This window comes from Proteus sp. FZP2095 (assembly GCF_023701425.1).
Taxonomy (GTDB): Bacteria; Pseudomonadota; Gammaproteobacteria; order Enterobacterales; family Enterobacteriaceae; genus Proteus; species Proteus cibarius.
The window spans coordinates 1,787,556-1,845,226 of sequence record NZ_JAMQBJ010000001.1 but is presented as its reverse complement, the minus strand read 5'-3'; the positions used below and the strand labels follow the sequence as shown (position 1 = coordinate 1,845,226).

Here is a 57,671-nt window from a genome sequence, read left to right as displayed (position 1 = left end):
ACTTTGTTACTTTATTATCCGTTATATTAAATTGGTATTACCAATTGACAACTCAATCACTAAGGTAATAGTTATCCAATAATGGCTTCCAGCAATATGGCTTATACAAAAATCCGCCAACCTAAGCTTTCTGATGTTATTGAGCAACAGCTTGAGCATCTGATTTTAGAAGGTACTCTGCGCCCGGGAGAAAAACTCTTACCTGAGCGTGAGCTGGCGAAACAATTTGATGTATCTCGCCCTTCATTGCGTGAAGCTATCCAAAAATTAGAAGCTAAAGGCTTTTTACTCCGTCGCCAAGGCGGGGGCACTTTTGTTCAGCACAATCTCTGGCAAAGTTTTAGTGATCCTTTAGCTCAACTGCTTAGCGGACATCCCGAATCTCAATTTGATCTTTTAGAAACTCGTCATGCACTTGAAGGTATTGCCGCATATTACGCCGCATTACGTGGTACTGATGAAGATCTTGATCGTATCAAAGCTAGCCATGATTGCATTTTGAAAGCTCATGAAAAGGGTGATTTAGCCGCTGAGTCTGAAGCTGTATTGCAATATCAATTAATTGTAACGGAAGCTGCTCATAATGTCGTTTTATTGCATCTATTACGATGCATGGTGCCAATGCTTGAGCAAAATATCCGCCAGAATTTTGAGTTTCTTTATACTCGTAAAGAGATGTTAACTGCAGTAAGTGAGCATCGTAGTCAAATTTATCAGGCTATTATTAATAGAGAGCCAGAAGCTGCGCGTGAAGCATCACATCGCCATTTGGCCTTTATTGAAGATGTTTTGTTGGATATGAGTCGTGAACATACTCGCCGTGAGCGCTCTCTGCGCCGGCTACAACAACATCCTGATTTATTTTAGTAGCACAGATCCTGACCGCTGAGTCTGTACTACCTATCGCCCTGTGATTTTCAGGGGAAGCGGTAATAACAGCAGGGCCTATCTTCCCGTCATATCAGATGGGTATAACGGGAAGATAGGCTCCCATAACCATTAAAAACAGATAACAGATAAGGAATACACCATGTCAGATATGCTGAAAAATGACGTGGATCCGATCGAAACTCGCGACTGGTTACAAGCGATCGACTCGGTCATCCGTGAAGAAGGTGTTGAGCGTGCACAGTTCCTGATTGATCAGGTATTAAAACAAGCCCGTAATGGTGGTCTTAATATCGCTTTAGGCGGTTCTGTACACAGCGATTATATCAATACCATTCCTGCTGAAGATGAACCCGCTTACCCTGGCAATCTGGAATTAGAGCGTCGTATTCGTTCTGCTATTCGCTGGAACGCAGTAATGATGGTTCTGCGTGCATCCAAAAAAGATTTGGAACTCGGCGGACACATGGCGTCATTCCAATCTTCTGCAACTTTATATGAAGTGTGCTTTAACCACTTCTTCCGCGCGCAAAATGAAACTGATGGCGGTGACTTGGTTTACTTCCAAGGCCATATCTCCCCAGGTATCTACGCTCGTGCATTCTTAGAAGGTCGTTTAACTGAAGAGCAATTGAACAACTTCCGTCAAGAGATTGGTGGTAAAGGTTTATCTTCTTATCCGCACCCTAAATTAATGCCTGAATTCTGGCAGTTCCCAACAGTTTCTATGGGCCTGGGACCACTATCTGCAATTTACCAAGCTAAATTCCTGAAATATTTGAATCACCGTGGCTTAAAAGATACGACTAAACAAACTGTTTATGCGTTCTTAGGCGATGGCGAGATGGACGAGCCAGAATCTAAAGGTGCTATCACCATCGCAGTTCGCGAAAAATTAGACAACCTGTGCTTCGTGATTAACTGTAACTTGCAGCGTCTTGATGGCCCAGTTACAGGTAACGGCAAAATTGTTAACGAATTAGAAGGTATCTTCGCGGGTGCTGGCTGGAACGTTATCAAAGTAATGTGGGGCGATCGTTGGGATGAGCTTCTGCGTAAAGACACTTCAGGTAAACTCATTCAATTAATGAATGAAACTCTGGATGGTGACTACCAGACATTTAAATCTCGTGATGGCGCTTATGTTCGTGAGCACTTCTTCAATCGTTATCCAGAAACAGCTGCATTAGTTAAAGATATGACTGATGATGAAATCTGGGCATTAAACCGTGGTGGTCACGATCCGAAGAAAGTCTTTGCAGCATTCCAAAAAGCAAAAGACACTCAAAATCAACCAACTGTTATTTTAGCTCAAACCATCAAAGGTTATGGTATGGGTGAAACGGCAGAAGGTAAAAACATTGCTCACCAAGTTAAGAAAATGAACATGGATGGCGTTCACCATTTCCGTGATCGTTTCAATATTCCTGTTGCTGATGAGCAAATCAAAGACCTGCCTTATATTACTTTTGATAAAGACTCAGAAGAATACAAATATCTGCACGCACGTCGTCAGGATTTAGGTGGTTACCTACCAGCTCGTCGTCCACGTTTTGAAGAAAAACTGGATATCCCAGCACTGGAAGATTTCAGCCAATTACTGGAAGAACAATCTAAAGAGATTTCAACAACTATCGCATTCGTTCGTGCTCTGAACGTAATGTTGAAAAATAAATCTATCAAAGATCGTTTAGTTCCAATTATTGCGGACGAAGCACGTACTTTCGGTATGGAAGGTCTGTTCCGTCAAATCGGTATTTATAGCCCGAATGGCCAACAATATACGCCTCAAGACCGTGAGCAAGTTGCTTACTATAAAGAAGACGTTAAAGGTCAAATTCTGCAAGAAGGTATCAACGAACTGGGTGCTGGCGCATCTTGGTTAGCAGCTGCAACATCTTACAGCACTAACAATCTGCCAATGATCCCATTCTATATCTACTACTCAATGTTTGGTTTCCAACGTATTGGCGACTTATGCTGGGCTGCAGGCGACCAACAAGCTCGTGGTTTCTTAGTAGGTGGTACTTCAGGTCGTACAACACTTAACGGTGAAGGTTTACAGCACGAAGATGGTCATAGTCATATTCAATCGCTGACTATTCCTAACTGTATCTCTTATGATCCAGCATTCGCTTATGAAGTAGCTGTTATCATGCAAGACGGTTTAGAACGTATGTATGGTGATAAACAAGAAAACGTTTATTACTACATCACTACACTGAACGAAAACTACCATATGCCAGCAATGCCAGCCGGTGTTGAAGAAGGTATCCGTAAAGGTATCTACAAACTGGAATCACTGGAAGGCGCGAAAGGTAAAGTTCAATTACTGGGCTCTGGTTCTATTCTACGTCACGTTCGTGAAGCAGCACAAATCCTGTCTGCTGAATACGGCATTGGTTCTGATGTTTATAGCGTAACTTCATTCACTGAATTGGCTCGTGATGGTCAAGATTGTGAACGTTGGAACATGTTACATCCATCTGAAGCACCGCGTGTACCTTACATCGCTCAAATTATGAATGATGCACCAGCTGTTGCCTCTACTGACTACATGAAACTGTTCGCTGAACAAGTTCGTACTTATGTACCAGCAGATGATTACCGCGTATTAGGTACAGATGGTTTCGGTCGTTCTGATAGCCGTGAAAACCTGCGTCACCACTTCGAAGTTGATACTTCTTATGTGATTGTTGCTGCATTAGGTGAATTAGCTAAACGTGGTGAGATTGATGTGAAGGTTGTTGAAGAAGCAATCAAAAAATACAACATCAACCCTGAAAAAGTAAACCCACGTCTGGCGTAAGAGGTAAAGTGAATGTCTATTGAAATTAAAGTCCCAGATATCGGTGCTGATGAAGTTGAAGTCACCGAAGTGATGGTGAAAGTGGGCGACCGCATTGAGGAAGAACAATCCTTAATCACTGTAGAAGGCGACAAAGCTTCTATGGAAGTTCCATCACCACAAGCGGGTGTTGTTAAAGAGATTAAAATTGCCGTGGGCGACAAAGTCCAAACAGGTTCTCTTATCATGATTTTTGAAGCAGAAGGTGCCGCGCAAGCAGCACCAGCTCAAGACGCAGCACCTGCACCAGTAGCTGCGCCTGCAACAGCTGCACTGAAAGAAGTTCACGTTCCAGATATCGGTGGTGACGAAGTTGAAGTCACTGAAGTGATGGTAAAAGTGGGCGATAGCGTTGCTGAAGAACAATCACTGATCACTGTTGAAGGTGATAAAGCTTCAATGGAAGTTCCAGCACCATTTGCTGGCGTAGTGAAAGAAATTAAAATTGCAACAGGTGATAAAGTGAGCACAGGCTCTCTGATCATGGTATTTGAAGTTGCGGGTAGCGCACCTGTTGCTCAAGCGACACCAGCACCAGTTGCATCTGCACCAGCAACATCTGCTGTGAAAGAAGTGAATGTTCCTGATATCGGTGATGACGAAGTTGAAGTTACTGAAGTGATGGTGAAAGTAGGTGATTCCATCTCTGAAGAACAATCACTGATCACTGTTGAAGGTGACAAAGCTTCAATGGAAGTTCCAGCACCATTTGCTGGTGTAGTTAAAGAGATCAAAATTGCAGTGGGCGATAAAGTAAAAACTGGCTCACTGATCATGATTTTCGAAGTTGCAGGTGCAGCACCAGTTGCTCAAGCACCAGTGGCAGCAGCTCCAGCGCCAGCAAGTTCTGCTCCGGCAGCACCTGCTAAAGCACAAGCGACTACGCCAGCAGCGAAAGAAGAGTTTGTTGAAAATGACGCTTACGTTCATGCTACACCAGTGATTCGTCGCTTAGCGCGCGAATTCGGAGTGAATTTAGCGAAAGTGAAAGGTACTGGTCGTAAAGGTCGTATCTTACGTGAAGACGTTCAGTCTTACGTGAAAGAGTTAATTAAACGTGCTGAATCTGCGCCAGCGAATGCAGGTGGTGGATTACCAGGCATGTTGCCTTGGCCAAAAGTTGACTTCAGCAAGTTTGGTGAAATTGAAGAAGTTGAATTAAGCCGTATCCAGAAAATCTCTGGCGCTAACTTAAGCCGTAACTGGGTGATGATCCCTCACGTAAATCTGTTTGATGAAGCAGATATCACTGAGGTTGAAGAATTCCGTAAACAGCAAAATAAAGAAGCAGAGAAGAAAAAACTGGATGTTAAGATCACTCCGTTAGTCTTCGTAATGAAAGCAGCTGCGAAAGCACTGGCAGATATGCCACGCTTTAACAGCTCTATCTCTGAAGATGGACAAAAACTGATCCTGAAAAAATACATCAATATCGGTATTGCTGTAGATACACCGAACGGTCTTGTTGTTCCTGTTTTCAAAGATGTTAACAAAAAAGGCATTATCGAACTGTCTTATGAGTTAGCTGAAGTTTCTAAGAAAGCACGTGCAGGTAAATTGACTGCAGCAGATATGCAAGGCGGATGCTTCACTATTTCTAGCCTTGGTGGTATCGGTACTACCGGTTTTGCACCAATCGTTAACGCACCAGAAGTTGCGATTATGGGACTTTCCCGTTCTTCTATGAAACCAGTATGGAACGGCAAAGAATTCGTACCACGCTTGATTTTACCAATGTCATTATCTTTCGATCACCGTGTGATCGATGGTGCTGACGGTGCTCGATTCATCACTCTGATTAATCAGTACATGAGTGATTTACGTCGTTTGGTAATGTAATTTTAAAACCGGTGCTTAGCGCCGGTTTCTCTGATTACAGTGATGGATTTTACAGTCATACATCTTAGGTTGTGAGATCCATCATGTTAGAGCGCTTTTCAGTTTATTAACATTTCTGTAAACTGCATGCGGTATGTAAGTCTCGGTGTTAAATATGGATTATCGTCTGACTCGCCGGACAAATAAATAATGAGGTCACGATGAGTACTGAAATTAAAGCACAGGTAGTGGTTCTCGGTGCAGGCCCTGCGGGTTATTCCGCGGCGTTCCGTTGCGCTGACTTAGGTTTAGAAACAGTTTTAGTAGAACGTCACTCTACTTTAGGTGGTGTTTGTCTGAACGTGGGTTGTATCCCTTCTAAAGCGTTACTCCACGTTGCTAAAGTTATCGAAGAAGCGAAAGCATTATCTGAACACGGTGTTGTATTTGACGCACCAAAAACAGATATCGACAAAATTCGCATCTGGAAAGATAAAGTTATTTCTCAGTTAACGGGTGGCTTAGCTGGCATGGCTAAAGGCCGTAAAGTTACTGTCGTTAATGGCGAAGCTCGATTCACTGGTTCTCATACATTGTCTGTTGAAGGTGCTGAAGGTACAACTACCATCACTTTTGATAATGCAATCGTTGCTGCCGGCTCACGTCCAATCGAATTACCATTCATTCCACATGAAGACCCACGTGTATGGGACTCAACAGATGCACTGCAACTGAAAACTGTACCAGAACGTTTACTGGTTATGGGTGGCGGTATTATCGGTCTGGAAATGGGTACGGTTTATCACTCTCTGGGTTCTCAGATTGACGTAGTTGAAATGTTTGATCAGGTTATTCCTGCTGCTGATAAAGACGTGGTTAAAGTATTTACCAAACGTATCAGTAAGAAATTTAACCTAATGCTAGAAACCAAAGTAACTGCGGTTGAAGCAAAAGAAGATGGCATCTACGTAACAATGGAAGGCAAAAAAGCCCCAGCAGAACCACAACGTTACGATGCAGTATTAGTTGCTATCGGTCGTGTACCTAACGGTAAACTATTAGACGCAGGTAAAGCAGGTATCGAAGTTGATGATCGTGGCTTTATCCATGTTGATAAACAAATGCGTACTAATGTACCTCACATCTTTGCTATCGGTGACATCGTTGGTCAACCAATGCTGGCTCACAAAGGTGTTCACGAAGGTCACGTTGCAGCAGAAGTTATTTCTGGTAAGAAACATTACTTCGATCCTAAAGTTATTCCATCAATCGCTTATACTGAACCAGAAGTTGCATGGGTTGGTATGACTGAAAAAGAAGCGAAAGAGAAAGGCGTTAGCTATGAAGTGGCTTCTTTCCCTTGGGCAGCATCAGGCCGTGCAATCGCATCAGATTGTGCAGATGGTATGACTAAACTGATTTTCGACAAAGAAACTAACCGTGTTATTGGTGGTGCAATTGTTGGTTCTAACGGTGGTGAACTGCTAGGTGAAATCGGTCTAGCAATTGAAATGGGTTGTGATGCTGAAGATATCGCATTAACTATCCACGCTCACCCAACGTTATACGAATCAATCGGTATGGCTGCGGAAGTATTTGAAGGTAGTATTACTGACCTGCCAAATCCAAAAGCGAAAAAGAAAAAATAAGCAACTTGTTTACTGAAAACAGCTTTACTGAAAATAGTTTTGCTGAAAACAGTTTACTAAAGTAGTTTAAATGATAAGAGCTAAGTTCTTTATAGAACTTAGCTCTTTTTTATTTATTCAAAAGGTGTTTTTTAGCTATATATGCTTAGTCGTAATATTATCAGAATATGAGAAATTGTACTTAAGTGTTTATTACTCTATTTTTTTATTATGATCTGATTTTGGGATGGTATATATGATGAGCAAACACACTTCTTTTCGTTTTTTTCTATTGTTGTTTATAGTGAGCTTTTCTTTAGGCTCTTTAGCTAATCCTCCCCATGGGAATGGGAATGGGAATGGGAAAGCACGACATTATCAGAATAATAACCATATAAACTCTAATAAAAACGATGGGCTATCATCTGAAATAATGATTAATAGTAATGGGCTAGTGTCTGTTTCTTTAACTTATAAAGATGCAAGGATCTTAGCCATAAAAAATAATATTGTTGGTTATCAATCTCTGCCACCGGGTATAGCTAAAAATTTAGTCAGAGGGAAACCACTCCCTCCTGGGATCATGAAAAAAAACATCCCAAATAATATGTTAAATCAATTACCATATTATCAAGGGTATGAATGGAAAATAGTAGGAAATGATTTGGTTTTAGTGGCAATTGGAACATCTATAATTGCAGCTGTGATCAATCATGTATTTGATTAATTAGATATTTTATCTTTCATTGTTTGAGCTAAATAGAGCTAATATATTATTTTAAATAAAATAACAATTTTTAAGTAGGTAGCTTCTACCTGTAGAAAAGGCTCATTTTATAACAAATCAATATTATTCAAATTCTTATCAGCGCTTAGTAAGCTTTCTCTTAAATAGTATATTTCTATTCATATCTATAGATTCTTTATAGTATTTTATCTAAAAAACTGGGTAAAAATGTTTCTTATATATTTTGTTTAAGTGTTTTAATCTGAATAAGTGGATATTTGAATTTGATTAATGTTACTTTTATGTGAACGAATTAACATCGTGTTGAAGATTTGCTATGCTGATACCCTTAGCTGGGCATAATCTCACAACCACTTATGTTTTATGCGAGCAAAAGATCCTCTGACCTGGAACCCTATAGACAGGGTGCAGACAGCCGGGTTATACAAAATGACAAAGAAGCGAGGAGACAGTCGTGCTAGTAGAATACCGTAAGCACGTAGCAGAGCGTGCAGCTGAAGGTGTCGTTCCAAAACCTCTCGATGCCACACAAACAGCCGCACTTGTTGAGCTATTAAAAAATCCCCCTAAAGGTGAAGAAGAATTTCTTCTTGATTTAATTGTTAACCGCGTTCCACCCGGAGTTGATGAAGCTGCCTATGTTAAGGCGGGTTTTTTAACTGCCCTCGCGAAAGGCGAAACCACATCACCTCTTATCACTCCAGAAAAAGCAGTTGAATTATTAGGTACCATGCAAGGTGGCTATAATATTCATGCTTTAATTGGATCTCTGGACAACGATAAATTAGCGCCAATAGCAGCTAAAGCTCTTTCTCATACATTACTGATGTTTGATAACTTCTATGATGTTGAAGAAAAAGCTAAAGCAGGTAACGTTTACGCTAAGCAAATTATGCAATCTTGGGCTGATGCTCAGTGGTTTACCGAGCGCCCAGAATTAGCAGAAAAAATTACGGTTACCGTATTTAAAGTCACGGGTGAAACTAATACTGATGACTTATCTCCAGCACCTGATGCTTGGTCTCGTCCTGATATTCCATTACATGCTTTAGCAATGCTGAAAAATGCACGCGAAGGTATTGAACCAGATCAACCAGGTAGTGTTGGCCCTATCAAACAAATCGAAGCGTTAAATAAAAAAGGCTTCCCTTTGGCTTATGTTGGTGACGTTGTAGGTACTGGCTCATCACGTAAATCAGCAACTAACTCTGTGCTTTGGTTTATGGGAGACGATATTCCTTTCGTTCCTAATAAACGCGGTGGTGGTGTTGTTCTTGGTGGCAAAATCGCGCCTATCTTCTTTAATACTATGGAAGATGCAGGTGCACTCCCTATCGAAGTTGATGTTTCTAAATTAAATATGGGTGATGTTATTGATATTTACCCATACAAAGGTGAAATTCGTAACCATGAAACGAATGAGTTACTGGAAACCTTTGAACTGAAAACCGAAGTATTAATTGATGAAGTTCGTGCTGGTGGCCGTATTCCATTGATTATTGGTCGTGGATTAACGTCTAAAGCGCGTGAATCACTAGGTTTACCTGTTAGCACACTGTTCCGCCATGCTAAACCTGTTGCAGAAAGCAACCGTGGTTTCTCGCTAGCTCAGAAAATGGTAGGCCGTGCTTGTGGCCGTACAGGTGTTCGCCCTGGCGAATATTGCGAGCCAAAAATGACTTCAGTAGGTTCACAAGATACAACAGGCCCAATGACTCGTGATGAGCTAAAAGACTTGGCGTGTCTTGGTTTCTCTGCTGATTTAGTGATGCAATCATTTTGTCATACTGCAGCTTATCCAAAACCGGTAGACGTTACAACGCATCACACTTTGCCTGACTTTATTATGAACCGTGGTGGTGTTTCACTGCGTCCGGGCGATGGCATTATCCACTCATGGTTAAACCGTATGTTACTACCTGATACTGTCGGTACAGGCGGTGACTCGCATACTCGTTTCCCTATTGGTATCTCATTCCCAGCTGGTTCAGGCCTAGTAGCTTTTGCTGCGGCAACTGGGGTAATGCCATTAGATATGCCAGAATCTGTTCTGGTACGTTTTAAAGGCGAAATGCAACCGGGTGTGACACTGCGTGATTTAGTTCATGCTATTCCTTATTACGCAATTCAAGATGGTTTACTGACAGTTGAGAAAAAAGGTAAGAAGAATATTTTCTCTGGTCGTATTCTTGAGATTGAAGGCTTACCAGAACTGAAAGTAGAACAAGCATTTGAGCTTGCTGATGCATCAGCAGAACGTTCAGCGGCGGGTTGTACTATTAAACTGGATAAAGCGCCAATTATTGAGTACCTGCAATCTAATATCATTTTGCTGAAATGGATGATAGCTGAAGGTTATGGCGATCGTCGTACTATTGAACGTCGTATCACTTCAATGGAAAAGTGGTTGAAAGATCCGCAATTACTTGAAGCTGATACAGATGCAGAATATGCAGCAGTGATCGAAATTGATTTAAATGAGATCAAAGAGCCAATTCTATGTGCGCCTAACGATCCAGATGATGCTCGCTTATTATCCGAAGTTGCAAATAGCAAAATTGATGAAGTATTTATTGGCTCTTGTATGACCAATATTGGTCACTTCCGTGCTGCAGGTAAACTGCTTGATCAACACAAAGGTCAATTACCAACACGTTTATGGGTTGCTCCACCAACAAAAATGGATGCAGCGCAATTAACGGAAGAGGGCTATTATAGCGTCTTTGGTAAGAGTGGAGCACGTATCGAAGTGCCGGGTTGTTCACTATGTATGGGTAACCAAGCGCGTGTTGCTGATGGTGCAACTGTCGTTTCAACATCGACACGTAACTTCCCTAACCGCTTGGGTACAGGTGCTAATGTGTATCTTGCTTCTGCGGAACTTGCGGCAGTCGCTTCATTATTAGGTCGTTTACCAGAGCCTCAAGAGTATCTGGATTTCATGAATAAAGTGGATGAAACCGCAGAAGATACTTATCGTTATCTAAACTTTGACCAACTAGAGCAATATACCGATAAAGCAGACCAAGTTATTTTTCAAACAATGGTTTAATGGTTAATATATTGCTTTAAAGTATTTTATATGAACAAACGGGGGGCAAATGCCTCCCGTTTTTTGTTATTTTTGTCATAATAAGAATAAGATATTTTTTATTAAAAAAGCGAGTGCTTTATAAGGGGCGTACACCATGGATTATGAATTTCAGCGAGATCTCACTGGCGGTATACTAGCCCGTTTTTCGATGGATCATGAAGCAATAGGCTATTGGCTAAATGATGAAATTCAGGGCGACATTAGTCTTATCGATCAAATTCTTGAAGAAATGGAAGGTATTAAAGGTAGTGAAAGACAGTGGGAACTTATCGGTAAAGAATACAGTCTTTCTATTGATGACGAAGAAGTGATGGTTAGAGCTAATACCTTGCATTTTGAAACAGATGAAATGGAAGAAGGAATGAGCTATTACGATAACGAAAGCATCTCTTTTTGTGGTTTAGATGATTTTGCTACTATGTTACAAAAATATCGGTTATTTATTCTGGAAAATAGAAGGAATTAACAATTCCTATATATTTTTTGAATAAATCTGCCACAATATACTATTGAATTACTATTCTTTTCATTACGTTTTTAAGTTTAAAAGGTGGTCTAATGAATGAATTACCCGCTAGTTTAGATGAAGCAACAGGTTGGTTTGTGGCAAATCAGGATCTTTTTATTCAATATGCAGTGAATATTGTCGCCGCATTCTTGATCCTATTTATAGGTCTTTTTGTGGCAAAAATGATTGGTAAAGGTGTCGCAAGAGTTTTAACGCTACGTCATATCGATGCCACTGTTGTCACTTTTCTGTCAGTTCTGGTTCGTTATACCGTTGTTGCTTTTACCTTAATTGCGGTATTAGGACGATTAGGCGTTCAAACAGCTTCTGTTATTGCTGTATTAGGTGCCGCTGGTTTAGCTGTTGGTTTAGCATTACAAGGTTCGCTGTCTAACTTTGCAGCTGGTGTACTGATTGTTATTTTCCGTCCGATCCGTACTGATGAGTATGTGATGATCGGTTCTGTTGAAGGTACAGTGAAAGATGTGCAGATTTTTTCAACCACATTACGTTCAGCCGATGACAGAATTATTGTTATTCCAAACAGCAAAATTATCAGTAGTGAAGTTATCAACTTAAGTCGTGAGCCAAATCGTCGTACACAAATTATTGTTGGTGTGGCTTATGATGCTGATATTGATAAAGTGAAACAAGTGCTGGGTGACGTTGTTGCTAAAGACAAACGTATTCAACATGATCAAGGAGTGACTATCCGTTTACATGAAATGGCTCCATCTTCATTAAACTTTGTGGTACGTGTTTGGACAACCAATGGTGATGCATGGCCTGTTTATTGGGATCTAATGGAAGATTTTAAACGTGCATTAGACGCGAATAATATCGGTATTCCATTCCCACAAATGGATGTTTATATGCATCAAACACAAAGTGCGACAGCGAAAGCAGAATAGTCTCACAAGAATAAATGACATAGAGCCACGTTAATAACGTGGCTTTTTTTGTATGATAAAACAGGAGAAATAATAAGATAACACAGATGGTAAAAGGGATTGGATACTAAAGATGGAGATAATCTTAAAGAGCTTATTTTTCATTTTTCATTACGTTGATAGTTATATTGTGTTTGTTTTGTCGCTCCTATTATTGTGGTATTCCCATAAAACAGAGAAAAAACGAGTACGTATTATCTTATTTATTACTGCACTAATTGTGGTAACACCTCATGTCACAATTTGGTCTAATTTTATTTTTATGCTATTAGTGAGTATGGCTATTTCATCCTATTAATCCTACTAGCACTTTATTTTTTCCTATTTTATCGCCATTAGTTTTTCTTATTATCAATAAGAATGATTCATTTCCTCTAATATCAAAATCCCTCTATTATTCATCTAATATTAAACGAATAATTATTAAGGTATTTTGCATGTTTACAACTTTTTTTCAGGGGTTCTTATTAAGCGCAGCAATGATCCTACCGATTGGCGCCCAAAATGCCTTTGTTTTGCAGCAGGGGAGTAAAAGGCAGTTTCACTTAATGAGTGCATTTTTATGCGCTTTAAGTGATGTTGTTTTAATTACGGCGGGGGTTTTTGGTGGAAGTGTTCTTCTCAGTCAATCAGAAATACTTTTATTATTGATCACTTGGGGAGGTGTGGCGTTCTTACTATGGTATGGCTGGAATGCATTTAAAACTGCGTTTTCAAAAGATATTGAATTATCACAAAGTGAAAATCAAGTAAAAAGCCGTTGGCGCGTGATTGTGACATTAGTTGCTGTGACTTGGCTTAATCCTCATGTTTATTTAGATACTTTTGTTGTGATAGGCAGTATTGGCGGGCAATTAACATCAGAACTACGCCCTTGGTTTACATTTGGTGCGGTATTTGCTTCTATAAGCTGGTTTTTTGCGTTATCACTACTTGCTGCCTGGTTTTCTCCAATATTAAGCAAAGCGCACTCTCAACGTATTATTAATCTGTTTGTAGGATGTGTAATGTGGTTTATTGCTGTTCAATTAGCAGCACAAGGATGGAAAACTCTCTTTTAATCTTAAAGAACTTTACATCAGATATGCTAAGGTTCTTCTTAGCCATAAAAGATGGTCTTAAAATTTATTATGTCGGGGGTTTTTGTGAAATTAAAAGCAATTGTATTAGCATCCGTGTTTACGCTGGGATTACCTTCACTTGCATTAGCTGCTTCTGAGCCAGAAGGACCACATATTACAACATCGGGTAATGCGACAATTAAAGCCGCTCCTGATATGGCGACATTAAATATTCAGGTTAACGAAAGAGCAAAAGATGCCGCTCAGGCTAAGAAACAAGTAGATGAGCGTGTCGCAAAATATTTTGCCTTCTTAAAAGAAAATGGTGTTGTGAAGGAAGATATAGATGCTGCTAATATCCGTACTCAACCAAATTATGAGTATGATAAAAAAGCAGAGCGTTCTGTAATTAATGGTTATACTGCAACACGTACTGTGAATGTTAAAATTAAGAAATTAGAACAGCTGAATACGTTACTAGATGGCGCATTAGCGGCTGGTTTAAATGAAATTAATAACGTTGAATTTGGTGTAAATAATCCTGAGCAATACAAAACAAAAGCACGTGAAGTTGCGATTAAAAATGCCATTGATCAAGCAACGTCAGTAGCAAAAGGTTTTGGTGCGGATTTAGGTGCAGTTTATAGTGTCAGCTATCGTGCACCAGAGGCGACACCTTATCCAATTGCACAAGTGCGTATGGATGCGATGGCATTAAAAGCACAAGCACCTGCTGCTGTGCAAGAAACCTATGAACAGCAAAGTATCGAGTTTAAAGATTATGTTGATGTAGTTTTTGAATTAAAGCGCACTAAATAATCATGCCGTGATCAAAATAAAATAGGCTTCAATATGAAGCCTATTTTTGAGTTAATAAGATGAAAGAGCATATTACTCTTCATCCTGCTTTAAAACTTTACGACCAAAATCAATGAGTGCATCTGTCACTTTTCTCATGGTTCTACTTTCTGGTGCAAATCGGTGCCAATAAAGCATACGTCGTTGGCAAAGCCCCGGCGTCAAATCAACCAATTCTCCACTTTTTAGTTCATTAGCAATTTGCAGATGAGGGATCATACAACAGGTTGAACCTTGTTTAGCTAATTGTACAAAGGCTTCAGAAGAGTTCACGATATGGCACGGTACACTGCCCGGAGATAAACCGAAGTTTTGTTGTAAAAATGCCTGATGCATATCATCAAGATGGTCGAATGCCACTGCCGGTGCTTTTAATAATGAAGATTTTGTTACGCCGTTTGCAAAGTAGCGTTGAGCAAAATCAGGAGAAGCAACAAATAGATAATCGAGAGCACCTAATTGATCGACAAGGCAACTTGGTAGTGCTTGTGGTTGAATACTGATTGCACCAACGACTTCACCTCGTCTTAATCGTTCTTGAGTGCGAGTTTCATCTTCAACTTGAATATTGAGACGAATAGGCAGTTGCGTTAATACAGGGTGTAACGCGGGCAATAGCCATGTAGCTAAACTGTCCGCATTCACCGCCAAAGAGAGTAAAAGAGGTGTGGAACCACTGTTTTCATCACCCAACCATTGTTCTTCAAGTAATTCTACTTGATGCAATAGTGCTAATAATTTTTGCCCTTGTTCTGTAGGTTGAGGTGGAACAGTTCTGACTAATAGCGGTTGTCCAAATAAATTTTCTAACTGTTTGATACGCTGAGAAACGGCAGATTGTGTAATACATAACTTTTGCGCAGCTCGTTCAAAGCCACGTTCTCGAATGACGGCATCAAGGGCTTGTAATGCTCGATAATCAGGGCGTTTCATTAACAGACTCTCTTCGATTTTATATTCTATTGCTTACTATGCCATATTTTTCGTTGTAATGAGTTAAAATGTTGCTTCTCAGTTTTTGATGTGTCTCGTGCTAGTTTTGAATGCAATATGCTATTCTTAGTCCATTAACGTGATAAATAAGGTTTTTTTAAATGACTCAGGATGAATTGAAAAAAGCAGTGGGTTGGGCAGCGCTTGAATATGTAAAACCAGGCACGATTGTTGGTGTCGGTACTGGCTCTACGGCTTCTCACTTTATTGATGCATTAGCAACAATGAAAGGTCAAATCGAAGGCACAGTTTCAAGTTCAGAAGCATCCACAGCAAAATTAAAGAGTTACGGTATTCCTGTTTTCGACTGTAACGAAGTTGATTCTTTAGATATTTATGTTGATGGTGCTGATGAAATAAACCATCAAATGCAAATGATCAAAGGTGGTGGTGCCGCATTAACGCGTGAAAAAATCATTGCGGGTGTAGCGAAAACATTTATCTGTATTGTTGATGAATCTAAACAAGTCGATGTGCTAGGTAAATTTCCGCTACCAGTAGAAGTTATTCCAATGGCGCGCTCTTATGTTGCACGTGAACTCGTTAAACTGGGTGGTTTACCAGAATATCGTGAAAATGTGGTAACTGATAACGGTAACGTTATTTTAGACGTTCATAATTTAACAATTCTTAATCCTATTGAGCTGGAAAACAAAATTAACAGTATTCCGGGTGTTGTAACTGTAGGATTATTTGCTAACCGTGGCGCGAATGTTGTTTTAATGGGCACCTCTGAAGGTGTGAAAACCATTAAATAATTCTTTTTAAGATAGGTAGCTCTGGCTACCTATTTTTAAATTATTTTAGAAACTGCAAATTCAGTGATATATATCACACGATAGTTATATTTCTCTTTAAAATCCTGCCTTTTTTAAAGTCAAAATCATTTTACTCGGTAGAAAATCACTTTATTTACCGCTTATTCTGTCATCACTGCAATCGGTTGTATTGCGACAAAATCTATTTTTGTTATGTTGATGAGACAGGATTTTGTTTTTCATTAAATGTAATAACGATAGGGCAGGGTAAATGGTCAAAGTATCTTTGGAAAAAGAAAAGATAAAGTTTCTACTCCTCGAAGGTGTGCACCAAAGTGCAGTAGAAAATTTAAGAGCTGCGGGTTATACCAATATTGAATATCACAAAGGCGCATTATCGGACGAAGAATTAAAAGAAGCTATCCGTGATGCACGTTTTGTTGGTCTTCGTTCCCGCACTCACTTAACAGAAGAAATTTTTGCAGCCGCTGAAAAGTTAGTTGCTGTGGGATGCTTCTGTATCGGCACTAATCAGGTTGATTTAGATGCCGCTGCTCGTCGCGGTATTCCTGTATTTAACGCTCCTTTCTCAAATACTCGTTCCGTGGCAGAGATGGTACTTGGTGAATTACTGTTATTACTGCGTCGTATTCCTGAAGCAAATGCGAAAGCGCATCGTGGGATTTGGGATAAACAAGCGAAAGGCTGCTTTGAAGCGCGTGGTAAAAAGCTGGGTATTATTGGTTATGGTCACATTGGTACACAGTTAGGTATTTTGGCAGAAAGTGTGGGTTTAGATGTCTATTTTTACGATATTGAAAACAAACTACCATTAGGTAATGCAACACAAATTCGTCATCTTTCTGAACTGTTGAATATGTGTGATATTGTCAGCTTACATGTGCCAGAAACACCATCAACCAAGAATATGATTGGGCATGAAGAAATTAAGCGCATGAAACCAGGCTCAATTCTTATCAATGCTTCTCGTGGTACTGTGGTTGATATTCCTGCGTTATCACAAGCATTAGAATCTAAGCATTTATCCGGTGCCGCTGTTGACGTATTCCCATCAGAGCCGGGTGCGAATAACGATCCTAACGATCCGTTTGTTTCTGAACTTATCAAGTTTGACAATGTGATATTAACACCACATATCGGTGGTTCAACCCAAGAAGCGCAAGAAAACATCGGTTATGAAGTTGCGGGCAAGTTAGCGAAATATTCAGATAACGGTTCTACATTATCTGCTGTTAACTTCCCTGAAGTATCACTGCCAAGCCATGGTGATGATGTAAACCGTTTACTGCATATTCATGAAAACCGCCCAGGTATGATGAACAGCATCAACAACGTGTTTACTGAAGAAAACATCAACGTAGCCGCACAGTATTTACGTACATCAGGTAACGTAGGTTATGTTGTGATTGATATTACAACACAAACGAAAGCCCAAGCTGAATTAGTGTTACAAAAAATCAAAGCATTACCGGGAACAATCCGTGCTCGTATGCTTTACTAATTATTGATACATTATCGGTAATATATTGAAGGCTCGAAATATCGAGCCTTTTTTGTATTTATCAATTTTTAATTATTGAATTTGTTGCTTCCATAATTGGTAATAGAGTGCTCGATTTTCTATTAAATAAGCATGTGTTCCTTCTTCTAATACCCTACCTTTATCTATTACATAGATATAATCTGAATGCACTAATGTATTTAGACGATGTGCAATACTAATGACGGTTCTGTTTTTACAAATCTGAGGCAAATTCGCTAAAATTTGTGCTTCTGATTTGTAATCTAATGCTGATGTTGCTTCATCTAAAATAAGAATACGCGGATCAGTTAATAAAGCTCTAGCAAGCGCAATACGTTGACGTTGTCCTCCTGATAAATTTCGACCTCTTTCTCCAACTTGAGTGTTAAAACCTAAAGGAAGTTGCTCAATAAAATCTAAAGCCCCTGCAAGTAGGGAAGCTTCTATTATCTCTCTTTCACTCGCGTTGGGTTTTGATAAACGAATATTTTCAAGGATTGAGCCACTAAATAAAAAACTCTCTTGTAAAACAAGGCTAATACTTTGGCGTAAAGAGAGTGGATCGGCGATAGCGAGATCCATTCCATCAATATAAATTTGCCCTTGTTGAGGCGTATAAAGACGTTGGAGCAAACGTGTAAGAGTGCTCTTTCCTGAACCAGAACGCCCCGTAATACCGATAAATTTACCGGCAGGAATAGATAAAGAGAGTGCTTCAATGACATCTGGTGTGTTATTAGCGTAACGGAAATAAACATTTGAAAAAACAATACTTCCTGTGATTTTAGGAACGGTCGCAGTTCCATAAGGATGATATTCAATAGGAGTATTCAAAATATCGCCAACACGACGCAAAGAAATGGTTGCTTGCTGAAAGTCTTGCCAGCATTGGGCTAAGCGTAAAATAGGTTGTGTAATATGCGCAGTAAAAAGATTAAAAGCAATAAGCTCACCCACACTTATTTGTGCATTGATAATTAAATTAACACCTTGCCATAAAATAATAGCCGTCGCGATTTTATGAATGATAGAGATAAGTTGTTGTGCAAATAACGCTTTTTTAGCACCAGAAAAGCGTTTGTTAATATGATCTGTAAGTTTGTATTGCCAGTTTTCTATAAATTTATTTTCTGTTGCTGTTATTTTTATGGTTTCGATACCGTTTATTGCTTCTGTTAGTAGACTGGTATTATCCGCATTGGCCTGATATTCCTGCTCAACCCAATAGCGAATAAAAGGGCCACAAATAAGCCAAAGTAGAAAGTAGAGTGTTAATGCACCTAGGGTTATCCAGGTTAAAAGTGACGAATACGTGAACATGACAGAGATAAATACGATGATAAAAAACAGATCTAGTATTCGCATAAAAGCAGAGCTAGTAATAAATTGCCGAATATGTGAAAGCTCTTGAATACGGGTAATAATCTGCCCTGATTGGCGTTGATTAAAAAAATGGCTAGGTAAGCAGATAAGATGCTGGAATACCTTTCCTGAAAATTCAGCGCCTAACTGACAAGAAATAAAAATGTATAACTTATCGCGCAAATAAAGATAGAGGGGTTCTGTGACAGCAATCAGTATCAATAAATAACCAAAAAGGTGTAGGTTAGATAAATTTCTTCCTGTCAGTACTTTATCAATCATAATTTCGAAAATTAAAGGACTGACTAACGCAAACAGTTGACAGAAACAAGCTAAAATAAAGATAAAAAGTAATGTATTTTTTTGTCTTAACAGGGAAGGAATAAACCAGCGGAAATCAAATTTAGCTGATAATGGAGAGGGCTCTTTAGTAATAAGTAATAGTGTATTAAGTTTCTTTTTTTTATCAATAATAAACTCAATTTTAATATTATTTCTAGGTTCTAAAACAATAAGCTTTTCCTTTTTTATATCTTTTAAAATATACCAATGCTTATCTATTTCAATAAGGGTGTTAATTATGTTTTTTTTCTCTTTATCATAATCAAAGGCATCAAATTGACATTTTAAATTTAATAATTGAGCGGTTTCAAAAATATTCCATTTGTTAAGGTGATTATCACAACCAAGAAAATGAATGATCTGTTCTTTTTTTATATTTCCTCTGCCTTTTTTAGAAAAATAAAGTAATCCATCAATAATAGAGTGGTGATATTGGCTTTTTTCCATGTTAGTTATATTTTCCATAATATGAAGTATCTTATTTTTCAGTAAGTGCATTATGACGATAAGCTTCTATTGGACTTAAAATATAATCAATGACACGACGTTGTTCAGTGATTATTTCGGCAGTTAAAGACATACCAGGGATAAGACGATATTCTCTTTGGTTATTTTTAATTGTTTGTCTGTTTAATTTAATAGTTATTGGATAAATTGAGCCTAATTGGTCGTGCTGAACCGCATCTTTAGCAATATTAATAATTTCGCCCTCCATGGTGCCATAGAGTGTATAAGGAAAAGCATCTATTTTTATCATTGCTTTTTGCCCTAAATGAATAAAACCAATATCTTTATTGAGCAAATTAACTTCAGCAATGTTATCTTGGTTATCAGGTACTATGACCATCATACCTTGTGATGGTTGTAATACACTGCCTAGTGTATGTGTTGAAATTTGTTGAACTGTACCTGTTATTGGAGAACGTACTTTTTTTAGTTGCTGTTTTTTTTGAAGATGGTTAAGGTTTTGATGGTAAATGATCAATTCGCTTTCATACTGCTTATATTTATCATACCATTCTAGATGTTTTTGTTTCTCTAATTGATTTAGATTTTGCTTTTTCTGTTCTTCTTGGCTTTTTAGTAGATTATATTCTGAATCTTTCGTTTTTATCAGTCTGTTTATTTCTAGCAACTCTTTTTGATTTTCTAGATACTCTATCTTACTAATAAAATTTTTTATATACAGTGTTTGTTTTAATGTGAATCGTTGTTCAATATTTTCTTTTAATTTTTTTAATGATAATAAATCATTGTAAGTCATCAATTGGTTTTTATTATTTACTTCAATCTCTGTCTCGACTACTTTTATATTACTATCAAATTCTTCCTTTTCTTTTTTATAGCTAGTTAAAATATTTCTTTTTGCTTTTTTATCTAACGTATTAAAATGGTAAAGATTTTGAGGAGATATATCTTGGCTTAATGCTTGATAGCGTATTTTAAGCTGTAAGATATTGTCTATCTTCTTTTTTATTCCTATTATTTCTTCATCAATACCTAATATATCAAGTGTTAGTAATATATCGCCTTGATTAACTTTTTGTCCTTCCTTTACATGAAGTGTTGCTAATCGGCTATGTTCAGATATTTGAACAAGTTGAGAATGCCCAATAGCAATAAGTTTACCTGTTGCAGGGGATTGTATATTTAATTTACCGAAATAAGCCCATAGAAGAAAGGCTATAACATTTAATGAAATAAGTATCGCAATATAACGACTATAAGGAGTGATGGGCTTTTCGATAAGAGCAATGTGGTTAGGGTAAAAATCGTAATTTTTTGCTTTATTTTTACGCTGAAAAAGAGTGAGCAAAATAGAGGATATATTTAGTTTCATTCTCAACATCCTTGTTGAAGTTGCCAAAGTTTTTTGTAGTAGCCACTGTTTGCAATTAATTCTTCATGGTTTCCATCTTCAATAATTTTCCCTTTATTTAACACAATAATACGAGAACAATTTCGAATAGTTGAAAGGCGATGAGCAATGATAATAACGGTTTTACCTTTAGCAATAAGAGGGAGGTTGTTTTGAATTATGGCTTGGGAGTTATCATCTAAAGCGCTGGTGGCTTCATCGAAAATTAAGATTTTGGGTGAGGGTAATAAGGCTCTGGCAATTGCAATACGTTGGCGTTGACCTCCTGATAATGATGCTCCTCCTTCTGTAATAAGTGTGTCATATCCTAAAGGAAGTTTTAAAATAAACTCATGAGCACCCACCATTTTTGCAACGTGAATAACTTCCTCTAAAGAAGCATGTTGATGAGTTAATCGAATATTATCAAATACACTTAAATGAAATAAAAAATTCTCTTGTAACACAAAACCGATTTGCTGACGTAGGTTAGTTAAATGAAATTGTGTAAGTGGAATACCGTCAATTTTTATACAGCCTGATTGTGGAATATAAAGACCTGAAATCATTCGCACTAAGGTGCTTTTACCCGATCCTGAAGTACCAACAATACCAATAACTTCATGTTTTTTAATATGTAATGAAATATTATTTAAAATAGTAGGAGTATTGCTTTGATAATAAAAACTCACTTTATTAAAGGTAATTTCACCTTTGATATTGGATTGTCGTGTTGCAGTATCCTGTTCTTTAGGAAGATTAAGAATATCTTGTAAGTTATAGATAGCTGTTTTTGTTCTGATATATTTGCCCCAAACATCGATTGCCGTCGCAAAGGGTTGTAAACAGAATCTAAGGAGCATCATAAACGCAACAAGTTGACCTATTGTCATCGAGAGAGAAATGACTTCATAGGCACCTAGCCATAATAGTAATGCTATTGTTGTTTTATTAAGAAATAACACAATAAAGCGTGAGAAATTATCAATATTTTGAAGTACTAAACTTTTTGAGGTGACCTGATGAATTTGTGTATACCACTGTTGTATAAATCGAGGTTCAAGCGAAAGGCTTTTAATTGTTTCAATCCCCCCTAAACTTTCGGTAAGAAATCCAGTATTAATTGCCGCTTTTTGATAAAGCTGTCGAACAGCAAGCTCTATTTTAGGTGCGAGAAATTTAGCTAAAATAAGATAAAAAGGGATCGTGGTAATGAAAAACAAAGTTAGCTTTAACGAAAACATTACCATTGCAAAGATAAATATAAAGATAAAAGAAAAATCGACAATTAACATTAATAACGTATTAGTAATAAATTCCCTAATAATGTCTAATTCTTTTACTCGAGTGACAATGGCACCAGTTTGCCGTGATTTAAAATAACTAATCGGTAATTTAAATAAGTGTTCAGTAAGTTTTAAGCTTAAGGTGATATCAATTTTATTTGCTGTGTGGTGATAGATGTACTCTCTAATTCCTTTTAGTACCCCTTCATAAATAGCAATAAAAGCCAAAGTAACAACTAATACATCAAGTGTTAATTGTGCGTGATGAATAATGACTTTATCCATAATAATCTGTGTAACTAAAGGAGTTGCCAATAGTAATAATTGCAAAATTAATGAATAAAATAAGATACTATAAAAAATAGTTTTATATTTTTTAAATGCAGGGAGAAACCAAGTAATGTTGAATTCATTATTTGCTTTAAAATCAAGATAATAGGCGGATTTTATTTTAAGTGAATTATCTTTACTGATAGTTTCTGTTTTATCTTTTTGAGTGTTGTAAATAAGAATATTGTTGTTATTATTTTTTAGTAAAATAAATAAGTTGTCATTATTATCTATAATAATTAATTTGTGATTAATTTGTTTATTTAATAAAGTGTGTGCTTTTATTTTCTTTAATTTAAAACTGTGCTCTTTTTCTAATGAATTTACTGTGTGATTGTGTTCTATTTTTATTTCTTTGTTTTTAATTAGGAGGATAATAATTTTAATGCATTTAATTAAATGAATATCTTTTTCATTCATTAGGATAAATACCTTTTGAGTAGGGAAATGTAAAAGGTATTTAAGAATGTTTTTTTTATAAAAAATATAAAAAAACACAGATAATTATTAATGATAAAAAATAGAATAGTTTAAAAATGCCACCTTTTTTCAGGAGTAATAATTTCAGGTAATGGAACATCCCAATTAGCGGTAGGGAGATAATCAACTTGTTGGCAAGTATGAGCAAGACCCATTGGGTAAAATGATTTTTGTTGCCAGTTTTCTAACGTTCTATCGTAAAAACCGCCTCCCATACCTAATCGTTGGCCTTGTGCATCAAAAGCCACTAAGGGGGTAAAAATAATATCAATATCAGATATGGGAATAACCATGTTCACATTTAAAGGAGGTTCAGAAATATTGAAACGATTTTTTACTAACGTTGTAGAAGGTGTGTAACGTAAGAAAAGAAGATGGTGGCGATGAAATGGGTGTAATACAGGTAAACAAACTTGTTTATTTAATGCCCATAGCTGGGAGATCAAAGATGATGTATCAATTTCACCGTCAAAAGAAAGAAATAGTGCAATAGTTTGTGCTTGTTTGACTTTAGGATGAGCAAGAACTTGTTCACATAATTTATCAGCTGCTTGTTGTTGCTCTTCTAATGTGAGTAAACGACGTTTTTGGCGAATAGCTTTGCGGATCTCATCTCTTTGTTGAAAAAGTGAAGTGTGTGTCATTCATCAATCCATCAATAAGCGGTTGGTATTAAGTGGAAACCATCATTTAAATCAATTTATCACACTTTAGAGGTAAGAAAGCGAAGAAGTTGAAGATATGAGAATGAAAGCATAAAAAAAGTTCTAAACATTAAGTAGTTATAAAATACTTAGTGTTTAGAACTTTAGTAGGAGGTCTCCAAGATGCCGCCGCAAGCTGTAACCCTTGAACCCATGGTCCAAGGTGAACATAGTGTTGCTACCATTAGGCTGCCTGAACGAATCGGGTATGCTCACAAGCAACAGATCACCACGTTCTATGTGTTTCGAATATCGGCTCAGGGGACTGGCCCGCTGGCAAACATCTCAGAGAAATTTGGTGGGTGCGCTAAGCACCTTATCTATGAACTATTGTATTATTTTAATTGTAGAAAGCAACCTATTATCTGTGAATTTCGTGGTGTACGCATGCTTTCTGAACAAATCTACTTCGCAGTTGAAAAAGTGCGATCATGGTGCTTGCCTTGATCGTGTAAAGCTTGTTCAATGGATTGTTGTAGCATTTTTATTTTCTCTTCCATGTTGTAGGCATAGTCTCTGGTTTTTAACTTTTCTTCTGCCAACTCATGACTCATATTTAATGCCACGATAAAAATTAAGTGCTCTGTATTGGAAACACCACTGCGTTCTTTGAGATCTTGTAATCGTTGTTCCAGTTCAGCAGCAGAAGCCAGTAAAGCATCTCTTTGTTCTGGTGGGCAATTGACACGTAATGAGCGCCCAAAAATTTGAAGATCAACGGGTTGTGCGGACATGATTCCTTCCTGACATAAAATCTGTGCTACGTGTTTAGTAGTGTATACGGTTATAACGCTGTATTAAACGCTATTACTGCAAAAATTCCAATGATTAACATGGCTTAACTGGTACAGCGACTTCTATTGATGGTAGCATATCTTGAACTATTCCCCTAAATGCGACGTTTATTCTTATGTCAAAACAGAACACATTACCGAATTATCAAACTATTGATGCATTATTACAGCAACATACAGTACCTTTAACCGCGGCTGAAATGCATGGTTTGATCACGGGATTTATTTGTGGTGCAGTGCGTGATAGCAGTTGGAAAACCTTATTACACGATCTGACCAATGAAGGCTTAGCTTTTCCTAAAACGCTATCAGAGCCACTTGAAGAGCTTTATCACATCACCTTAGAACAACTCGATGACAGTGTGTTCAATTTCTCGATGTTAGTACCTGACGAATCTGAATCTGTTTTTCCAAGAGCCGATGCTCTTGCAGGTTGGGTTAATCATTTTCTTTTAGGTCTGGGAGTTGCTCAACCTAAGTTGTCTGATCATAAAGAATTGACCGAAGTGATTACTGATTTACGTAATATTGGTGCGCTAGGTTACGAAGAAGACGAAAACCAAGAAGAACTTGAAGATGCGCTTGAAGAAGTCAGTGAATATGTAAAAGTATCCGTTCAACTTTGTTATATCACTTTTGTCGCACCAAAAGACAAAGGAAATGACAAACAAAATGAGCAACGTGTATTACATTAATTTCATCATTAATTAGATAACCATAAAGATAAATGAAAGACAGGAGTGGGTATGAATAAGCAAGAATTTTTATCCCGTCGTCAGGCATTATTAGCACAAATGAAGCCTGCGAGTGCAGCTATCTTTTTTGCCGCACCACCAGCGCAACGTAATGCCGATAGTGAGTATCCTTATCGCCAACATAGTGATTTCCTTTATCTAACTGGTTTCAGCGAGCCTGAAGCTATTCTTGTGCTGATTAAAAGTGATGAAACACATAACCATAGTGTGCTTTTTAATCGCGTTAGAGATTTAACTGCTGAAATTTGGTTTGGTCGTCGCCTTGGACAAGAAGCTGCACCTGAAAAGCTGGGTGTTGATAAGGCGCTACCTTATGAAGATGTGGGTGAACAACTTTACCAATTATTAAATGGGTTAGATGTTGTTTATCATGCTCAAGGTGAATATGCGTTTGCTGATGAGATAGTCTTTAGTGCATTAGAAACTTTAAGAAAAGGATCTCGCCGTAACTTAAAAGCGCCACAAACTATTATTGATTGGCGTCCAATGGTTCATGAACAACGTCTGTTTAAATCTGATTTTGAACTTGAATTACTGCGTAAAGCCGGAAAAATTACTGCATTGGCACATACGCGTGCGATGCAAAAATGTCAGCCGGGTATGTACGAATATCAACTTCAAGGTGAGATCGAACATGAGTTTGTTTCTCATGGTGCGCGTTTCCCTTCTTATAACAGTATTGTCGGCAGTGGTGAAAATGGTTGTATTCTTCATTACACCGAAAATGAAACTAAAATGCGCGATGGAGATTTAGTTCTCATTGATGCAGGCTGTGAATATGAAGGTTATGCGGGCGATATCACCCGTACTTTTCCTGTTAATGGCAAATTTAGCCGTCAACAACGCGAAATTTATGACATCGTCTTAAAATCCATCAATGTTTCTTTGGAATTGTACAAACCTGGTACAAGTATCAAAGAAGTCACTGAGCATGTCGTGTATATCATGGTCGAAGGGCTGGTTAAACTGGGCATTATGCACGGTGAAATCGATCATCTTATTGAGACAAAAGCCTATCAGCGTTTCTTTATGCATAGCTTAAGCCACTGGTTAGGTCTTGATGTTCATGATGTTGGACATTATGGCACTGAGCGTGACCGTATTTTAGAACCGGGTATGGTACTGACCATTGAACCGGGACTTTACATTGCACCAGATGCAGATGTGCCACAAGAGTATCGTGGTATCGGTATTCGTATTGAGGATGACATTGTTATCACGGAAACAGGCAATGAGAATTTAACGGCATCTGTCGTTAAAGATCCTGATGAAATTGAAGCTCTGATGGCTGGAAAAATTTAAGGCTAAAATCAGCATGAATGTGATTATTGTGGGTGGTGGGATGGCTGGTGCGACATTAGCACTTGCACTTTCTGCATTAAATAAAGGTAAGATTTCAATTTCGCTAATTGAAGCAAGAGAGCCAGATAATGGACATCCAGGATTTGATGCAAGAGCGATTGCATTAGCACATGGAACAGCGAGACGGTTAGAGCAAATCGGGCTTTGGTCAACATTAAAACCTTTTGTTACTCCCATTAATCATGTTCATGTCTCTGATAGAGGGCATTGTGGTTTTGTTAATATTCATGCACAAGACTATGATATCTCAGCACTGGGTTATGTTATTGAATTGCATGATGCTGGACGCCAGCTTTTTGCCAAGTTGAAAAAACAATCTAATATCACGCTTCATTGCCCTGCTAAAGTTGAACAAGTTCAGCGTAATATCGATTCTGTTGAGGTAACACTTGATGATGGTACGCAATTATCGGGTAACTTACTGATTGCTGCTGATGGTACGAATTCACCTATCGGTCACCAGTGCAATATTCAATGGCAACGAGAGCCTTATAACCAAGTGGCTGTGATCGCTAATGTTAAAACGCAAATCGATCCTCAAGGTAAAGCTTTTGAGCGCTTTACAGAATTTGGTCCATTAGCCATGTTACCGATGAGTGAAGGGCGTAGCTCATTAGTGTGGTGTCATCCTATTGAAAAACTAGATGAAGTTTCACAGTGGGATGATGAAACAACTATCGCACATTTACAGCGTGATTTTGGCTGGCGTTTAGGAAAGATAGAGCATATTGGTAAGCGAAATTGTTACCCTTTAGCACTACAAAAAGCCAATCAAATTATTGGACATCGTTTAGCGTTAGTTGGAAATGCCTCGCAAACACTTCATCCTATTGCAGGACAAGGTTTTAACCTCGGTTTACGTGATGTTATGGCGCTCACTAATACGATCACTCAAGCGATTAATGCCAATACCGATATTGGCAGTTATCGAGTGCTCTCTCAATATCAACAATTGCGCCAGCAAGATAGAGAAAAAACAATCTCTATTACTGATGGGTTGGTGAAAGTGTTTGCAAATCGTTGTGTGCCACTGATTGTTTCTCGCAATTTAGGGTTAATGACGATGGAATTGCTTCCGATGATGAGAGATAAATTGGCGCATCAAACATTAGGCTGGACAGACTAGACAAACAGAAAGAATAGCGCGCTCTAAAATAATCGCTTTTTAGGATACTTTTATTATGAAATCATTTGATGTTGTTATTGCTGGTGGTGGAATGGTTGGGCTTGCATTAGCCAGCGGATTACACGGGTGTGGATTACGTATAGCGATAATAGAAAATCACCCAGTAACGAAGCTTTTTCACCCACAGGATGATTTTTCATTACGGGTATCTGCTATTAATACAGCCAGTGAAATGTTGCTGAAAAAATTAGGTGTCTGGGAAAACTTACAGGCATTACGAACCGCGCCTTATCAAGGTATGGACGTTTGGGATCAAGATAGTTTTGGTCGTATTGAGTTTTCAGCACAAAAAGAAGGGTTCAGCCACTTAGGCTCTATTATTGAAAATAACCTTATTCGTGAAGTGCTTTGGCAAAAATGCGAAAGCCACAGTGATATTACTTTCTATTCATCAACGCAGATTGAGCGTGTAGTGTGGGGGGAGAATGATGCATTTATAACCCTGAATGATGGTGAGATGTTGACGGCAAGATTAGTTGTCGGAGCTGATGGCGCTAATTCATGGTTACGTAAACACGCAGATATTCCACTGACTTTTTGGGATTATGAACATCATGCCTTAGTTGCTACTATTCGTACTGAACAGCCTCATGATAATGTTGCGCGTCAAGTATTTCATGGTGAAGGTATTTTGGCATTTCTACCTCTTTCTGATCCTCATACTTGTTCTATTGTTTGGTCTTTGCCAAGTAACCTTGCTGAACGTTATAAAAATGCAGAAAAAACCTTATTTGAGCGTACATTAGGCGTGACCTTTGATATGCGTTTAGGTCAATGTGAATTGATGAGTGATCGCATGACCATACCATTAACAGGCCGTTATGCTCGCCAATTTGCCGCTCCTCGTTTAGCACTATTAGGTGATGCAGCACATACAATCCATCCTTTAGCTGGACAAGGCGTTAACCTCGGCTTTATGGATGTTGCAGAGTTAATTGGTGAGATCCGTCGCTTAAAAGCAGAAGGTAAAGATTTTGGTGAATATCTCTATTTGAGACGATTCGAGCGTCGTCGCAAACATGCAGCAGCCGTAATGCTGGCAAGTATGCAAGGATTCCGTGAACTTTTTGCTGGCAACAACCCAGTTAAAAAACTGGTTCGGGATATCGGCCTTTCGTTAGCAGATAGTTTACCGGGGGTAAAACCTAAGTTACTTGAGCAAGCAATGGGGCTTTCTGATTTACCTGAATGGTTAAGTGATAAAAATTTCACTTCAGTTGAAAAAATCTAATTCCTCGCTTATTTCACATTACTTTTATTTATATCTGACTGAAGAAATAGAACTAAAAAAATCTATTTTTTCAGTCTATTCTTTGCACTAATTCCTTTTTTTTAGTAATTCCTCGCTAAAAATGAGCGCTGATACGCATAATTGCAATCATTAGTTCTGCATACCCATATGTCTACATTATGATTAAGAGACACTATACCCTATTTTAACTTATGGTTTATTTTTTCTCACAATGCTAAGTTCAAGGGGATGGTATCGTTTGCGTTGTACGTTAATTGCTCGTATTTGTTAAATCTATGTTTAAAAATAAACTTAAGCTTAAGATTAACACTATGATTTCAAATCAAGTTTAATTTTATATTTAACAAATGCGTTCTCTGAATAATCTAAAGTAAAAGTAGAAAGAGGGAAGAATGGCAAAACAGACTCCGTTGTATGATGAGCATGTAGCCTGCGGTGCTCGTATGGTCGATTTTCATGGTTGGATGATGCCTTTGCACTATGGCTCCCAAATAGATGAACATCATATTGTACGTCGTGATGCAGGTATGTTCGATGTTTCTCATATGACCATTGTTGACTTACATGGCTCGCAAGTTAAAGATTTTCTACGTTATTTATTAGCGAATGATATCGCTAAACTCACCGAAAAAGGTAAGGCGCTTTATACTGGTATGCTAAATGCATCAGGTGGTGTAATTGATGATCTTATCGTCTATTACTTTGATGACTCTTTCTATCGTCTCGTTGTGAACTCCGCGACCCGTGAAAAAGATCTGGCATGGATTGAACAACATGCTTCAGATTATGTTGTGGATATCACTGTTCGTGATGATTTGGCATTAATCGCTGTTCAAGGTCCTCATGCACAAGAGAAAGTACAAAGCTTATTAACTGAAGCGCAACGCCAAGTTGTGTCTGCAATGAAGCCTTTCTATGGTGTAGAGCTTGGAGACCTGTTTGTTGCAACAACAGGCTATACCGGTGAAGCAGGCTATGAAATCGCAATGCCAAAAGAGCAAGCAGTCGATTTTTGGAAAAAATTATTAGCTGTGGGTGTTAAACCTGCAGGATTAGGTGCGAGAGACACATTACGTTTAGAAGCCGGAATGAACCTCTATAGCCAAGAGATGGATGAAACTATTAATCCACTTGAAGCGAATATGGGATGGACGATTGCATGGGCACCGGAAGATCGTCAATTTATTGGTCGAGAAGCATTAGAAAAATTACGCGCAACAGGCACAGATAAACTTGTGGGTCTTGTAATGCGAGAGAAAGGTGTGTTGCGTGCAGGTACTGCCGTACACTTTACTGATGATTTAGGTGAATTAAGAGAAGGTATTATTACAAGTGGTACTTTTTCGCCTACATTAGGCTTTAGTATTGCATTAGCAAGAGTTCCCGCAGGTATAAAAGATAGCGCAATTGTATTAATGCGTAATCGTGAGATGCCAGTAGAAGTAGTAAAACCTGGTTTTGTTCGTTCAGGTAAAGCATTGGTATAACACGCACAATTATTTTAAATGGAGAGTAAGGTCAATGAGTCAAATACCTAGTGAATTAAAATACGCGCAGTCTCATGAGTGGATCCGTTCAGAAGGCAATGGTGAATACACTATCGGTATTACTGAACATGCACAGGAATTATTAGGTGACATGGTGTTTGTTGATCTACCTGAAGTGGGTAGAGAAGTAGCAGCGGGTGATGATTGTGCAGTAGCGGAATCAGTAAAAGCTGCATCAGATATCTATTCACCATTATCGGGTGAAATTATCGCAGTAAATGAAGAATTAGATGGTTCTCCAGAGCTGGTAAACAGCGCACCTTACGGAGAAGGTTGGCTATTTCGCATTAAAGCAAATAATGAAAGCGAATTAGATGACTTACTTGATGCTGCGGGTTATCAAGAACTGGTAGATAGCGAAGAGTAAAACGAAGCGCCCCGTCAAATCAATGCCGGGGCGTTTTTATTTGTTAGCTTGTTGTCGTAATGCTATTTCAACGCGCTTTAAGCCGTGTGCTATTTACCTATCCATTCATAGTGAATTCAGGAAATTACTTGCAATGACACAGACTTTAAATCAGTTAGAGTATCGCGATGAATTTATTCGTCGCCATATTGGTTCATCACCAGAACAGATTAAAGAGATGCTCAGTGCTGTTGGCGTCTCCTCATTAAATGAATTAACTCAAAAAATTGTTCCAGATAATATTCAATTAGAGACACCACCGAATGTGGGTGCAGGAGCAACAGAGCAAGAAGCCTTGGCTGAACTAAAAGCGATCGCTAGCCAAAATAAACGTTTTACTTCTTACATTGGAATGGGTTACGCACCTTCTGTATTACCCCCTGTGATTTTGCGTAATTTATTAGAAAATCCGGGTTGGTATACCGCTTATACACCGTATCAGCCAGAAGTTTCTCAAGGTCGTCTAGAATCACTACTGAATTTCCAACAGGTTACAATTGATTACACAGGAATGGATCTCGCCTCTGCATCGTTGCTAGATGAAGCAACAGCAGCTGCAGAAGCAATGGCAATGGCAAAACGTGTAAGCAAATTAAAAAATGCGGATCGTTTCTTTGTTGCTGATGATGTTCACCCTCAAACTTTAGATGTTGTCAGAACTCGTGCTGATACCTTTGGTTTTGAAGTGATTGTTGATAAGGCTGAAAAAGTATTAGAGCTTGAAGGCGTCTTTGGCGTGCTATTACAACAAGTCGGCACAACGGGCGAAGTTCATGATCACAGTAAGTTATTAGCAGCACTAAAAGAACGCAAAATTATTACCAGTGTTGCCGCTGATTTAATGGCGCTGGTGGTACTCACCGCACCGGGTCATCAAGGTGCTGATATCGTATTAGGCTCAGCGCAACGTTTTGGTGTTCCAATGGGCTATGGTGGACCACATGCGGCATTCTTTGCTTGTCGTGATGAATATAAACGTGCGATGCCGGGACGTATTATTGGTGTTTCTCGTGATGCTGCGGGTAATCGTGCATTACGTATGGCGATGCAAACGCGTGAGCAACATATTCGCCGTGAAAAAGCGAACTCCAATATTTGTACATCCCAAGTCTTACTTGCCAATATTGCGGCGATGTATGCGGTTTATCATGGGCCTGAAGGATTAAAAACCATCGCTCAACGTATTCATCGTTTAACGGATATTTTAGCCGCAGGTTTACAACAAAACGGTATGGTATTACGTCATAAAACTTGGTTTGATACCTTAACGATTGATACCGCAGATAAAGCGGCTGTATTACAACGTGCTAAAGATGCTGAAATTAACTTACGCACTGATATTGTGGGAGCCGTGGGTGTAACGCTAAGCGAAATTACAACACGTGAAGATGTATTAAAGCTTGTTGAAATTATCAGTGGTAAAGTATTTGCGGGTGATATTGATGCACTTGATAAACAAGTGGCTTCTGCATCAGCGTCAATTCCTGCTTCTATGCAACGTAAAGACACTGTGCTGACGCATGAAAACTTTCATCATTACCACAGTGAAACAGAAATGATGCGTTATATGCATCGTTTAGAAAATAAAGACTTAGCATTGAATCAAGCGATGATCCCATTAGGTTCATGTACGATGAAACTTAATGCTGCCGCTGAAATGATCCCAATCACATGGCCTGAATTTACCGAGCTACATCCATTCTGCCCCGCTTATCAAGCGAAGGGCTATCAAGTGATGATTGGACAACTCTCCAGTTGGCTTGCTGCATTAACGGGTTATGATGCGATGTGTATGCAACCAAACTCGGGTGCTCAAGGTGAATATGCCGGTTTATTAGCTATTCGTCGTTATCACCAAAGTCGTGGAGAAGGTGAGAGACATATCTGTTTGATCCCAAGTTCAGCACACGGTACTAACCCAGCATCTGCCCATATGGCAGGAATGACAGTGGTTGTTGTCGGTTGTGATGATAACGGTAATATCGATATTGCGGACTTAAAAGCCAAAGCAGAAAAACATCAAGCTGAACTCTCTTGTGTAATGGTGACATACCCATCAACACATGGTGTTTATGAAGAAGGTATTCGTGAAGTTTGTGAAATCATTCATCAATATGGCGGACAAGTTTATCTTGATGGCGCCAATATGAATGCGCAAGTGGGGATCACTACACCGGGCTTTATTGGCTCTGATGTTTCTCACTTAAACTTACATAAAACCTTCTGTATTCCTCATGGCGGTGGTGGTCCAGGTATGGGGCCTATTGGTGTGAAATCACACTTAGCACCGTTTGTACCGGGACATTCTGTTGTTGAAATGGAGAATGTTACTACACAAGGTGCGGTTTCTGCAGCTCAATTTGGTAGCGCTTCAATACTACCAATTAGTTGGATGTATATTCGTATGATGGGCGCACAAGGGCTTAAACAAGCCAGCCAAGTGGCTATCTTAAATGCGAACTATATCGCACAACGTCTGAAAAATGACTATGACATTCTTTATGCTGGCGCTGATGGTTATGTAGCACATGAATGTATTATCGATATTCGTCCATTAAAAGCGAACTACGGTATCAGTGAAATGGATGTGGCTAAACGTCTAATTGACTATGGATTCCACGCTCCAACCATGTCATTTCCTGTTGCGGGTACATTAATGATTGAGCCAACAGAATCCGAAAGTAAAGTTGAAATTGATCGCTTTATTGAGGCTCTGCTTTCTATTCGTGCTGAAATTGTACTGGTAGATAAAGGCGTATGGCCAATCGACGATAACCCATTAGTTAATGCACCTCATACACAATATGAATTAGTGCAAGAGTGGTCACATAGTTATAGCCGTGAATGTGCGGTGTTCCCAAGTGAAGCAACGAAACAAAACAAATATTGGCCTGCGGTTAAACGTCTTGATGATGTGTATGGCGACCGCCATTTACATTGTTCATGCGCACCAATTAGTGATTATGAATAAGCTTTAATCTAGCAATATTCCTAAATAGAATACCGATGATTAAGTTAGCCATCGGTATTTTTTTATTTAATAAATTTAACAATGAATATATTACTTCAGCCAGCCTTTCTTCTGCGCCTCTAATAATTGAGGGTAGAGATATTGCCAAAATTCCGGCCACTGTTTTTCAATAAACAGATTACGCGCTAATACTTGCTCTAAGCGGATATTATTTTCAACCCAACTTTGACCTTCATTATGCAAATTCATCAGCATCGGCATCGCGCGATCAAGAATATTGGCAAACTGAGATTCAGGTGTTTCAGCTGCATCATATTCCAACCATAAATTGAGGAAATATTCGCTTTGTGGAGAAGGTAATAAAGCGAAAATACGTTTTGCAGCTTTTTGTTCGTGCTCTTTAATTGCTTCACGAGCGGCAACGTCATAAACCATCACATCGCCAGCATCTATTTCAACGATATCGTGAACAAGAGCTAATTGAATAGCACGCCCCATATCAATATCGCCCGCATAGGGCTGAAAACTCATTGCTGCAACGGCAAAGTGCCAGCTATGTTCTGCGGTATTTTCAGAACGACTATTGTCTAATACATTATTTTTACGATAAACACGTTTTAGTTTATCTAACTCCATAATAAAGTTAATCGTATCAGAGAAGGGGCCAAATGCCCCTTTAGGTAATTGTGTCATAAAAATCCGTATTGGTATGATTAATAAAAATTACTCTTCTTCTAAAGAATAAGGCAGTGGTTTAATGACTAGACGGCTGATGTTATCGCCTTGAACTCTAAATACACTATCGAGCTCCATATCGTTATTCATAACAACCTCAGCCAAAATAGTATTATCAGCCATACGTACAGCACTTAATACTGTTCCTGTTTTACGCCATTTATCTTCGCCTAATTGCCATTCAATGCTACCGCCAATCTCAGGTAATTCAGTACCACCACCTGATAATAGGTACATTGCACGTTTATTGGCACCTCTGAATTTTGCGCGAGATACCATTTCTTGTCCGGTATAACAGCCTTTTTTAAAGCAGATGCTCAGCGGTAATGCTTGCAGATTTGTTGCTTGAGGTAAGAATTGCTCAATATTGGGAGTATCAATAATAGGATATCCAGCCTCGATATCTAAGGCTAACCATTGCTCGCTATTACTGGTTTCTGCTTTTAATGTTACCGCAAGATTTTTTGCGGTTTCTTCATCTGTTACGATTAAAAAACGTTCAGTAGGTAAAGGTAGCTGAAGAATATAAGTATTATGGTGATTAACAACTTCATTTGCTTTACGAGGGATATTTGGAAAGTAATTGGCCAATGCAAGAGCAGCACCTTGTCCGGCTAATCCTAATAAAACGCTATTTGTATTTTCAGTTAAAGTTACTTTTGAAAATACGGCATATTTTTTTAATTCAGCAAGTTGTTTTTGCGCGACATTTTTACGCAGAATATAAGCAAAACCTTCTTGCTGGTGGAATAAGCGAAGCGTACTCCACATTTTACCTTTTGCTTCACAGTGTGCAGACAATGTATGTGTCGTTGTTGGGAGGGCTGCAATATCCGTAGTTAATTGACCTTGTAGATATTTTTCACTGTCAGCACCTGTTGCTGTTATCAGTGACCATTCATCTAAAGAAACCAGTGTTAATGGCAAATTGATTGCTGCATGAGGGCGTTTAGCCTGAGTAGAATTTTGAGTCATGATGTCACCAGCTATTAAATTAATCAGATACATCAGTTATGGTAAAAGAGTGACAAGACAATGCAAGTCATTATTATTTTTAACGCACAGAAAATGAACCTGATAAATAACAAATGAAAGCGTGTTCAATAGGTTGTCTATGAGACTAAACCTGCAAACTGTGATCATTTTGATGTTAAAAATTTTGCGATAAGACTATCATCAGGGCTAGGAAGAAATAGTGGTATTTCTTGATTTGAACAATGTAAAGAGCAGAGTATGACTATCGATATAGAGAATAAAGCACGAATTAACTGGGCATGTCGTCGCGGAATGCGTGAACTGGATATTTCTATCATGCCTTTTTTCGAGAATGAGTACGATACGCTATCTGATAACGATAAAGCGCTTTTTGTTCGTTTACTAGAGTGTGCAGATCCTGATTTATTTAACTGGTTAATGAATCATGGACGGCCTGATGATGATGCGCTCTATTATATGGTGAAATTAATCCAAGAGCGTAATAAAGCGAGAATGGCGGAGATCGTTGATAAATATTAATAAAATAGATTATCAAATCAGCGATAGATTAAATAGCAATTAAGATTGATTAAAAATGACGCTTTTATTTTCTCATCAAATAAAGGCGTTTTTATTTTTATATAAAAAATTAATAATACTAATAACACTCTAAAATTTACTGAAATAACAAATGTAGTTACGTTAAGTTTGCGTGCTATCTCTAAAAATTATGGCTTAAATCGCCTTTTTTCAATATTTTTCGTTTTATACTGAATAAATCAGGTATGCTAAATTTATTAAAACAACGATTAAAAAAGAATATTAATTACGTATTTATTATTAAGTTATATTTTTTGAACACATATTAAATAGAAAGGGTAGCCATAAATATTTGAGCTAAAATGTAAGATAAATTATTTGCAAGGTTAAGAAAGAAGTTACATTATAAATAGGTTGGTCTTTATTATCTTTAACTTATTTATATCCGTATAGAATTACAGCAGGAGTTAATATAACTCGTGATTTTATGGAAATCGCACCTCACAGTATCATGGTTCACTCAACTCTTCTCAACGGTTGCTTATGTTGCCTTTGTGATAGGCTTACTGTTATATCCGTGGCCTCCTGATTTTATTTATGTTTGGGTGCCACTGTTACTTTTCCTGATCGGCAGTTGGTATTTCACACAAAAGAATATTAGTCGTATCAAAGGGGATTTTGTTTTACTGAATGGTAATCGAATTCAATGGAAACAGCATGAATGGCAAATAACAAAACATCCTTGGATTAGTCGTTTTGGTACTCGAATAACGTTGACTTCTATTCTAAATAAAAAGCAAATCACGTTATGGGTCGCTTTTGATAGTATGACTGAAAATGAGTGGCGTAACTTCTCTCAGTTATTAATGCAATATCCAGATATTTAATACCTGGATATTAAATTTATAAGTTTTCTTCTATTTCACGTAGAATTTGCATACACCATTGTGATAAACGTTCATCAGTTTCTTCAAACTGGTTAACGTCATCTAATGCAAGACCAACAAAATGTTTACCATCATCCGATAAAGGTTTTGGGCTGACAAATTCATACCCATCAACAGGCCAGAATCCAATAAATTTAACACCACTTGGTAATAAATGATGGTAGAGCATACCCAGCGCATCCAGAAACCATTCGCTGTAATCAACTTGATCACCCATCCCATACATTGCAATAAGCTTATTTTTTAAATTTAATGTCGGCAATGTATCCCAAATATTGAGCCAATCTTCTTGGATCTCACCAAAATCCCAAGTTGGAATACCTAAAATAAGGATGTCATATTGTTCCATAAGCGAGATATCACACTCTTGAACATTATGAAGATCAACAAACTCTTCACCGAGAATATCACGAATTTTTTCTGCTGCCATTTCGGTGTAACAGGTGCTAGAACCGTAAAATAGACCAATTTTCATAAAGGTTTTTAGGATATTTTTGCCAATAAAGGTCACTATTGTACCAGAAAAATTTTTTTATAAGGCATAATGTAAAGGCTATGAGCTAAAGAGAGGGAGAGCAAGACCGTGTCACAAACCAAATTATCGACAAAAAAGACAACTCATATCAATGAAGATACTGATATTATCATTGAACAATTTCTCGACAACATTTGGTTAGAGCAAGGCTTATCTGCTAATACACTTAGCTCTTATCGTTTAGATTTACAAGCACTAGGACAATGGCTTGCACACCACCAATTAGATTGGTTATCAGCCACTACTTTGGATTTGCAATCTTTTCTCGCGACACGTTTAGATGAAGGCTATAAAGCCAGCAGCGCCGCTCGATTGCTTAGTACAATGCGTCGATTATTCCAATATTTATATCGTGAGAAATTACGTTTAGACGATCCTAGCGCATTACTTTCAACTCCTAAGCTTCCCAAGCGCTTACCAAAAGATTTAAGTGAGCGACAAGTTGATGATTTACTCAATGCACCTTGTATTGATGAGCCACTTGAATTGCGCGATAAAGCAATGCTTGAAGTTCTTTATGCGTGTGGGCTTCGTGTTTCTGAACTTGTGGGATTATCCCTTTCTGATATCAGCTTACGACAAGGCGTGCTACGTGTTATTGGTAAAGGTGATAAAGAACGTTTAGTTCCTTTAGGTGAAGAAGCTATTTACTGGCTAGAGCAATATTTGCAATATGGAAGACCCACTTTAATGCAAGGGAAAACGGACGATATTGTTTTTCCTAGCTTAAGAGGGCAAAAAATGACACGACAAACGTTCTGGCATCGGATAAAACATTATGCCGTGATAGCAGGGATCGATACTGAAAAACTATCACCCCATGTGTTGCGTCATGCATTTGCGACACATCTCTTAAATCATGGGGCAGACTTGCGTGTTGTACAGATGTTATTGGGGCACAGTGACCTCTCTACAACACAGATTTATACCCATGTTGCAACAGAGCGCTTGAAGGCGCTTCATCAGCAACATCACCCAAGGGGATAGCCGCTAAATAGCTGGTGTTAAATAGGAATTCAAATGAAAAAGAAATTATTCTGGTTGCCAATCTTATTAAGTATGGTGTCAATGCCAGTGCTTGCTGACAATGCTTCTATTGAAGCGCAACTAGCTAAAATGCAGATTAAAGCAGAGAGTATTCAACCAACCCCGATTGTTGGATTAAATGCAGTGTTATCAGATAAAGGCATTTTTTATATTACAGATGATGGTAAATATCTGACTGCAGGGCCTATTTATAATATTAGTAGTGGTGAGCCAGTTAGTATTGCTAATCAAGTTATTATGAAAAAAATAGATTCACTTAAGAATGAAATGATTGTTTATAAAGCGCGTAATGAGCGTCATATGATCACCATTTTTACTGATATCAGTTGCCCTTATTGCCAAAAACTTCACCAAGAAGTACCTGAACTGAATAAACAAGGTGTAACAGTGCGTTATTTGGCATTTCCTCGTAACGGTGTTGGCAATAATATTGTGAGTAAAGAAATGAATGCCGTGTGGTGTAGTGGTTTTCCTAATAAATCATTAGACAGTGCATTTAAAGGTGACAAAATTATCCCCATTGATGAATGTGCAAAAATCAATATCAATGAACACTTTAAATTAGGCACCATGATGGGTATTCAAGGCACTCCCGCTATTGTATTACCTAATGCCAGTATTTATGGTGGATATATTTCTGCTCAAAACCTTGTTGAATTATTAGATAAAAAAGAGAAGTAATTACGTTTTATGGTCACTATTGAACCGACACTGCGTCGTCGAATTGCACAGGCAACTCAATTACCGAATAACTTAGATCCCTTATTACGACAAATTTATGCTAATCGTGGAATAACATCTGAAGTTCAACTAGAACGATCGTTAAAAGGCTTACTTCATTATCAAACATTAACAGGAATAGAAACGGCAATTTCATTACTGATTGAGGCGTTACAGCAACAATCTCGTATTGTTATTGTTGGCGATTTTGATGCTGATGGCGCAACAAGTACCGCACTTGCGATTAAAGCATTACGACAAATGGGATTTAAGCAAGTTAGCTATCATATTCCTAATCGTTTTGATGATGGCTATGGTTTAAGCACTCAAGTTGTTCATGACGTTGCTAAAAAGGGGGTTGATCTCATTATCACTGTTGATAATGGAATTTCCTCTTTTGAAGGTGTGGATACAGCTCATGAATATGGTATTCGTGTCCTCGTTACTGATCACCATTTACCCGGACAAACCTTACCCGCTGCGGATGCGATTATTAATCCTAACCTGACAGATTGTTCTTTTTTATCTAAATCATTAGCTGGTGTTGGCGTTACTTTTTATTTAATGACGGCATTAAGAGCTGAGTTAGAAAAGCAAGGTTGGTTTGAGCAACAAAACTTAGCTCGCCCCAATATGGCGGATTTTCTTGATTTAGTTGCATTAGGCACAGTGGCAGACGTTGTTCCTCTTGATGAAAATAACCGTATTTTTGTTTATGAAGGATTACGCCGAATTAGGGCTGGACGTTGTTGTGTAGGAATAAAAGCGCTAACGGAAGTCTCTCGAAAAGAACTCGCTCAACTAGTCAGTAGCGATTTGGGTTTCTCTTTAGGGCCTCGCTTAAACGCAGCCGGACGTCTTGATGATATGTCTGTGGGAGTTGCTTTACTTTTAACCGACAATATTGGTTCTGCGCGTGAAATTGCTAATGAACTTGATGGATTAAATCAAACTCGGCGTGAAATTGAAGCGGGTATGCAAGAAGAAGCTTCAATCATTTTCCGTCAATTTATGGGAACACAACATGATTTACCAAATGGTTTAGCGATCTATCACCCTGAGTGGCACCAAGGCGTTGTGGGTATTTTAGCTTCTCGTATTAAAGAAAAATTGCATCGCCCTGTTATTGCTTTTGCACCTAGCGGTGATGGTCTGTTGAAAGGCTCTGGTCGTTCAATAAGTGGTGTACATCTTCGAGATGCATTAGAACGATTAAATACGTTAAATCCGGGATTGATGGTGAAATTCGGTGGGCATGCAATGGCGGCTGGGCTTTCACTTGAAGAAGATAAATTCCCACTGTTTCAGCGTCATTTTTCGTCTTTGATGGCAGAGTTGGTTTCCGATGAACAGTTACAAGGCGTAATTTTATCGGATGGCGAACTAACCGATAATCAACTTTCATTGCCTATCGCCGAAATGCTCAGAGAAGCAGGGCCTTGGGGACAGGCTTTTCCTGAACCTCTATTTGACGGTAAATTTACGTTGTTACAACAACGTATTGTAGGTAGTAAGCATTTAAAAATGATGCTTCAGCCAGTGAATAGTCATTTAATGATTGATGCGATTGCATTCAATGTTGATATCAATATGTGGCCGGATAACAGCATTAAAACGGTAGAGCTAGCCTATCGACTAGATGTCAATGAGTTTAGAGGACAACGTAATGCACAACTGCTTGTTGAGCACATTTGGCCTTGTTAACACGAGTAATTAAACAATTTATCGTGATATAAAGGATAACGTTGTTATGGTAACAACTATCTAGTAGACAATTGTATATAAATGCTATAAACCCGCTGATATATCCGTTACAATATGCGGTTCAAAATTTATTCCAATTGTTTTTTGAAAACAACATAAAGACGAAAAAGTATGTTTGAAATCAACCCCGTAAAACACCAAATAGAAGAAGTCTCTGAAAGAACAAATGTTCTCAGGGGGTATCTTTGACTATGATGCCAAGAAAGAGCGTTTAGAAGAAGTTAACGCTGAATTAGAACAACCTGATGTATGGAATGAGCCAGAAAGGGCACAAGCATTGGGCAAAGAGCGTTCATCTCTTGAGGCTATCGTAGAAACAATCGATCAGTTAGATCAAGGATTAGAAGATGTTTCTGGTTTACTTGATTTAGCGGTTGAAGCTGATGATGAAGAAACATTTAACGAAGCTATTGCTGAATTAGATGGTTTAAATAAAAAGCTTGAGCAATTAGAATTCCGTCGCATGTTCTCTGGTGAATATGACAGTGCGGATTGCTACCTTGATTTACAAGCAGGCTCTGGTGGTACAGAAGCGCAAGATTGGGCAAGTATGCTGATGCGTATGTACTTACGTTGGGCTGAATCAAGAGGCTTTAAAACAGAAATTATTGAAGAATCTGACGGTGATGTTGCAGGATTAAAATCAGCGACTATCAAAATTATTGGTGAGTACGCTTATGGTTGGTTACGTACAGAAACAGGTGTTCATCGCTTAGTTCGTAAAAGTCCATTTGACTCAGGTGGCCGTCGCCATACTTCATTTAGCTCTGCCTTTATTTACCCTGAAGTTGATGACAATATTGATATTGAAATCAACCCAGCTGATTTACGTATTGACGTTTATCGTGCTTCAGGTGCGGGTGGACAGCACGTTAACAAAACAGAATCTGCTGTGCGTATTACCCACGTTCCAACAGGTCTTGTCACTCAATGCCAAAACGATCGCTCTCAGCATAAGAACAAAGATCAGGCAATGAAGCAGATGAAAGCGAAATTATACGAGCTGGAAATGCAGAAGAAAAATGCAGACAAGCAAGTAATGGAAGATAACAAGTCCGATATTGGCTGGGGTAGTCAAATTCGTTCTTATGTTCTTGATGATTCACGTATTAAAGATTTACGTACTGGTGTGGAAACACGTAATACGCAAGCAGTATTAGACGGTGATCTTGATAAATTTATTGAAGCTAGCTTAAAAGCGGGCCTGTGAGGAAAAACATGTCGCAACAGCAACAAGGTGCGGAGCAGGCACCTGATTTAAATAACGAACTGCAAACACGCCGCGAAAAATTATCCGCTTTACGCGATAATGGTAACGCATTCCCAAATGATTTCCGCAGAGACGCTCTGTCTGACGAATTACATCAAAAGTATGATGCAATGAGTGCAGAAGAGTTAGAAGCAGCGAATGTGGAAGTTTCTATTGCAGGTCGTATGATGACTCGCCGTATTATGGGCAAGGCATCTTTCGCTACATTGCAAGACATGGGTGGCCGTATTCAGCTTTATGTTTCTCGTGATGATTTACCAGAAGGTATTTATAACGAGCAATTTAAAAAATGGGATCTGGGCGATATCTTAGGTGCTCGCGGTCGTGTTTTCAAAACGAAAACAGGTGAATTAAGTGTTCACTGTACAGAAGTGCGTTTATTAACTAAAGCACTGCGTCCGTTACCAGATAAATTCCACGGTTTAGCTGACCAAGAAATGCGTTATCGTCAGCGTTATCTAGATCTGATTTCTAACGAAGAATCGCGCAAAACTTTCCAAATTCGTTCACAAGTTATGGCGGGTATCCGTCAATTTATGGTGAATAAAGGCTTTATGGAAGTTGAAACGCCGATGATGCAAACTATCCCTGGTGGAGCAAGTGCGCGTCCGTTTATTACTCACCATAATGCGTTAGATATCGATATGTATCTGCGTATTGCGCCTGAGTTATATTTAAAACGTTTAGTTGTCGGTGGTTTTGATCGCGTATTCGAAATCAACCGTAACTTCCGTAACGAAGGTGTATCACCACGTCACAACCCTGAGTTCACCATGATGGAACTCTATATGGCGTATGCAGATTATCGTGACCTGATTGAATTAACTGAGGAGTTATTCCGTACATTAACTGAAAATGTACTGGGTTCTTCGTTAGTGAAATATGGTGATCAAGAGTTTGATTTTGGTAAACCATTTGCCAAATTAACCATGAAAGAAGCTATCTGCAAATATCGTCCAGAAACTGCAATGGCTGATCTTGATGATATGGATAAAGCGGTTGCTATTGCTCAGTCTATCGGTATTAAGATTGAGAAAAGCTGGGGCTTAGGTCGTGTTCAATGTGAAATTTTTGAAGAAGTTGCTGAAAGCCACTTAATTCAACCAACGTTCATCATTGAATACCCAGCTGAAGTTTCTCCACTGGCTCGTCGTAACGATGATAATCCATTTATCACTGATCGCTTTGAATTCTTTATTGGTGGTCGTGAAATTGGTAATGGCTTCTCAGAACTTAATGATGCTCAAGACCAAGCAGAGCGTTTTGAAGATCAAGTTCGCCAAAAAGAAGCGGGTGATGCAGAAGCGATGTTCTTTGACCATGACTACATTACGGCATTAGAACACGGTTTACCTCCAACAGCTGGTTTAGGTATTGGTATTGACCGTATGGTGATGTTATTTACTGACAGCCATACCATTCGTGATGTTATTTTATTCCCGGCAATGCGCCCTAATAAATAATTGTTATTTTAAATAAATCCTTAATTTAACAATAGCATTAACGAAGAACAATATAGTTATAAGGCCACCGAAAGGTGGCTTTTTTGTTTTTAAAAACAGTGAGTTGTCTTTTTTGCGATGATTAAGTAATCATTTGAATAAGAAGGGGATTGTCGTTCAATTAGGGAAGCGTATAATCAAGAAAATAAATTGCGGGCGTAGTTCAATGGTAGAACGAGAGCTTCCCAAGCTCTATACGAGGGTTCGATTCCCTTCGCCCGCTCCAAACTCAAGTCTCCTGAAGTCTGCCAAACTTAATTTTTCCTTGATAAATCAGCAGTTATAGCATTTTATTACTCTATTGAACTCGGGAGGATAATTGCCCCCCTGCTATGTTTTTTAACCAAGATGAATTGCCAGAGTTTCTTTGTATTCTGAACACCTATGCCGGTAGGGTGCTTGCTAACATAGCAATGCAATTGCTTATTTTGCTAGGAATCAAGGAAACCCGCCAGACCGGAAATGGTCTCTTCCTAGAATTTCAGATTGCCATCGCTGCAGTATGTACAATATTGATCACTGGCATAGTGTGCATCAGGTTTCGACATCGCATTCCGCAGGCCTAACAGTACTTTTCGTGTTGTGACATATGATGCTCTTATGGTGACATCCTGATTAATAAACATATTAAATATGTTTTGTGCGGGTGATGCATCAGATCAAAGCAAAGGTGAAGCTCCCAGTATCTCCAGCCAGAAATACCGGGAACTTATTTTACCTGGCGATGAGTGCGAACACGCCCCAGCCAAAGTATTCTCTCGTGTACGTTACGTGACGTTTTGGCGAGATGTTTAGCTCTGCTCTGACTTCTGCTGCAAAGTCATCATCAGGATTGGCGTCCAGCCAGCGACGCATGGTCAGCCATTTCGCTGCCTCATACCGGTCCCAGCCTTCCTGATCTGCCAGTACCATTTCCACCACGTCATAGCCGAGGCCGTCGAACGCGCTGACAAGTCCTGACAGCGTCAGGAAATCGCTCGTCGAGCTGACGCCACAGGCTCGGGCTATTTCGTCTGATGCTGGGAACTGACGCCAGTAGGGTTCACCGATGAGCAGGATCCCACCTGGCTTAAGGCTCCGCGCCAGCAACTCAATCATTCCAACAAATCCACCGGCAATCCATGTCGCGCCGACGCAGGCGGCTACATCGCATTTTTCTTCTGCCACATATCCGGTGGCATCGTTATGAATGAAATGAACACGGTTGCTTACGCCGAGTTCTTCCGCACGTCGTCTGGCTTGCTCGCTGAACAACTGACTCATATCGATACCGACACCAGTAATGGCGTGATCACGGGCCCAGGTACAGAGCATTTCCCCCGAACCACTGCCGAGATCAAGGATGCGAGTATTCGGCTTCATGCGTAATATTCGACCCAGTGTGTTGTACTTTTCGGGCGTAAAAGGGTTATGAATGCGGTGTTCGCTTTCGCTAATAGTAAAAATACGTGGGATATCCATGATCCTCTCCTTAACGATTATCTAGCTGGGCGCGGACGTTATTCAGTCCGGTAGTGTTAATGCGATAAGGCTGACCGTTGACGGATTTGATCAGCTTTTTGGCTTTGAGTTTTTTGAAGACGGTGAGCGTGCAGTCGACAAGTAGCAGCCCTTCGCGACTGTAGCATTCAACGGCGGTGACGCGACCTGAAGCATCGCGGACGTGTGCAATACGTCCACCTTTGGCGAGAACGTGTAAGGTACGTTGTTCCTGACGGGATAAATTCATACTGGAAAACCTGTTTCATCATCATGTGTAAAACATGCAAACACACAGCGGTGTCCACATTCGATTTTAGCGCATTGATAATCAGTCCGGCCTGTAAAGGTCGTGGGAACTGATTATCAGATGATGACATTCTCCAGCATCGAAGCCTCGGGTTGAGTTGATAGGTATTTACATGGTGAATGATATCACCCGTTTGTTATAAGTGAAAAGGGCGGAGTGAAAAATGTGATCCCGAACAGGCAATAAAGAATCACCTTGTTTTGGCGTTTGTCTGGTACTGGAAGGAAAACGACTGCACTATCTGGCTGACCGAGCCAGCATTATCGGTGAATTCAGTAACGCAGAATTTTTGAAGTTGGATGAAGTATTTCCACGTTTTATCAGCCAGATGGAATTGATGTTGACCATTGGTGACATCGATCCTCGTCATGCCAACGGCGTCGCCCTGTACCAAAGAAGTTTCTCACTCAAGGAAGGTAATAAAAACACTCTCTCGTTATGGATTTAAGCCTGATGGTGAAGTTTGTTTCGACGCTATTTGTTTCCAGCGCTTCAGATTATTTTTAGATAAAAGTAGAATTATTTAATTTTATTTATATTAAATAGGCGAGTCAGGTCGTATTACCTCATGTAAACGCCTTCCTCCTTATATCTATAATCGCATCTACTTACTTAAAATAACTCGAGAGTAGCCACTGTGATAATCAAATAAATAGTATAAAGTTCAAATGCTAGTTAAGTAATAATAATATTTATTATTGGAGGAATTTTTATTTTTTAAATAAATTCTTAAAGAAAGTAACTATATAAACAATATAGTTATTATTTTATTTCTTTAACTATTATTATTCATTTTTATCACTACCTTATTTTAATGCTATGATTTTAAATGATTTTATATTTTCTTCATCAAGTTATAAAAAATGATATATAAGTAACGCTTTTGCTTCTCTCCTCTAACTCTTTTTATGTAGAGGAAATTAAAAATAAATTTATAAAAAAAATTAGTAAAAAATTAAAATAAATTGAAAAAGTGTCGATAAGAGTACATTACGCCCAATTGGGATTACTTTATCTTGTTAGTTGAGAAATTCGATGCAGAAACTTCGTAACATTACTATTCGTCTGATGATGATAATCATACTGGGGACTTTATGTGTGTTATTTGGCAGTGTCAGTCTTTATAGCGCATGGTCACTATCACAAATATCTGAAGGCAATCAATCTGATAATCAAATAATAAAGCAAATGGCCGCACTCAGTCAGGGAAATGACCAATACTTTCGTTTTACTTCACGGCTTAATCGTTTGGTAGAACAAAAAGCAGAGGGTAAAGAAGTTGACTTTACACAAGCACAAATCGCAATGGAGAACATGGAAAAACAGATTGAATATATGAAATCTGTTTCTCCGGGGCCGATGGATGCAAAAGTGTCAAAAGAGCTAATGGATGTATGGCAAACGCTTTTTGAGCAAGGAGTAAAAAAGCAAATGGAGTTAGCGCTCAATGGTACTATTGAGCAATATGAACACCATGCAAAAAATGTAACACCTACGTTGAGCCGTGAATTGGGTAATGTGAGTGAAAACTTTAATAATGTCGCAAATATAAAAATTGATAGAACCATTGCAGAAGTAGATGAGCTTATTGAAGTAACACAAATCGTTATTATCATTAGCGCTATTTTAGGGGGAATTATTCTGATCCTCACTGATCGTTATTTAGTGTCAATGTTACAAAAACCACTCGAAAGTATTCGCCAACATTTTGTGAAAATTACAGAAGGTGATTTGAGTCAGCCACTCGAGCCTTTTGGTAATAATTGTGCTGGGCGATTAATACCATTATTGAATGGAATGCAAAATAGTTTACATGAAGCAGTGAGCACTATCCGTCAGGGAAGTGACAGTATTTATCGAGGTGCATCTGAAATTGCCAAAGGGAATAACGATTTGGCTTCTCGTACAGAAGAGCAAGCGACGGCACTAGAGCAAACAGCCGCAAGCATGGAAGAAATCACAGCTGCCGTTAATCAGAATATGGAACATGCTTATCAGGCGAGAGAATTGGCTGAAGTTGCATCAGTGACTGTTGAAAAAGGCAATGAACTAGCTGAATCTGTTGTAACAACAATGGATGAGATTTCTGATAGTTCAAATAAAATTGCAGATATCATCAACGTTATTAATAATATTGCATTTCAAACAAATATACTTGCTTTAAATGCATCAGTAGAAGCGGCAAGGGCAGGAACTCATGGTCGAGGATTTATGGTCGTCGCCAATGAAGTGCGTAATTTAGCAGGAGATAGTGCCAAAGCCGCTAAAGAGATTGAAGTGCTTATTGCTGACTCCTCTACGCGAGTAAGAAAAGGTGCAAGCTTAGTCAGTGATATGGAAAAAACGATGGAAGATATTTTGACGGGAGTTAAACAGGTAACGTCAATAATGAAAGAAATCACTATTGCATCTGAAGAGCAAAGTAAAGGTATTGGCCAAGTGAGTGTGGCTATTACTCAAATGGATGGCGTAACACAACAGAATGCCTCTTTAGTTGAACAAGTTTCAGCAGCAGCCATTTCATTAGAAAGACAAACCGAAGAATTACAGCAATCGGTACAAAAATTCAATCTAGCTCATCATTGATATAGAAAAAATTTATAAAGTATGTGTCTAATGTGGTAAGTTTTTACTCGTTAGGCGCAAAAATATTATAAATATAAAGGCTACATTCTTATTATTCTTGCTTTTATTTAACAGTATCAATGAGCTTAACTTGCTCATTGATTGAGTATTTAAGTCGTCATGTTTTATTATTTTTATCATGTGAAACAGAAAATTATTATCAAAATTAAACGATCTATAAATAACAATATTATTTTATTATACTCAATCAATTAAAAAGTACTTTCCATTTTAATTTTCATAATCAATCAGTGATTATGTTAAAGCTTGAAGTGATTTGATTTTTTAAAGATGCAGATATAAATCCTCTTTAATATAAATAATAAAGAGAGGATGATGAAGAATATTGTCTCAATGTTTAGAGCATTTTTTTATATATTGTTCTGTCTTGTTTATAACATCTTGGTATTGAGGATGATCGATATAAGCATCATTGACGGTCTTATTTATATCTTGGATCACTATTTCTTTTTGTTTATCTGTCAAAGTCAATAATAAGGCTTTCAAAACTACTTTTACTGCTGCAATTTCATACTCTATATTGACAACTTTTTTTTCCATAAGATCCTCAAAGGAACGACAATTTATTGCTGTGTGATAAATTATTTTTCATATTAATTAATTGTTTACTTAAATCCAAGAAAAAATTAAATTGATAAAAAAATATGCGAATTTATCGCATTTTTTCATTAAAACAGTAAATGTAAGGATATTTTAAATGAGGGAAATAGACATTCAGAAAATTTAACTTAGTATTGTATTAATGAAAGAAAAATAACGGTATAACTATATAAAATAATCAATAGGATGCTATTAGCACCCTATAAAATTAGGGGGTAAACTTTATAGCAATAGCAAATATTGTTTTCATTAGGCTTGAGTAAGTTTCTTCACGTATTGCTCAGTTAAGTTAATAACTTCATTGAGTTGAGGGTATTTGTTTGATGTATCCTCAAGCACTATAGATATATTGCCCAACATATCCCTTCGTTGTCTATCATTTAACGTAGAAAGTAAAGATTTGATAACAATTTTTAGAGCCGCAATTTCGCATTCAATTTCTTTTAAATTTTTATCCATGATTTACCTGCCAGTATTTAATGGATGAGTAATATAGGTAATTTTTTTGTTTATCACAATTATAGAAGCATATTATTTAGAGATGTATCGCACATTATGACTAATGTTTTAGCCTAATATAAATTATTAAAAATAATTATCAAATTGTAAATTTTATATGTGGTAGTAAGTTGAAGTCTTATTGATATTCTCTGACCTTGGGGCTAATAAGATAAATGATTAAAATTGATCTCGGATCTGGTTCTATTTAAATTCCTTTATTTTTTATTATATAATAAACAATTCTTAATGGTGATAATAAAAAAACATGTCTTTTAATGATAATCTATTTTTGTTTCATGATGTTTAATAGCGAAGTGAACAAGAATATTATAACCAAATAAATTACATTAACTTTTATGATAAAAAAGAAAAAGAGCTTATGTTTTTACATGAAGCTCTTTTTAGCTTATTTGATTATTGATTATTTTGCTTCACAAAAGCCACGTAGGCATCAATCCAGTTTTGCATAAAAGTTGCCGTTTTCTCTGAAAACTGTCCATTCTCAACCATTCCGTCATACCATTTTAGATAACATTCTGGTTGATTTAGGGTCGGCATATTCAAGAAGGCTAACGAATTACGTAAATGTTGTTGAGCTATTGCTGTACTAATATTACCCGTTGAAACCCCAATAATACCTGCTGGAATTTTATCCCAAGCATTCGTTCCATAAGGGCGAGAAGCTTGGTCAATAGCATTTTTAAGTGCCCCAGGTATTGAACGGTTATATTCAGGGGTGATAAAGATGATGCCTTGGCATGCTTTTATTTGTTGTTTGAAATCGACAACAGAAGAGGGGGTATGACTGTCATCGTCTTGGTTATAGAGAGGGAGAGCACTAATATCGATAAACTGACAGGTAAATTCTTGAGGAAATAACTTAATTAAGGCATGTGCAGTTTGTTTATTAAACGAATCTTTTCTTAAACTACCGACAACGATACCAATTTTAAAATGACTCATCTTAGTTCTCCTATTTTGAAGGATAAAATGAATACCAAAGCCTATATTAGATATTCATTTTTTGATTTTATCTTGGTATTAAAAAACAGCAACAAAATATAAGAGTGTTTTTTACACGTAAATTACGTAAATAAATGATAAAATTGGTATTATTATTTTTATTATTATCTGGTATTATTTCATCAATATAAAAAACGATCAGTTTATATGACAACATTTTACTAAATAAATCCGATATTCAAGATTTGATGCGTTTAGTGTGATGTAAGTAGTATTTTAAGAAAAAATAAATGAAATGATAGGAACACTCATTGCAACTAAGAGTGTTAGCCTATTTATTTAGTATGCAGTAGGTAATAGAAAATTATAATAAAATGGCTTAAAATGCGACAACTCATATACTCTTATTTAAGTCTGATCGGAATTAAGGAAAAATGATGTCCTTATTACAAAATAAAAAGAATGTCCTCGCTGTATTTATGGCAACCAGCGTTCTCGCCCTATCTGGGTGTGCGTGGACTGATCACTCTCGTCCAATTGAAACGCCAGCGCCAGTACAAACCACACAGCCTGTAGCAACTACTCAACCAGCGGCTGTTGCACAACCGCTTTCTATGGCACCAGCTGCAGAGCCTGCTGATAGTGGCGTAGATACAAGAAAATTGGGACTGGCACCGCAAAGTGCTTGTATCAAACAACTTGATTCTTTAAAAACTTTTTCTCCATCTGATTATCAATCCATGATGAGCTCATTTAAAGAAATTAGCGAAATCAATGCGATGTACCGTAGTGTTCAAGGTACAGCAAGTAAAGATAGTTTAGATTTATTAAAAATGAGTATTGAATCAAAAACAGAAGTTTTATGTGCAAAAGTTCGCTATTTGTCGATTATGTCAGTTAATTCGACATTAAAAAAATTAGGTGAATAATTACTATGAAATTAAAGCAGAGTGTTTGTCTCGCTTTTATGCTGTTTCCAACACTGTCGTTTGCCAATAATGAGTTTAATTCTGTTATTGAAGATTTTGACCGTTATTTTGAAACACAAAAGCCAATTAAAATTGAGCCTAAAACATCTGCTACAATTTCATCGTCAACGAGAACCGGTCAGGCTAATCGTGGAGTAAACCGCACCACAGCGACTCAACAAACAAAACCAGAGCAACGAGTTAAAACTTCTACGCCAGCTAAAACAGATAATCAGGTAGTTGAACCTGTTAAGACTCCTGATATCACGCTGGCAGAAAATTGCCCTGTGTTACCTGCTGATTATTCAAAATTAAAGAGTGACTACACTCGTTATTTAACTCCATTGCTTTCTTTTATTCCGATTAAACCGCAATTTACACCAGAGGATCTTAATCGTTATAGCTACAGAAATAATGCAACGGTTTATAACCCATTAGCTCTGTATTCAAAAGAGAGTTATGCAAGGCCTCAACGTAATGACAATTTCTTGTTAGATGTTATTCCAGGAACATTTTATTCTGTTACGGCCATTCCTTTCCACTTTGCATATCAGTTCAATCGCTCTGTACTTGATCATAAACAACCTCTTTTTAATAAAGAGCTATTAAATCGTTTAGCAGATACAAGAAGTAAATACCAAACTCTGTATCAAAAATACACAGAGCAGGCAGCTATAACAAAAGAGCATTTAGAAAAACTTCACAATGCAAATAGCCAAATTAAACAACTCGAATTAACGCTGGCTGAAACAGAAGAAAAATTAGCTACGGCGAATACCTTACTTACTGATGACACGTTAAAACAGGCTGTTGCTAAGCTACAAAATGATTTAGAAACAATAAAAAAAGAACGTGACTTGTTAGTTAAGCAACTAGCCGAAAAAGAGAATGTATTACAGGCAACAACAGTAAAAAATACAGAGTTAGCAAAACAGCAACAAGATTTTGAGCAACAAGCGGGAATACTTAAAACCTTAGAGGCGAAATATACTCAGCTTGAGCAAGAAAAAGAGCAATTACAGTCTCAGTATCAACAGGCTCAAGCTCTGTTAAAAGATGATAGTGCCAAAAAAGAGATTGATAAATTACAAAGTTCACTTGAGAGTATAAAAGTAGAGCAAGAGAAGTTAATTAGTCAATTAAATGAAAAACAGACACTACTTGCGAAAATTGAACAAGAAAAAGAAGTTATACAGGCTCAGTATATCGAATCTCAGCAGTTACTAAGTGGTAACAGTAAGCAAAAAGAGCAAGAGTTAGCTAAATTAGAAGCAATCAAAAATAAAGAGATAGCAACATTAGAAAATTCGTTATCAACAATAACGACTGAGCAAGAAAAATTAACTAAACAACTTTTAGATGTACAAAATCAATTAGCAACGATAAAGAAAGAGAAAGAAGATGTGCAGACTCAGTTTGCACAGGCTCAACTATTGCTAAAAGATGACTCTGCGAAAAAAGAGATAGATAAATTACAAAGCACATTATTGAAGATCACATCAGAACGTGAAGATTTATCTAAAGAGCTTGCATTGAAAGTCGCAGAAGCAGAAAAGCAGCAAGATGCAAATAGCAAACTTGTTGAGGAGCAACGCAAAGAAATAGCACAACTAAAAACACAAGTTGAAAAAAGTAATCAGGAACAAACTCAACTTAATAAATCGCTTTTAGCTGTTCAACAGCAAAAAGAGCAAGTAGACGAAAAACTAAAAGCGATCCCAGAATTAAAAGCACAGCTAGATAACAAGGTCACGGAACTCGCTGACTTGAAGAAGAGTTTATCTGCGGGTGAAAAAGCCGTTGAAAATTTAATTACTGATAAAAATAATCTGATAGCTAAATTGGAGAAAGCACAAAGTGAGCTATCGAATAAATATCAAACATTAGATGCACAATTTAAAGAGAATAATATTGCATTAGCTCAAGTCACCACGAGCAAAACAGAGAGTGAGAAAACTTTAGCATTGTTAGAAAAACAACTCACTGAAAAGCAAAATACAACGGATAAATTGAGTGCTCAATTAGCTGAAGCAAAAGTACAATTAGAAAAACAAAATACAGAGAATGCACAACAAATTAGTACGTTAAAGCAACAACAAACAGAATCTATTGCTAAATTAAATGAGCAAATTAAAGCCAAAGATGCTGAATTAGCGAAAGTTAACACAGACACTAACAATATTTTAAAAGAAAATAAAACGCTAAAAGAGCAGCTTGAGAAAATGGCAGGTGAAGGGCAAATGATTGCAGGGCAACTTGCTTATGCCTATTCAATTATAGGAAAAGATAATGCCCAGCGTAATAAATCTATTTTATCTGAGATCCAAAAACAGAATTACGTACAATATGACGATAATACCTACTTTAAAATATTAAAACAGGGTAAGCCTGTGGCTTCAATTGCAGGTAAAACCGTTGTATTTACAATGCATGAAGAGTTAACTGACGGTACTGTAACTCTTAATTATGATAAAGCTAAGCCACTTATTTTACCTTACCGCCAATTGCCATTACCACTGAATACCTTTATTGCAAAAGCAGGTATCAATGGTAAAGCCAAAATTTATATAAAACCAGGTGGCGGTTATGGGAAGAATGGTGTACCAGGACAAGTGCCACCAGAATCCATGTCCATCGTGACAATTGAGATCTTAGATATTAAATAAAATAATTAATAGGTAACATCAGCTCTTCTCTGAATAAAAAATGAAGAGCTGATATTTTATTATTGCCATAAAAATTCATCGTTTTTTAAACAAAGTTCTCTTTCTAGTAGCCAATTTTTTAATTTCTGGCAGTTTTCAGGATGTTCTGGAATGCTATTTAAAATCTCCCATAATGGTTTTATTAGTTCAGAACTAGGTGTTGTTTTCTGAATGTAATCAAGAGTGTTATTTATTTCAACATTAAAGATAGGTTCACTTTTCCAATTATCGAGGAGTAATTGAATATCTTTCTGTAATAAGTTATTGATAACAATTAGTCTGACTTTATCCGCATTAAGCTTAATATTGATATCATCTAAAGATAAAAAAGGATCACTTTTATTTGATAGTTGCTTTTCTTCAAATGACTTAATATTTTCACACTGTTTAATTTGAAGTTCGAGCTCTCTTTTAGTTTCATAAAGTGTAAAAAGCTGGGGAGTAATGTGTTGAGCCCACCAAATAAAAAGCGGTTTTATTACGGCTTGAATTAAGCGCATATGTTCATTGATATTGACTGTTGCTCTTAATGATTTATCCCAATCTGCTGGTGTTATTGTTGAATGTGGCTGTTCTGCATGAAATGTATGTGCAAAACCAATAACATCACGTACTTCTTCTTTAGATATAACAACAAAACAGTATTTCTTTCGTAAAAACCAAGTGGACTGTAATAAACTGTCTAAGCTTTCACGGCACAAAACACGGGATAGTATTTTTATTTGTTGCTCATTAACATCATATGCAGTAACGATATTTTCATTAGAATGAAAAGAAAACTGTAGATCAAACAAGTTATCTACAGTTTCTTCATTGTTGGGTGCCATTATTTTTTTCAGTAAGGCTAAATAGTCATAATAATGGACTTTGGTGCTATATGTATTTTCTTTTATCACGATATACAACTCACTCATAAGAACAAATTTTAAGTATTCTAACTATGAATGACTTTTAGATATTATGATATTCAGTCGGATTTTTTATAATTTTGATCTGAGATTTCTCGCTTTACTTGGTGTCATATTAAAACGACGATGATAGCTTTGTGTAAAGTAAGACTGACTTGAAAAGCCAGACTCCATTGAAATATCAACAATACTCATTTCAGTGGTCAGCAGCAGTTGGTGTGCATAGATAATGCGTCTTTCACAAATCCATGTTCTTGGTGAAGTACCATAAACATGATTAAAAAGCTCTTTAAACGTAGTTAATCCCATACCAAATTCACGAGCAAATTGTTTAAGCTTCCAGTTTTTTAAATGATTTTTTTCCATAAAAATCTTTAAGCGATCAACTTGACGATGGCTAAGTTGGCGCAATAACGCCATTAAGTCAGAACCTTGCTCAGTTGAAAGTAATAGAATTAAAAGCTCTTCAATACGTAATTGTATGAAGGCTTCAGGGCAAGATTGAACAGTGAGATATTCAAAGCCATTACTACAAAATTGAATAAGAGGTGAATTTTGAAAACAAATAAAGGCACTTGAAAACTCTTCGTCTCTTTCTATTTGGCACAAGATCTCATTGTACTTAGACATGAAATCTCTTAAAAAATCATCAGAGAGTGGGATACAAATAATATCGGTAGGCTCTGCACCTTGTGTTTTTATTGTATAGTTACCTTGTTGTAGAAAAAGAACTTGGTTATCACTCACTGTTACTGTATCAGTGCAATTTTGCAATATGAGTGCATTTTTTCTGATAAGAAAAAGCGCTTTTTGTTCATTTTCTAGTATTTGGTATTGTGGATAAAAATAAGATTTTTTCTGAATAGCACAATCATATTGATTGTTTTTTTCATATTGTATTGTATTCATGTTTCGCCCAAAATTATTATATAATTATCACTGTATTTTTATAAAAATAAATAGAAGAATATTTATAAAAATACTTCTTTATTATTGAGTGCTATTAAAAATAAAAAAGAGATTATTTTCTTCAATTTGATGTGGTTTTTTTTTAGATATTAGGCATTGCATTTTGTTTTGCTGATTTAAGATAAGTCATTTTGTTAATTTAAAGACATTCCTTATAAATTGCAAAAAGAAATTAAATACGAATAAATTCTTTTTCAAGGTGATAGCTAATAGTACATGTTAGAATGTAATCAATAATTTACATTTTATGTTTTTTATAAAAAAGAGATTGTATAACAATGAGTTATTGTTAACTATCTCTCTTTACAGTGTAAAAAAATAATAAGTACATTTTTAATGTTAATTTTATTATAAAAAGTTATTGTGTAATAAATATGAAAATTTATTGTTATAAAAAAATTAAAAAAAGAGTGTGAAATATAAATAAAAAGAAGATTAAAATTGAATGAAGAAATTGATTTCCGTGGTGATATTAACGTTTGTTACCATAACGGTATTTTTCTTTTATATGAAGTAGGCACTAAATTATAAAATAAAAAATAAAATGTAAAAAAAAAATCACTATTTACTTTTTGTTTTAATTTTATTTTTATTGGTATTGTGATGATGTTATCGTATTTTTTTATCAAGATTTAGATTAAATGATATTTTGAATGATAAATTTATTTGAATGATTTTTTATGAAAATATGGAATAGAATGTAAAATGTTAATTTTTAATAAAAAATATTTATCTAAATAGACTGGTAATCATCACGATTTATTCACATCGAACGTAAATTATTAAAATAGTGATTTTATCATTTAATTTAATTAAATCTTATTTTGGTCAAGGAACAAATCAAAAAACTAAAAGGTAATAATAGCCTTATTGCTGGCATTATGCTTGTCATCTATTTATTAGAATGGTGAATGCATAAGTGTATTTATTGTCAGGGAGGTAAGGATATAGCTAATTATGGAGAATAAGCGAACACTGCGAAATATTATATTCAGCGGGATATGGATCATTTGGACTCTTGCCTTAATTGCCTTTTGGCGTTATCAGATGGCTGGCGAGTTTTTGATTATTCTAATCCTAATTTTTAGCATTATTATTTATTCTATGACGTTGAGGTTAAAAAAAGCCGCTATGTTTAGTCGTAAAACTGAAACACCAAAAGCAGCAGAGCCTGTTGCACCAGTAATAACAGAAGAGAAAAAACCGATGCCAGAGCAAAAACTATACACGATTATTGCAAAAGGAACGGTATTCCAA

General features: G+C 37.4%; 46 protein-coding genes, 1 tRNA gene, 1 other RNA gene and 2 pseudogenes (1 of these 50 only partly in view). 33 read left to right on the top strand and 17 right to left on the bottom strand.

Features of this window, described 5'->3' with window-relative positions:
• Window positions 1–96 precede the first annotated feature (96 nt).
• The 10 genes from pdhR (at window position 97) to NBG71_RS08920 (ending at window position 14,362) form a co-directional block, all read left to right on the top strand.
• Window positions 97–867 (top strand): pyruvate dehydrogenase complex transcriptional repressor PdhR, encoded by a 771-nt coding sequence (gene pdhR / locus NBG71_RS08965; RefSeq protein ID WP_075670940.1) that lies wholly within the window; start codon window positions 97–99, stop codon window positions 865–867.
• Window positions 868–1,030: 163 nt separating this feature from the next.
• Window positions 1,031–3,697: a pyruvate dehydrogenase (acetyl-transferring), homodimeric type gene (aceE, locus tag NBG71_RS08960; RefSeq protein ID WP_075670828.1), complete on the top strand. Its 2,667-nt coding sequence runs from the start codon at window positions 1,031–1,033 to the stop codon at window positions 3,695–3,697.
• A 12-nt stretch (window positions 3,698–3,709) separates the two neighbouring features.
• Window positions 3,710–5,575, top strand: coding sequence for a pyruvate dehydrogenase complex dihydrolipoyllysine-residue acetyltransferase (gene aceF / locus NBG71_RS08955; protein WP_109419756.1), 1,866 nt, complete (start codon window positions 3,710–3,712; stop codon window positions 5,573–5,575).
• Window positions 5,576–5,775: 200 nt separating this feature from the next.
• Window positions 5,776–7,203, top strand: coding sequence for a dihydrolipoyl dehydrogenase (gene lpdA, locus NBG71_RS08950; protein ID WP_075670832.1), 1,428 nt, complete (start codon window positions 5,776–5,778; stop codon window positions 7,201–7,203).
• Window positions 7,204–7,438: 235 nt separating this feature from the next.
• Window positions 7,439–7,909: an anti-virulence regulator CigR family protein gene (locus NBG71_RS08945; protein ID WP_250916783.1), complete on the top strand. Its 471-nt coding sequence runs from the start codon at window positions 7,439–7,441 to the stop codon at window positions 7,907–7,909.
• Between the two features lie 475 nt (window positions 7,910–8,384).
• A complete protein-coding gene (gene acnB / locus NBG71_RS08940) occupies window positions 8,385–10,982 on the top strand; it encodes a bifunctional aconitate hydratase 2/2-methylisocitrate dehydratase (RefSeq protein ID WP_075670836.1) in 2,598 nt (865 codons plus the stop codon).
• Window positions 10,983–11,118: 136 nt separating this feature from the next.
• On the top strand, window positions 11,119–11,490 hold the full coding sequence (locus NBG71_RS08935; protein ID WP_023581519.1) for a YacL family protein: 372 nt from the start codon (window positions 11,119–11,121) through the stop codon (window positions 11,488–11,490).
• 92 nt (window positions 11,491–11,582) lie between these two features.
• On the top strand, window positions 11,583–12,443 hold the full coding sequence (mscS, locus tag NBG71_RS08930) for a small-conductance mechanosensitive channel MscS (protein WP_075670838.1): 861 nt from the start codon (window positions 11,583–11,585) through the stop codon (window positions 12,441–12,443).
• 476 nt (window positions 12,444–12,919) lie between these two features.
• A complete protein-coding gene (gene argO / locus NBG71_RS08925; protein WP_250916782.1) occupies window positions 12,920–13,543 on the top strand; it encodes an arginine exporter ArgO in 624 nt (207 codons plus the stop codon).
• Between the two features lie 84 nt (window positions 13,544–13,627).
• Window positions 13,628–14,362, top strand: a complete 735-nt coding sequence (locus NBG71_RS08920; protein ID WP_075670942.1) for an oxidative stress defense protein — start codon at window positions 13,628–13,630, stop codon at window positions 14,360–14,362.
• 72 nt (window positions 14,363–14,434) lie between these two features.
• Here the strand turns inward: NBG71_RS08920 and NBG71_RS08915 are convergent, their stop codons facing one another.
• Window positions 14,435–15,334 (bottom strand): LysR family transcriptional regulator ArgP, encoded by a 900-nt coding sequence (locus NBG71_RS08915; RefSeq protein ID WP_069367724.1) that lies wholly within the window; start codon window positions 15,332–15,334, stop codon window positions 14,435–14,437.
• A gap of 161 nt (window positions 15,335–15,495) precedes the next feature.
• Here NBG71_RS08915 and rpiA point away from each other — a divergent pair, with 161 nt between their 5' ends.
• Together rpiA and serA are read left to right on the top strand one after the other, a co-directional pair.
• Window positions 15,496–16,152: a ribose-5-phosphate isomerase RpiA gene (gene rpiA / locus NBG71_RS08910; RefSeq protein WP_072069239.1), complete on the top strand. Its 657-nt coding sequence runs from the start codon at window positions 15,496–15,498 to the stop codon at window positions 16,150–16,152.
• A 271-nt stretch (window positions 16,153–16,423) separates the two neighbouring features.
• On the top strand, window positions 16,424–17,674 hold the full coding sequence (gene serA, locus NBG71_RS08905) for a phosphoglycerate dehydrogenase (RefSeq protein WP_075670842.1): 1,251 nt from the start codon (window positions 16,424–16,426) through the stop codon (window positions 17,672–17,674).
• 72 nt (window positions 17,675–17,746) lie between these two features.
• On the opposite strand, the gene NBG71_RS08900 is transcribed toward serA, so the two are convergent.
• The 6 genes from NBG71_RS08900 to zapA all read right to left on the bottom strand — a co-directional run bounded on the left by NBG71_RS08900 (window position 17,747) and on the right by zapA (window position 24,791).
• The gene (locus NBG71_RS08900) at window positions 17,747–19,864 is read right to left on the bottom strand and encodes a type I secretion system permease/ATPase (RefSeq protein WP_231039599.1); all 2,118 of its coding nucleotides are present in this window, start codon (window positions 19,862–19,864) and stop codon (window positions 17,747–17,749) included.
• A 13-nt stretch (window positions 19,865–19,877) separates the two neighbouring features.
• Window positions 19,878–21,239, bottom strand: a complete 1,362-nt coding sequence (locus NBG71_RS08895) for an HlyD family type I secretion periplasmic adaptor subunit (RefSeq protein ID WP_109419749.1) — start codon at window positions 21,237–21,239, stop codon at window positions 19,878–19,880.
• A 2-nt stretch (window positions 21,240–21,241) separates the two neighbouring features.
• Window positions 21,242–23,293, bottom strand: a complete 2,052-nt coding sequence (locus NBG71_RS08890; RefSeq protein WP_250916781.1) for a peptidase domain-containing ABC transporter — start codon at window positions 23,291–23,293, stop codon at window positions 21,242–21,244.
• Window positions 23,294–23,403: 110 nt separating this feature from the next.
• Window positions 23,404–23,997 carry a 5-formyltetrahydrofolate cyclo-ligase gene (locus tag NBG71_RS08885; protein WP_075670848.1) on the bottom strand — a complete coding sequence of 198 codons (594 nt, stop codon included), beginning with the start codon at window positions 23,995–23,997 and terminating at the stop codon, window positions 23,404–23,406.
• A 171-nt stretch (window positions 23,998–24,168) separates the two neighbouring features.
• Window positions 24,169–24,352, bottom strand: a non-coding RNA gene (ssrS, locus tag NBG71_RS08880) — 6S RNA.
• A gap of 109 nt (window positions 24,353–24,461) precedes the next feature.
• A complete protein-coding gene (zapA, locus tag NBG71_RS08875; protein ID WP_023581530.1) occupies window positions 24,462–24,791 on the bottom strand; it encodes a cell division protein ZapA in 330 nt (109 codons plus the stop codon).
• 176 nt (window positions 24,792–24,967) lie between these two features.
• Here zapA and NBG71_RS08870 point away from each other — a divergent pair, with 176 nt between their 5' ends.
• From NBG71_RS08870 to gcvP, 7 genes are all read left to right on the top strand, one after another.
• On the top strand, window positions 24,968–25,546 hold the full coding sequence (locus tag NBG71_RS08870; RefSeq protein WP_075670850.1) for a YecA/YgfB family protein: 579 nt from the start codon (window positions 24,968–24,970) through the stop codon (window positions 25,544–25,546).
• Between the two features lie 51 nt (window positions 25,547–25,597).
• Window positions 25,598–26,908, top strand: coding sequence for a Xaa-Pro aminopeptidase (pepP, locus tag NBG71_RS08865; RefSeq protein WP_075670852.1), 1,311 nt, complete (start codon window positions 25,598–25,600; stop codon window positions 26,906–26,908).
• 13 nt (window positions 26,909–26,921) lie between these two features.
• Window positions 26,922–28,094, top strand: a complete 1,173-nt coding sequence (ubiH, locus tag NBG71_RS08860) for a 2-octaprenyl-6-methoxyphenyl hydroxylase (protein WP_075670854.1) — start codon at window positions 26,922–26,924, stop codon at window positions 28,092–28,094.
• Window positions 28,095–28,149: 55 nt separating this feature from the next.
• Window positions 28,150–29,385, top strand: a complete 1,236-nt coding sequence (ubiI, locus tag NBG71_RS08855) for an FAD-dependent 2-octaprenylphenol hydroxylase (RefSeq protein ID WP_156733803.1) — start codon at window positions 28,150–28,152, stop codon at window positions 29,383–29,385.
• Between the two features lie 413 nt (window positions 29,386–29,798).
• Window positions 29,799–30,893: a glycine cleavage system aminomethyltransferase GcvT gene (gcvT, locus tag NBG71_RS08850; RefSeq protein ID WP_075670858.1), complete on the top strand. Its 1,095-nt coding sequence runs from the start codon at window positions 29,799–29,801 to the stop codon at window positions 30,891–30,893.
• A gap of 34 nt (window positions 30,894–30,927) precedes the next feature.
• Window positions 30,928–31,320, top strand: coding sequence for a glycine cleavage system protein GcvH (gene gcvH, locus NBG71_RS08845; protein WP_006533681.1), 393 nt, complete (start codon window positions 30,928–30,930; stop codon window positions 31,318–31,320).
• A gap of 133 nt (window positions 31,321–31,453) precedes the next feature.
• Window positions 31,454–34,330, top strand: coding sequence for an aminomethyl-transferring glycine dehydrogenase (gcvP, locus tag NBG71_RS08840; RefSeq protein ID WP_164530611.1), 2,877 nt, complete (start codon window positions 31,454–31,456; stop codon window positions 34,328–34,330).
• Window positions 34,331–34,420: 90 nt separating this feature from the next.
• Here gcvP and NBG71_RS08835 read toward each other — a convergent pair whose 3' ends face one another.
• Together NBG71_RS08835 and ygfZ are read right to left on the bottom strand one after the other, a co-directional pair.
• Window positions 34,421–35,023: an HD domain-containing protein gene (locus NBG71_RS08835; RefSeq protein WP_075670862.1), complete on the bottom strand. Its 603-nt coding sequence runs from the start codon at window positions 35,021–35,023 to the stop codon at window positions 34,421–34,423.
• 30 nt (window positions 35,024–35,053) lie between these two features.
• Complete coding sequence (gene ygfZ, locus NBG71_RS08830; protein WP_099659328.1) at window positions 35,054–36,040, bottom strand: tRNA-modifying protein YgfZ; 987 nt, start codon at window positions 36,038–36,040, stop codon at window positions 35,054–35,056.
• A gap of 264 nt (window positions 36,041–36,304) precedes the next feature.
• Here ygfZ and sdhE point away from each other — a divergent pair, with 264 nt between their 5' ends.
• Both sdhE and NBG71_RS08820 read left to right on the top strand, forming a co-directional pair.
• Window positions 36,305–36,580: an FAD assembly factor SdhE gene (gene sdhE / locus NBG71_RS08825; RefSeq protein ID WP_075670946.1), complete on the top strand. Its 276-nt coding sequence runs from the start codon at window positions 36,305–36,307 to the stop codon at window positions 36,578–36,580.
• Between the two features lie 479 nt (window positions 36,581–37,059).
• Complete coding sequence (locus NBG71_RS08820) at window positions 37,060–37,467, top strand: protein YgfX (RefSeq protein WP_098942225.1); 408 nt, start codon at window positions 37,060–37,062, stop codon at window positions 37,465–37,467.
• Window positions 37,468–37,483: 16 nt separating this feature from the next.
• On the opposite strand, the gene fldB is transcribed toward NBG71_RS08820, so the two are convergent.
• Window positions 37,484–38,002, bottom strand: coding sequence for a flavodoxin FldB (fldB, locus tag NBG71_RS08815; RefSeq protein ID WP_075670948.1), 519 nt, complete (start codon window positions 38,000–38,002; stop codon window positions 37,484–37,486).
• 108 nt (window positions 38,003–38,110) lie between these two features.
• On the opposite strand from fldB, the gene xerD reads away from it, so the two are divergent.
• The 7 genes and pseudogenes from xerD to NBG71_RS08780 form a co-directional block, all read left to right on the top strand.
• Complete coding sequence (gene xerD, locus NBG71_RS08810; protein ID WP_075670868.1) at window positions 38,111–39,049, top strand: site-specific tyrosine recombinase XerD; 939 nt, start codon at window positions 38,111–38,113, stop codon at window positions 39,047–39,049.
• Window positions 39,050–39,082: 33 nt separating this feature from the next.
• Complete coding sequence (dsbC, locus tag NBG71_RS08805; RefSeq protein ID WP_075670870.1) at window positions 39,083–39,790, top strand: bifunctional protein-disulfide isomerase/oxidoreductase DsbC; 708 nt, start codon at window positions 39,083–39,085, stop codon at window positions 39,788–39,790.
• Between the two features lie 9 nt (window positions 39,791–39,799).
• Window positions 39,800–41,533: a single-stranded-DNA-specific exonuclease RecJ gene (gene recJ / locus NBG71_RS08800; protein ID WP_075670872.1), complete on the top strand. Its 1,734-nt coding sequence runs from the start codon at window positions 39,800–39,802 to the stop codon at window positions 41,531–41,533.
• 171 nt (window positions 41,534–41,704) lie between these two features.
• A protein-coding gene (gene prfB, locus NBG71_RS08795) for a peptide chain release factor 2 (protein ID WP_099659329.1) occupies window positions 41,705–42,803 on the top strand; the annotation gives its coding sequence in 2 pieces (ribosomal slippage) (window positions 41,705–41,779 and window positions 41,781–42,803; 1,098 coding nt in all).
• Between the two features lie 8 nt (window positions 42,804–42,811).
• Window positions 42,812–44,326 carry a lysine--tRNA ligase gene (lysS, locus tag NBG71_RS08790; RefSeq protein ID WP_099659330.1) on the top strand — a complete coding sequence of 505 codons (1,515 nt, stop codon included), beginning with the start codon at window positions 42,812–42,814 and terminating at the stop codon, window positions 44,324–44,326.
• A 191-nt stretch (window positions 44,327–44,517) separates the two neighbouring features.
• Window positions 44,518–44,591: transfer RNA gene (locus NBG71_RS08785), tRNA-Gly, on the top strand.
• 109 nt (window positions 44,592–44,700) lie between these two features.
• Window positions 44,701–44,820, top strand: a pseudogene (locus tag NBG71_RS08780) (integrase); the annotation flags it as partial.
• Window positions 44,821–45,079: 259 nt separating this feature from the next.
• Here the strand turns inward: NBG71_RS08780 and NBG71_RS08775 are convergent.
• Both NBG71_RS08775 and NBG71_RS08770 read right to left on the bottom strand, forming a co-directional pair.
• Complete coding sequence (locus NBG71_RS08775) at window positions 45,080–45,826, bottom strand: class I SAM-dependent methyltransferase (protein WP_191901435.1); 747 nt, start codon at window positions 45,824–45,826, stop codon at window positions 45,080–45,082.
• 10 nt (window positions 45,827–45,836) lie between these two features.
• Entirely contained in the window at window positions 45,837–46,094 is a 258-nt protein-coding gene (locus NBG71_RS08770; RefSeq protein WP_099659332.1) for a YjhX family toxin, read from the bottom strand.
• A 250-nt stretch (window positions 46,095–46,344) separates the two neighbouring features.
• Between NBG71_RS08770 and NBG71_RS08765 the strand changes: the two are divergent.
• Together NBG71_RS08765 and NBG71_RS08760 are read left to right on the top strand one after the other, a co-directional pair.
• Window positions 46,345–46,560: pseudogene (locus NBG71_RS08765) on the top strand (type IV toxin-antitoxin system YeeU family antitoxin); the annotation flags it as partial.
• Between the two features lie 629 nt (window positions 46,561–47,189).
• Window positions 47,190–48,740, top strand: a complete 1,551-nt coding sequence (locus NBG71_RS08760) for a methyl-accepting chemotaxis protein (protein WP_250916780.1) — start codon at window positions 47,190–47,192, stop codon at window positions 48,738–48,740.
• Window positions 48,741–49,130: 390 nt separating this feature from the next.
• On the opposite strand, the gene NBG71_RS08755 is transcribed toward NBG71_RS08760, so the two are convergent.
• From NBG71_RS08755 to NBG71_RS08745, 3 genes are all read right to left on the bottom strand, one after another.
• The gene (locus NBG71_RS08755; protein WP_223672377.1) at window positions 49,131–49,340 is read right to left on the bottom strand and encodes a hypothetical protein; all 210 of its coding nucleotides are present in this window, start codon (window positions 49,338–49,340) and stop codon (window positions 49,131–49,133) included.
• A 309-nt stretch (window positions 49,341–49,649) separates the two neighbouring features.
• The gene (locus NBG71_RS08750) at window positions 49,650–49,859 is read right to left on the bottom strand and encodes a sigma-S stabilization anti-adapter protein IraP (RefSeq protein WP_075670880.1); all 210 of its coding nucleotides are present in this window, start codon (window positions 49,857–49,859) and stop codon (window positions 49,650–49,652) included.
• 456 nt (window positions 49,860–50,315) lie between these two features.
• Window positions 50,316–50,864, bottom strand: coding sequence for an NADPH-dependent FMN reductase (locus tag NBG71_RS08745; RefSeq protein ID WP_075670882.1), 549 nt, complete (start codon window positions 50,862–50,864; stop codon window positions 50,316–50,318).
• 437 nt (window positions 50,865–51,301) lie between these two features.
• Between NBG71_RS08745 and NBG71_RS08740 the strand changes: the two genes are divergently transcribed.
• Both NBG71_RS08740 and NBG71_RS08735 read left to right on the top strand, forming a co-directional pair.
• Window positions 51,302–51,793 carry a YuaE family lipoprotein gene (locus tag NBG71_RS08740; protein ID WP_223672376.1) on the top strand — a complete coding sequence of 164 codons (492 nt, stop codon included), beginning with the start codon at window positions 51,302–51,304 and terminating at the stop codon, window positions 51,791–51,793.
• Window positions 51,794–51,798: 5 nt separating this feature from the next.
• Window positions 51,799–54,498, top strand: coding sequence for a sugar transporter (locus NBG71_RS08735; protein ID WP_250916779.1), 2,700 nt, complete (start codon window positions 51,799–51,801; stop codon window positions 54,496–54,498).
• A gap of 59 nt (window positions 54,499–54,557) precedes the next feature.
• Here the strand turns inward: NBG71_RS08735 and NBG71_RS08730 are convergent, their stop codons facing one another.
• Both NBG71_RS08730 and NBG71_RS08725 read right to left on the bottom strand, forming a co-directional pair.
• Window positions 54,558–55,433, bottom strand: coding sequence for a T3SS regulon anti-activator ExsD domain-containing protein (locus NBG71_RS08730; protein WP_223673490.1), 876 nt, complete (start codon window positions 55,431–55,433; stop codon window positions 54,558–54,560).
• 84 nt (window positions 55,434–55,517) lie between these two features.
• Window positions 55,518–56,354, bottom strand: coding sequence for a helix-turn-helix transcriptional regulator (locus tag NBG71_RS08725; RefSeq protein ID WP_075670890.1), 837 nt, complete (start codon window positions 56,352–56,354; stop codon window positions 55,518–55,520).
• A 1,191-nt stretch (window positions 56,355–57,545) separates the two neighbouring features.
• On the opposite strand from NBG71_RS08725, the gene NBG71_RS08720 reads away from it, so the two are divergent.
• On the top strand, window positions 57,546–57,671 hold the 5' portion of the coding sequence (locus tag NBG71_RS08720) for a bactofilin family protein (protein WP_159363476.1). 390 nt of this gene lie beyond the right edge of the window; only the first 126 of its 516 coding nucleotides appear in the window; it begins with the start codon at window positions 57,546–57,548; its stop codon lies off the right edge, out of view.

What these genes read in the sequence shown, in the direction of transcription:
- mscS (WP_075670838.1), top strand. Translation starts at nt 11,583, where the DNA reads ATGAATGAATTACCCGCTAGTTTAGATGAAGCAACAGGTTGGTTTGTG.
- NBG71_RS08890 (WP_250916781.1), bottom strand. Translation starts at nt 23,293, where the DNA reads ATGAATGAAAAAGATATTCATTTAATTAAATGCATTAAAATTATTATC.
- NBG71_RS08725 (WP_075670890.1), bottom strand. Translation starts at nt 56,354, where the DNA reads ATGAATACAATACAATATGAAAAAAACAATCAATATGATTGTGCTATT.
- aceE (WP_075670828.1), top strand. Translation starts at nt 1,031, where the DNA reads ATGTCAGATATGCTGAAAAATGACGTGGATCCGATCGAAACTCGCGAC.
- NBG71_RS08755 (WP_223672377.1), bottom strand. Translation starts at nt 49,340, where the DNA reads ATGGAAAAAAAAGTTGTCAATATAGAGTATGAAATTGCAGCAGTAAAA.
- ubiI (WP_156733803.1), top strand. Translation starts at nt 28,150, where the DNA reads ATGAAATCATTTGATGTTGTTATTGCTGGTGGTGGAATGGTTGGGCTT.
- NBG71_RS08770 (WP_099659332.1), bottom strand. Translation starts at nt 46,094, where the DNA reads ATGAATTTATCCCGTCAGGAACAACGTACCTTACACGTTCTCGCCAAA.
- NBG71_RS08835 (WP_075670862.1), bottom strand. Translation starts at nt 35,023, where the DNA reads ATGACACAATTACCTAAAGGGGCATTTGGCCCCTTCTCTGATACGATT.
- ubiH (WP_075670854.1), top strand. Translation starts at nt 26,922, where the DNA reads ATGAATGTGATTATTGTGGGTGGTGGGATGGCTGGTGCGACATTAGCA.
- ygfZ (WP_099659328.1), bottom strand. Translation starts at nt 36,040, where the DNA reads ATGACTCAAAATTCTACTCAGGCTAAACGCCCTCATGCAGCAATCAAT.
- lpdA (WP_075670832.1), top strand. Translation starts at nt 5,776, where the DNA reads ATGAGTACTGAAATTAAAGCACAGGTAGTGGTTCTCGGTGCAGGCCCT.
- NBG71_RS08945 (WP_250916783.1), top strand. Translation starts at nt 7,439, where the DNA reads ATGATGAGCAAACACACTTCTTTTCGTTTTTTTCTATTGTTGTTTATA.
- recJ (WP_075670872.1), top strand. Translation starts at nt 39,800, where the DNA reads ATGGTCACTATTGAACCGACACTGCGTCGTCGAATTGCACAGGCAACT.
- aceF (WP_109419756.1), top strand. Translation starts at nt 3,710, where the DNA reads ATGTCTATTGAAATTAAAGTCCCAGATATCGGTGCTGATGAAGTTGAA.
- serA (WP_075670842.1), top strand. Translation starts at nt 16,424, where the DNA reads ATGGTCAAAGTATCTTTGGAAAAAGAAAAGATAAAGTTTCTACTCCTC.
- rpiA (WP_072069239.1), top strand. Translation starts at nt 15,496, where the DNA reads ATGACTCAGGATGAATTGAAAAAAGCAGTGGGTTGGGCAGCGCTTGAA.
- NBG71_RS08935 (WP_023581519.1), top strand. Translation starts at nt 11,119, where the DNA reads ATGGATTATGAATTTCAGCGAGATCTCACTGGCGGTATACTAGCCCGT.
- pdhR (WP_075670940.1), top strand. Translation starts at nt 97, where the DNA reads ATGGCTTATACAAAAATCCGCCAACCTAAGCTTTCTGATGTTATTGAG.
- NBG71_RS08745 (WP_075670882.1), bottom strand. Translation starts at nt 50,864, where the DNA reads ATGAGTCATTTTAAAATTGGTATCGTTGTCGGTAGTTTAAGAAAAGAT.
- NBG71_RS08900 (WP_231039599.1), bottom strand. Translation starts at nt 19,864, where the DNA reads ATGGAAAATATAACTAACATGGAAAAAAGCCAATATCACCACTCTATT.
- NBG71_RS08915 (WP_069367724.1), bottom strand. Translation starts at nt 15,334, where the DNA reads ATGAAACGCCCTGATTATCGAGCATTACAAGCCCTTGATGCCGTCATT.
- argO (WP_250916782.1), top strand. Translation starts at nt 12,920, where the DNA reads ATGTTTACAACTTTTTTTCAGGGGTTCTTATTAAGCGCAGCAATGATC.
- pepP (WP_075670852.1), top strand. Translation starts at nt 25,598, where the DNA reads ATGAATAAGCAAGAATTTTTATCCCGTCGTCAGGCATTATTAGCACAA.
- dsbC (WP_075670870.1), top strand. Translation starts at nt 39,083, where the DNA reads ATGAAAAAGAAATTATTCTGGTTGCCAATCTTATTAAGTATGGTGTCA.
- NBG71_RS08740 (WP_223672376.1), top strand. Translation starts at nt 51,302, where the DNA reads ATGTCCTTATTACAAAATAAAAAGAATGTCCTCGCTGTATTTATGGCA.
- NBG71_RS08885 (WP_075670848.1), bottom strand. Translation starts at nt 23,997, where the DNA reads ATGACACACACTTCACTTTTTCAACAAAGAGATGAGATCCGCAAAGCT.
- NBG71_RS08775 (WP_191901435.1), bottom strand. Translation starts at nt 45,826, where the DNA reads ATGGATATCCCACGTATTTTTACTATTAGCGAAAGCGAACACCGCATT.
- fldB (WP_075670948.1), bottom strand. Translation starts at nt 38,002, where the DNA reads ATGAAAATTGGTCTATTTTACGGTTCTAGCACCTGTTACACCGAAATG.
- gcvP (WP_164530611.1), top strand. Translation starts at nt 31,454, where the DNA reads ATGACACAGACTTTAAATCAGTTAGAGTATCGCGATGAATTTATTCGT.
- NBG71_RS08895 (WP_109419749.1), bottom strand. Translation starts at nt 21,239, where the DNA reads ATGAAACTAAATATATCCTCTATTTTGCTCACTCTTTTTCAGCGTAAA.
- zapA (WP_023581530.1), bottom strand. Translation starts at nt 24,791, where the DNA reads ATGTCCGCACAACCCGTTGATCTTCAAATTTTTGGGCGCTCATTACGT.
- NBG71_RS08870 (WP_075670850.1), top strand. Translation starts at nt 24,968, where the DNA reads ATGTCAAAACAGAACACATTACCGAATTATCAAACTATTGATGCATTA.
- NBG71_RS08735 (WP_250916779.1), top strand. Translation starts at nt 51,799, where the DNA reads ATGAAATTAAAGCAGAGTGTTTGTCTCGCTTTTATGCTGTTTCCAACA.
- lysS (WP_099659330.1), top strand. Translation starts at nt 42,812, where the DNA reads ATGTCGCAACAGCAACAAGGTGCGGAGCAGGCACCTGATTTAAATAAC.
- gcvH (WP_006533681.1), top strand. Translation starts at nt 30,928, where the DNA reads ATGAGTCAAATACCTAGTGAATTAAAATACGCGCAGTCTCATGAGTGG.
- NBG71_RS08760 (WP_250916780.1), top strand. Translation starts at nt 47,190, where the DNA reads ATGCAGAAACTTCGTAACATTACTATTCGTCTGATGATGATAATCATA.
- NBG71_RS08750 (WP_075670880.1), bottom strand. Translation starts at nt 49,859, where the DNA reads ATGGATAAAAATTTAAAAGAAATTGAATGCGAAATTGCGGCTCTAAAA.
- gcvT (WP_075670858.1), top strand. Translation starts at nt 29,799, where the DNA reads ATGGCAAAACAGACTCCGTTGTATGATGAGCATGTAGCCTGCGGTGCT.